Source organism: Pseudooceanicola lipolyticus, assembly GCF_002786325.1.
In the GTDB taxonomy this organism is placed as follows: Bacteria; Pseudomonadota; Alphaproteobacteria; order Rhodobacterales; family Rhodobacteraceae; genus Pseudooceanicola_C; species Pseudooceanicola_C lipolyticus.
Map to the genome: position 1 here is coordinate 1 of NZ_PGTB01000001.1, position 55,917 is coordinate 55,917.

Consider the following 55,917-nt stretch of genomic DNA (forward strand, 5'->3'; position numbering starts at 1 on the left):
TCGCGGGCGAGACCGGGAAACCGTCGCGCGCATAGCCGATGGCGGGGCCGAACAGGGTGGCGAAGGGCAGGCTGCCATGGCGGCGCCAGAACGCCACCCAGCCCGAGACGGCGCCCGGCACGGTGACGGTGTCCCAGCCGCGCTGGGGCATGCCATCGGCAAAACGTTCCGGCGTCCAGCCGGCCGGCGACCGGCCCGAGGCGTTCAGACCGTCCAGATCGGTGCCATCCCAGCTGATCGCGAAGGCATCCGAACCCAGCCCGTTGCCGGTGGGTTCCACCACCGTCAGGCAGATCGCGGCGGCCAGCGCCGCGTCGGCGGCACGGCCGCCCTGCGCCAGCATCGATAGCCCCGCCTGGGCGGCCAAGGGCTGCGAGGTGGCAACGATGTTGCGGGCCATCACCGGGGTGCGGTGGGTCGGGTACGGGGCGTCGGGCATCGGTCTTGGTCCGTCAGTTCTGCGGTTCGGGCGTGGCCGGGGCAAGGCGCCCGGCGGCTTCGGCCTTCAGCCGGTTGCGGTCGATCTTGTTCGTCGCCCCCAGCGGCAGCTTGTTCAGGAACCAGACCCGGCGCGGGTGCTGGTAGGCGGGGCCATGGGCCAGAGTCCAGGCCTTCAGCGCCGCCTCGTCCAGACCTGCACCCGGGCGTTGGACCACGAAGGCGACGGGCTTGGTGCCCTTCACCGCGTCGGGCACGGGCACCACGCAGGATTGCAACACGTCCGCGTGGCTTTCAAGCACGGTTTCGACCTCGATGGGATAGATGTTCTCGCCGCCGGACACGAACATGTCATCGCAGCGGCCGACGAAGTGATAGAACCCCTCGGCATCGCGCCGGAACACGTCGCCGGTGTTGTAAAAGCCGTCGGCAGCGAGCGCCCCTGCCGTCTTGGCCGGATCGGTATAGCCGGTCATCATGCCGGGACTGCGGATTTCGAGCGTGCCCTCGCAGGCGCCGGCGGTGCCCAGCCGCACCTCGACCTCGGGATGCGGCACTCCGGCGGCGCCGGCCGGCTTGGGCCGCCCGTCGGGCGGGTCGACAAACACAACCGGGCCGCCTTCGGTGGTGCCATAGGCATTGATCAGCCGGGCATTGGGCAGGATCGACCGGGTCTCGGCCTCCAGCGCCTCGTTCACCGGGGCCGAGCCCATGCGCACGGTATGCACGCTGGACAGGTCGGTGCGGGCCAGCAGGTCGGTCTCTTGCAGCATCATCGCGATCATCGGCGGCACCGCGGTCAGCCAGCTGCAGCGATAGCGCGCAATCGCCTCGATATAGGGCCGCGCGCGGAACCGCGGCAAGATCACCGCCGTCGACCGGCTGGCGCAGGTCAAAACGGCCAGCGCCAGCGCGTTCATGTGGTACAGCGGCGCGGCGATCAGCAGACGCTCTTGTTCCAGCGCGTAATCCGCGACACGGGTCTCGGCCACCCAGCGGTGCGCGGCATGGCTGAGCAGCACCCCCTTTGGCCGCCCGGTGGAGCCCGAGGTATAGAGGATCAGCGCGGTTTCCCGCGGTTCGGGGGTGATCGCGCGGTGCAGCGGCGCAGCGCTTGCCAGCGCGTCAAAGGCGGCGCCGAAACACAGCCGGTCGACGGTGGTGCCCTCCAGCAGCGGCGCGTTGTCTTCTTCCAGCACCACCAGCGACAGGCCGGCATCCTCGACGATATAGCGGATGGTGGCAGCGGGAAAGGCGGGGTTGATCGGCACCGGCACGATCCCCGCCCGCATCGCCCCCATGACCAGCGCCAGATAATCCAGCCGGTTCAGCGAAAGCAAACCGATGCGGTCGCCCCGCACCAGCCCGCGTGCCAGCAGCCCGCCCGCCACTGCATTGCAGCGCGCGTCAAAGGCGCGATGGGTCAGGCTCTGTTCCGATCCGTCCAACCCGTGGGCGATGAACAACGGCTTGTCCGTCCGGTCGGGCAGGGGAAAGCTGCCGAGATTGGCAAAATCGGTCATCGGGCGGCCCTGCAGACCAGGTCCAGGTCGAGTGCGGCGATGCTGAGCGTGCCGCCGGCTGCCGTTCCGGCCCAGTTGACCCCCTGGGCCGCGGTCGCGCGGGCGGCAAGCGCGGTGCAATCGTCGAAATCCAGCACGGCGCGGGCAAAGCGGTGGCGCGGCCCCTGCCGCAGCTCCAGCGCGAAGGCGCCCAGCTCCAGCAGCCAGCCGGCGTCGGCGCGTTGCACCCCAATGTCCAGTACCCGCGCGTACAGGGCGGCCTCGGCCTTGGGATCGGGGCTGTCGGCGACCAGGCGCGACATCGCGCGAAAGCCGTTGGGATGCGTCATGTCCTCGGGCCGCCAGACCAGTTCGGGGGTGAAATGCTGGCAGAAATACACCCGCCCGGCGGGAAAGACGGTGGGCGCCAGCCGCACGGTGCGGAACCGGGCGTGGCGGGTTTCGTCCGCCAATTCGACGGGACGCGAAAATGCGATCGGTTCGGCCACTGCCAGCCCCTGCGCCGTCAACCGCGCGTACAACGCGTCCGGATCGTCGGTCTTGAAGACCAGGCCGCTCAGGCCCAGCGGGCTGTCCAGCACCTCCTGGCGCTGCTTGCCGGTCTCGGGCAGGCCCACCAGTTCCAGATAGGCCCCCGGCACCACCGCCAGGTGATTGACCGATCCCAGCGAGTGATAGCCGCGCGGGGTCAGGGCAAAGCCCAGGGCGGTAAAGATCCGCGCGGCATCCTCCATGCCGCGCAGGGTGTTTATCACCAGGTGATCCAGTTCCATCGGTCAGCCCGGTTTCGGCATCGAATACACACCGCGGCCACTGGCCAGCAGCCTGCCTTCGGCGTCAAAGACACTGGCCTCGCAGACCGACAGCGACTTGCCGGATTTGATCACCCTGCCGCGCGCGGTCAGGTCGCCCTGCATCGCCGGGCGGTGGTAATCGACCCGCAAATCCACGGTGGGCACCGGGTGGCCCAGCAGGGACACCAGCGACCAGTCGGCGGTCAGGTCGACCAGGGTGGCGAGAATGCCGCCATGGGTATAGCCGCCCTTGGGGTTGACCACCCATTCCGGTCGCCAGGTCGCGGTGATTTCGATCTCGCCATCGCCGACGGCGGTCACCGTCAGGCCCAGCCAGTCGTGAAACGGGCCCCGGCGCAGTTTCTCGGTGATCTCGGCGGGGGTCATCGGGGTGTTGTCATCCAGGCTCATGGCGTCACCACCACCTTGCCCATCACGGTGCGGTCCTCGATCATCTTCAGGCCCTCTGCGGCCTCTTCCAGCGGCAGAACCTTGTCGATCACCACCTTCAGCTTCTTGTCCTGGATCAGGTCCATCAGCGCCTTGAGATTGTCCTCGTAAAACGAGTTCGAGCCGATCACCTGCAGCTCGAAGCTCCAGATATAGCGCAGATCCTCGGTGGGGTCGTAGCCGGCAGTGGCGCCGCAGACCAGGATCTTGCCGCCGCGCTTGACGCATTTCAGCGTCGGCTTCCAGGTGTTGCCGCCGGTGAAATTGACCACCACGTCAACGCCGCCCTCATGGGTGCGCCGCTGCGGTTTGCCATATTTCGCAATCGCCCATTTCGAGAAATCCTCCTCGCGGTAATTGACCACCTCGTCGGCGCCGAGCGCCTTCAGCCGTTCCATTTTGTCGGCCGAGCCGGCGCAGGCGATCACCTCGGCGCCGAGATGTTTGGCCAGCATCACGCAGCCGGTGCCGACCCCGCCAGACGCGCCCAGCACCAGCACCTTGTCGCCGGCCTTGACGGTGTTATGCGTCACCAGCATCCGGTGCGCGGTGCCATAGGCCACCGGCAGCGAGGCCGCCTCTTCAAAGGTCACGTCGGGCGGCATCAGGATCAGCTGGTCGACGGAGACGCGGCAATATTCCGCCATGCCGCCATCCAGCATCTCGCCCATCAGGCCCTTGGCCTTGTTCAGCGGGTTGACCAGCACCCGGTCGCCGACCGACCAGCCGTCGACACCGGCGCCGATCTCGGTGATCTCGCCGGCCATATCCAGCCCGATGACCACCGGCAGCGGCACCTTGATGCCGGGCATGCCCTTGACCGTGAACACGTCGTGATAGTTGAACGATGAGGCACGGACCCGGATCACCACATGCCCTTCGTCGGCCTGGGGCATCGGGTGGTCGGTGACGACCTCGAGATTCTCGAGGCCGCCGTGCTGCTTGAGTACAAGAGCTTTCATGTCGTCTTTCTTTTTTCAGTTGAGGTATTCTGGCGGTCAGTTGCTCGCCATCGCGGCCTCGTAGGGGCCGGTCAGGAACTTGTGGGCGGCAAAGTCGCCCTGCACCTTGCCGACGCTTTTGAACACGTCGAATTCGGTCTGGAACGAGGCCACCGTGCTGTCATCCATCACCACGGTATAGATCTGGTCCCACAGCGCCGCGTAAGCCTCGGCATTTTCCTGGCTGATATTCGCCGCCTCGACCAGCGCCCTGGCCACCCCCGCCTTGTCGGCGGAGCCGGCGGTCAGCGCGTCCATCATCGCGGTGACGATCCGCGGCGCGGCGTCGGGATATTGCTCCAAATAGCTGTCGGCGATCATGCCGGCGCCCAGCACCGGGAAACTGTCGCCGCCGGCGATCTTGGCCCATTCGCTGCGAAAGCTGCCCAGTTCGCGAAACTCGGTATCCACCAGTTCCAGGCTGACGGTGCGCAGCGCGGCGGCATCGATATCGCCCTGCACCATGAATTGCGCCAGTCGCGAGTCATTGCCCGGCACCGCCTCGTAATCCGCGGCGGTCAGCCCGTAATTGCGCTCCAGAATGGCCGCCGACATCGACGAGGTGGCGCTGCCCGCCGGCGAGCTGCCGATCTTCTTGCCCTTCAGATCGGCGATCGACTGGATCGGGCTGTCCATCGGCACCACGTATTTCAGATCGGCGACCTGGGTGGCGAGGATAACGCTCATCGGCAGGCCGTCGGCAGTGACCGACAGGGCCGACCCGGCCGAGGCGGCGATGGCGAAATCGATGCTGCCGCCGGCCATCGCCTTGGTCGGGGCGTTCACGTCGGGAAAGGTGACATATTCCACCTCAAAGCCCAGGGCCTCGAAAAAGCCGCCCTGCTGCAAATAGGTGCCAAAGCCCAGGCTCATGCCCGAACTCCAATAGCCGATGCGAAGCGGTTCGGCCGTAGCGGCGGTGGCGGAGAGGCCGAGCAGGGCGCACAGGCCCAGCCCCTTCGCCGCGGCGAAGAGTCGATCAATGTTCATTTGTGTTTCCTTGCTGTTGGATCAGGAAAGTTGGGAGGAGTCTGGAGTTGTCAGTTTTTCACGGCCTTCCTCCAGGAAAAGAGCCATGTTTCCATTGGTTTAAGTAGTCCGTATTCCAGCACCAGCATCAGCGCCACCAGGGTCAGCGTCCAGGCGAAGACCTGGTCGGTCTGCACCAGGTCGGCGGCCTGGCGCAGCCGATAGCCAATGCCCGAGGATGCGCCCAGCGTTTCCGCCACCAGCACCACGCGGGCGCCAAAGCCAAAGGCCAGCCGTGCGCCGGTGAAGAATTGCGGCAGGATCATCGGCAGGTAGATCTTGCGCAGCACCTGGCCGCGGGTCATGCGGAAACTGCGCGCCAGTTCGACCAGGTCGGGATTCACCTGGCGGGTGCCCTCCCAGACATTGGTCAGGATCAGCGGCATCGCGGTCATGAACACCACGAAGATCGTCGTCGCCTCGGACAGCCCGAACCAGATCAGCGCAAAGATCGCCCAGATCGTCGAGGAAACGGTATTGATGATCACGATCAGCGGCTCGAAAAACTCTGCCGCCTTGGTCGACACGCCCATCAGCAAGCCCAGCAGCGCGCCAACCACCGCCGAGAGCCCGAACCCGGCCAGCACCCGGCTGAAGGTGATCCAGAAATCGCCCCAGAAGGTCGGCAGCTGCACCAGCCGCGACCAGGTGGCAAAGACCCGGTCGGGCGCCGGCAGGATAAAGGCCGGCATATTGCGCGAGGCCAGAAACCAGGCGGCAAAGACGATCACCGCGAAGGCGCCGCGCAGGACGATCTTGCGCGCCAGCGGGCTTCTCAGCGCCAGCGGCACCGGTGTGCGGGCAAAGCTGTTGGTTGCGGACACTTCCTGCGCTCCGCTCAGTGATAGATCGGCACGGCGGCCGAATGGTCCGAGCGCTGGCGCAGATCCCGGACCGCATCGCTGACCATGGGCAGGACCGGGTCGCGCGGATGCGCCAGCTGTAGCGGCACCACCTCTTTCACCCGGCCGGGGCGCGGCTGCAGGACCACGACCTCGTCGGCCAGAACCACCGCCTCTTCGACATCATGGGTCACGAAGACGATGGTCACCGCCCGCTCGGCGGCAATGCGCACCACTTCGGCATGCATCTGGCTGCGCGTGGCCGGGTCGAGTTTGGAAAACGGTTCATCCATCAGCAGGATCTGCGGTTCGGGGGCCAGGCTGCGCGCCAGGGCGACCCGACTGCGCATGCCGCCCGACAATTCGTGGGGGTAGGCATTGGCAAACTCGGCCAGGCCCACAAGCTCCAGCACCGACCGCACCCGCCGGTCCTGTTCGGCGCGCGGCAGGCCCAGCGTTTCGATGCCGAACCGCACATTCCCGGCAGCGGTGCGCCAGGGCAGCAGGCGGTCTTCCTGGAACATATAGGCCATGGCTGCGCCGGTCTGCCCGGCGCGCTGTTCGCGGCCATCGATCAGGACCCGGCCGCCATCGCTGTCGGTCAGCCCGGCGATGATGTTCAACAGCGTGCTTTTGCCCGAGCCCGAAGCGCCGACAATTGCCACCGATTTGCCCGTGCCGATCTCGATGCAGATATCGGACAGCACATGCAGCGGCGCGTCCCCGCGACGGTGGAACCACTTGCTGATGCCGGCCACGCTGATCCGGCTCATTCGCCGGCGCCCTTCAGCACGGTCACCAGGTTCAGCGCCTCGACCACGCCGCTGGAACGCAAGGAGTCGTTTACCGTGGCCATGACATCGGCGCGGAACACCTCGACATGGCGCCGTGCCACCGCCTCGGCCTTGTCGCCATCGCCGGTGGCCATGGCGGCGATCAGTTTGATATGGTCGCCCTCGATATTGGGGCGCGCGCCACGATCGCCAAATCCCAGCGCCACCAGCCGGCCCATTTCGTCATAGATGCCGCCCAGCATGGTGCACAGGCGGGCATTGCCCGAGGCGCGCGCGATGGCCATGTGAAAGCTGCGGTTGGCCTCGAGGAAAAAGTCGATCTGGTTGCCAATGTCGCGCGGCCGCGGCTTGCGGCACATCTCTTCCAGCCGCTCCAGCTTGCCGATATCGCATTTGCCGGCTTCCGCCGCCAGCCGGGCCGCGCGCGGCTCGAGCAGCAGGCGCAGTTCGAACAGGTCTTCGACATCCTTCAGCGTCACCGCCGACACCCGATAGCCCTGGCGCGGGATTGCCTGCACCAGCCCGCAGGCGGCCAGCCGCTGAAGCGCCACCCGGCAGGTCGCCTTGCCCAGGCCAAAGCTCTCCATCACCTCGGGTTCGCTGAGCGTGGCGCCGGGGCGGATCCGGCACGAGACGATTTCGCGCCGGAGCGTTTCAAAAGCGGTGTCCCCCTTAAGTGCCGCCGGTGTCTTGGTCACTCCTCCGCTCATCCGCATTTCTCCTGGGCATCTCTCAGTTTGTCGTGAGCAGCTTACGAATGGGTTTCAGATCATTCCAAGAACTTTTGCCCCCGGTTCAGCACTTTTGCGGCCAAAGAATTTCCGGCGCACAGGATTTCACCAATCGGTACCGGAATTGGCCTCGCAGCTGCGGGATTTGGGCAGTCCAAGCCCGGCGCCGCCCCGGATGCACCTGCGCTTGCCCGCTCTCGCTTACGGCTTGGTGCGAGCGGGCTGCGTGACCTGCTGCAACGGCTGACGGCGGCGAAATCCGCGGGTTTTTTCCTGTTCCCCCGAAACCTTCCAAAGCGGCATTTCAGAAACTGATTTGAAAGCGCGTTGAAAATATTTCAAAACTGGCAGGTAATCGCGCCGCGCGTGCCCGTGCGCGATGCAGGGAAATGCCATGTCCAAGCTGACCGCCAGAGATGTTGCCATAGCCGCCGGCGTTTCGCGCACGGCGGTGTCGCGCGCGTTTCGACAGGATCGTTCGCTTTCCGAAGACAAGCGCAACCGCATCCTGGAGGCGGCGCAGAAACTTGGCTATTTGCCGCCCTCGGCGCAAGCGGTTGCCAAATTGTCCGACCGCACGATCACCCTTGTCGCCGCCGATATGGAAAACCCCTTTTATCCGCTTGCCGCCAATGCGCTGTCGCAGGCGATTCATGCCCGCGGGCGGCGCCTGATCCTGCACGCGGTGCCCCCGGATGAAGATATCGACAGCGTTCTGCGCCAGGTCCTGGATTACAAATCCGAAGCCGCCATCGTGACATCATCGCTGATGTCATCGCGCATGGCGCGTGACTGCCGTGCCCAGAACATGCCCGTGGTGCTGTTCAACCGGGTCCAGCCCGACGAGCTTATGACCGCGGTCACCTGCGACAATTACGGCGGTGGGCGGCTGGTCGCCGACCGGTTCCTCGCTACCGGCCGCCAGAGGATTGCGATGATCGGCGGCAAAGAAAACACCTCGACCCATCTTGAACGCAGCCGGGGGTTTCGCGATTGCCTGGCCGAAGCCGGCCGAGAACCCGTTGCCGCGCCGTCGGGTGAGTTTAGCTATCGTACCGCGTTTGACGCGGCCTGCGACTTGCTTGCCCAAGCGGACCGGCCCGATGCCCTGTTCTGCGTGAACGACATCATGGCGCTGGCAGCTCTGGATGCGGCGCGGGTGGTGGGGCTGAGCGTGCCGGATGATCTGGCGGTGATCGGCTTTGATGATATCCCGATGGCGGCCTGGCCGCCTTATCGGTTGACCACGGTCCGCCAACCGCTGCGCCGGATGGTGGCCGAAACACTGGAACTGATCGAGGCGCAACTGTCCGATCCCGAGATACACGGTGCCATCCGGATCCTGCCGGTCACCCTGATCGAGCGTGACAGCGGATGAAAAATTTTCAATCCGCTTTGCGAATATTGCATGGATTGCCCCGCCCGCTCTAAGCAATGCCAGGCCCTCACCAAAAGGACAGACCCATGGCAATCGAATATCTGAAGACCGGCAAACCCGAGACCGAACGTGCGGAAGACGATGCAAAGGTGCGCGGCATCGTCGAATCAACGCTCAAGGATATCGAGAGCCGTGGCGATGCCGCGATCCGCGAGCTTTCGGCCAAATTCGACAAATACGAACCCCAGTCCTTTCTGCTGAGCCAGTCCGACATCGAGGCGCTGTTGCAAAAGGTGTCGACCCGCGACATGGAGGACATCAAGTTCGCCCAGGCGCAGATCCGCCGCTTTGCCGAGGCGCAGCGCAGCTCGATGACCGATATCGAGGTGGAAACCCTGCCCGGTGTCTTCCTCGGTCACCGCAACATCCCGGTGCAGTCGGTCGGCTGTTATGTGCCCGGCGGCAAGTTCCCGATGGTTGCCTCGGCGCATATGTCGGTGCTTACCGCTGCGGTCGCGGGCGTGCCGCGGATCGTGGCCTCGGCCCCGCCGGTGAACGGCGCCCCGCATCCGGCAATTGTCGCGGCGATGCATTTGGGCGGCGCGCATGAGATCTATGTTCTGGGCGGCATGCAGGCCGTTGGCGGCATGGCCATCGGCACCGAGACGATCAAGCCGGTCGACATGCTGGTCGGCCCTGGCAATGCCTTTGTTGCCGAAGCCAAGCGCCAGCTGTTTGGCCGGGTGGGTATCGACCTGTTTGCAGGACCGACCGAAACCATGGTGATCGCGGACGAGACGGTGGATGCCGAGCTCTGCGCCACCGACCTGCTGGGCCAGGCCGAACACGGCTACAACTCGCCCGCCGTGCTTTTGACCAACTCGCGCAAGCTGGCCCAGGAAACCCTGGCCGAGATCGACCGCCTGCTGGCGATTCTGCCGACTCACGAAACCGCCTCGGCCAGTTGGCGCGACTATGGCGAAGTCATCGTCTGCGACAGCTATGACGAGATGCTGGCGGTTGCCAATGACATCGCCTCGGAGCATGTGCAGGTCATGACCGATCGGGATGACTGGTTCCTGGACAACATGCACAGCTATGGCGCCCTGTTCCTGGGCCCGCGCACCAATGTGGCCAATGGCGACAAGGTGATCGGCACCAACCACACGCTGCCCACCAAGAAGGCCGGGCGTTATACCGGTGGCCTCTGGGTTGGCAAGTTCCTGAAGACCCACAGCTATCAGCGCATCGAAACCGACGAGGCCGCTGCCCTCGTGGGCGAATACGGGTCGCGGCTGTGCATGCTGGAGGGGTTCGTCGGCCATGCCGAGCAGTGCAATGTGCGGGTGCGCCGCTATGGCGGGCGCAACGTGCCCTATGGGCAGGCGGCGCTGCATCAGGACGCCGCGGAATGAGCGTCGCGCCGAATTTCCGGCTGGAGGGCAAGCGGGCGCTGATCACCGGGGCGGGGCGCGGCATAGGCCGCGCCATCGCCGAGGCCTATGCCGAAGCCGGCGCGGCGGTGACGCTGTGCGCCCGCTCCGAGGACGAGGTCGGGGCGCTGGCCCGTGACCTCGGCGCGCGCGGATGCCAGGCCGAGCCGATGGTGGCGGATGTCACCGATGTCTCCGGTTTCGCACGGCTTGTCGCGGCGCGCCCGGCCTTCGACGTCTTCGTCAACAATGCCGGCACCAACCGCCCCAAACCGCTGTCCGAGGTCACCGAAGACGACTATGACGCGGTGCTGTCTCTCAATCTGCGGGCGGCGGTCTTTGCGGCCCAGGCGGTTTCGGGCGCCATGGTGGCGGCGGGCATCGCCGGGTCGATCATCAACATGTCGTCGCAGATGGGCCATGTCGGCGCCGCCAACCGCACGCTTTACTGCGCGTCGAAATGGGCACTCGAAGGATTCACCAAGGCGCTGGCGGTGGAACTCGGGCCAAAAGGCATCCGGGTGAACACGATCTGTCCGACCTTCATCGAGACACCGATGACCCGGCCGTTTTTCGAGGATGCGGCCTTCAAGGCTTCGGTGCTCGACAAGATCAAGCTGGGCCGGATCGGTCAGGTCGAAGACGTGGCCGGCGCCGCCGTTTTCCTTGGTTCGGACGCCTCGGGCATGATGACCGGCAGCGCCCTGATGCTGGATGGCGGCTGGACCGCCGATTAATCGGCCGCGGCCCGGCCCGTCAGCACATCGAAAATCGACTGTGCCTCGTCCAGCGAGGCGCAGTCGCCGCGCCAGCCGACAACCTGATCGGGCCGGATCAGTGCGGCGGGTGCATCATAGAGATCGCCCACCACCGCTTCGTCGCACAAGGTCAGAACGCTCAACCGAAGCCCTCGCGACGCGGCCGCGCTACGCAAATGCTCGGCTGCCTCGGCCCCGGGCGACAATACCAGCAGCGTCCATTCGAATCCGAAGCGGTCAAACAGCGACTCGCCAGTCTGCAGCCAGGCGTGCGGTGCCCGCCCGCCCGGCTTTCCGCTTGGAACATAGACCGACGGATCGTCCGGCGGCGGCGGCGTTGTATCGTGGCAGATCACCGGCGATTGGTCATATCGCGCGCCCAGGGTGAAGCCGGGAATGGTGAATTCGTGCTGTGCGTGCCGCGCCAGATAGGCCCCGGCCCGCGCCCGCGCGGCTTCGCCGGCCGGCCCGTCTTCTTCGATCGCCGGAGAGGGCACGAACAGGCCCACGGAATCGGCGAATTTCAAGGCGAACTGCGTATTGCGCAATGCGACCGGGCGGCGTTCGGCGGTATAGCTGTCCAGCAATGCGGGATCGGCCTGTCCTCGGATGACTGCCGCAAGTTTCCAGCCGATATTGACCGCGTCTTCAATGGCGGTGTTGTAGCCCATCCCGCCGGTCGGGGTGAACAGATGCACGGCATCGCCGCCCAGGAACACCCGGCCTTCCTGGAAACGCTCCGCCACAAGGGCGCGTCCGGCCAGCCAAGAGGCGATGCCGGTCACCCGGACCGGAATGTCGCGGCCCACGGCCTGAAGAAACAGGGCGGCGGCATCCGCCTCGGACATCGCGTCTTCGCCTGCGCGCAGCTGGGTCTGGAAGACAAAGCTGCCCCTGCCATCAACGGTGGCCAACAGCGCCCGCCGGCGGCGGTTGAAGGTCCAGTACATCCAGGCGCGCGGCACCTGAAGCGCGGAATAGAATTCCGGCGCTTCCAAATAGATCGACAACATGCGCCCGCCCATGAAGTCACGCGCGGCCGCGTCATCGCCGCCATAGCGGATGCCGGCCTGTTTGCGGATGCAGCTTTGCGCGCCATCGGCGCCGAAGAGATATGTGCCCCGCAGGCTCAGCGCCTCGCCGGTGCTCAGATCCCGCGCCGCCACAGTGACGCCTTCGGCATCTTCGGAAAACCCCGTCACCTCGGTGTTAAACCGGATGTCGACGCCGGCGCAGGCCGTGGCCTTGCGCAGGAGCGTCTGTTCAACCAGGCTCTGCGGCACCCGATGCGGCAATTCGGCGGCGTTCCAGATATGCGCCTGTTCGCGCACGCAGCGCGCCGCGTCATCGGCACAGGGCATGCGGTGGCGCGCCAGTTCATGCCCGGCATAGGTGGTGAAATAGGCCAGGTCGGTGGGATGATCGCCGGGCATTCCCAATTGCCGAATTTCCTGCGCAAAGCCGTGGCGGCGATAATGCTCCATCGAACGGGCCTGCGTGGCATTGGCCTGCGGTGCGGTGGCTACACCGGCTTCGCGGTCCAGCACCAATGTTCTGATCCCGCGGGCGCCAAGTTCGAGCGCGAGCATCAGACCACAGGGTCCCGCGCCTGCAATGACCACATCCGCATTCGTAGGGTTCATGGGGTGTCCTCCGGTATTGCGCCGGAGACTAGGCATCCCGCCCGATTACGAAAGATTTCAAAATTTCCGGAGCGATGCGGTTTAGCTATCGGGATGCGCCGAGTCCGACCGCGCCAGCTGGCGCACCAGATGCACGAAATACTCGCCCGCCGGCGTTGTTCCCAGGCCGATGCGCTGCACCAGCATGATCGGTGGCGCCGCGAAATCGACATCCAGGGGAATACAGTCAAGCCAGCCTTCCACCACCGGTGCCTCGACCCATTGCACCGGCATCATCGCCAGTGCATCGGTCTGGATCAGCGTGACCAGGGCCGAAAGCGCGCTCTGTGTCTGGTACATCAGACGCGGCATCTGCAGCCCGGCATCGGCAAACACCTGCCGCAATTCATCGGGCGCATCGCGGGTGATCGAGGTGGTCATCCATTCGGCCTCCACCAGGTCGGCCAGAGTGCGCGCGCCGCGCAGCGGATGATCGCAGCGCCCCACCACCACCCGGCGATTGTCGAACAGCTTGGTAACGGTCAGATCCGTGGGATGCGCATCGTCCGGGACCGGGCCGACATAGGCATCCAGAAGCCCGTTGCGAAGGTCGGTCTGCAATGTCGGAAAGAACCCTTCGACCAAGCGCAGCCGGACCGACGGAAAGCGCCGCTTGAAGGCGGCAATCACTTCGGACAGCACACCGAAATGGGCGGCGATGGAAAAGCCAAGGGTCAGTTCGCCCTCAAGCGCACCCTGCTTTTGACGCACCGCCTCGCCGGCGCGGCGCACATCGTTCAGGATCGACATCGCCCGCAACAGGAAATCCTCACCCACCGGTGTCAGATGCACACCGCGGGCCTCGCGCACGAAAAGCTGGGTGCCCAGCGAATGCTCGAGGGCTTGTATGCTGCGGGTGATCGCCGGCTGCGCGATCCCGGTTTCCCGGGCCGCGGCGCGCAGGCTCCCGCGCTCGGCCACGGCCACGAAATCGCGGAGTTGATTGAGCTTCATGGCACCTCTGATATCAGATTGTTATCGGGATTGCATAATTGCCATCTATTTTGCAACTCAGATCTCACGTATTCGAAAACAGGAGGAAATCTCATCATCTTGGTGGGAAAAGAAAGATCGGGAGGATCTTATGAAACATCGCTTGTTCACCGCAGCGCTGATCTGCGCCATGACCGCCGCAGCCCCTTCGCTTGCTGCCGATTTCACGATGAAGATCGCGTCTCCTGCGCCGCTGAATGACAAGGATGCACTTTCCGCCTGGTTCACGGCATTCGAAGCCGGCGTCGAAACCCGCAGCGAGGGGCGGATCGATGTGCAGCTCTTTCCGGGCGGGCAACTTGGCCCGATCCCGGCCACCGTCGAAGGTGTGGCGATGGGCACCATCGAGGTAACGGTGCCGATCATCGGTTTCCTGTCGTCGCTCGATCCGCGCTTTCAGGTGCTGGACGCGCCGGGGCTTTTTGATGACGAACACCACGCGATGGCCACGCTTTCCGATCCATCGGTGCGCGCGATGTTGTCCGGCTTCGGCGCACGGTCGCATGTCGAACCGCTTGTTGTGCTTACCAGCGGTCAAAGCGTCGTGGTCTCCGACGCTCCCATCGCCGGCGCGGCCGATCTTGCCGGTGTCAAGTTGCGCACCGGCGGCGCGACCCCGCTGCTGAACGAACCGATGGCAGCGATTGGCGCCTCGCCGGTCGCCATGTCGCTGGGCGAGGCGCTGCCGGGCATCCAGACCGGAACCATCGACGCGGCCAATATCAACATGCCGGTCGCCATTGGCTTTAAATTCGCCGATGTGGCACCGAATGCCAGCTATCTTCCCGGCAGCTTCACCATCGTGAGCGCGGTGGTCAGCAAGGATTTCCTCGGCCTGATCGGGCCGGACCTGGAGGCCATCGTGCGCGAGGAGGCGGAGCGCGCGAAAGAGGCCTATGCCCAGAAACTGGACAGCGGCGCGGCGTTCTTCGAAGGGCTCTGGACACAGCATGGTGGCCAACTCACGGTTTTCACCGAGGCGGAACGCGCCAGCTATCTGGCGGTGATGAACCAGACCGTGCAGGAAATCATTGCAACCGACGATCAGTTGCAGTCCGACTATGGGGTACTGAAAACCGCGGCTGACGCGGCGCGCCAATAGGCAATGCGAGGGCCGGGCAGGGAGTTTCGCATGGCTGACAGAGTGATCAACGGGCTGCTTACCGTTCTTGGCCTTGCCCTGATTGCCATGGTGGCGTTGAGCGTCTGGAACGTCTTCAGCCGTTATGTCCTGGCTTCGGCAATCCTCTGGGCCGACGAGGTTCTGGTGTTTGCGATGATCATGCTTGCCTGGCTTGGTGCCATCGCCTGTGCCTGGCGCAATTTCGTGATCCGCATGGATATCCTCGTCAATATCCTGCCGACGGCGATACAAAGAACCTTGTCACTGATCCAGCTTTTCCTGGTTGCGGGGATTTGCCTGTGGACGGCCTGGCTGTCCTGGGGCTATGTGCTGCGGCTTTTCCGCTTTGGTATGACCAGCGACGCCGCCGGACTTCCGTTGTGGATCGTGCATGGCGCGATCACCCTCAGCCTGTTTGTGATGGCGATGATCGCGCTGTTGCGTTTCGTCCGCCTGGCGATCTGGGGCAGGCAACAAGGCTGGCAAGGCCGGCTCGCCACGGGAGAAAAGCAATGAATTTTGCGCTGATCACCCTGCCGGTCCTGCTGTTGGCGGCAGGAACGCCGATCTTTGCCGGATTGCTGATCGCTGCCACCGTCGCGCTGGCCTTTTTCATGAACATACCGCTCAACGCGGTGCATCAGAACCTTTTCGGTTCGCTCAATTTCAGCGGGTTGCTGGCGGTTCCCTTCTTTATCTACGCCGGCGAACTGATGTCGCGCGGCACCGTTTCGCAGCGCCTGGTCGATTTCGTGCATTCTTTCGTGGCGGGCGTACCCGGCGCGCTTGGGGTAACCACGGTGGGGACCGCAACCGTTTTTGGCGCGATCTCCGGTTCCAGCGCGGCGGCGGTCGCATCGGTGGGAAAGGTCATGAGCCCGTCGATGGACGCCGCCAAGTATCCCCGCCGTGTCACCGCGGGGCTGGTGACCTCGGTCAGCGCGATCGGAATCGTCATTCCGCCCTCGATCCCGATGATCGTATACGGCGCCTCGGCCGAAGCCTCGATCCCCCGGCTTTACGCGGCGGGGGTGCTTCCGGGCTTGCTGTTGGCCGGCGCGCTTGTCGTATTTGTCATCTTCAGGGCGCGCCAGGCGGGCCATGGCGATGCACAAAGGGTCTCGGCCCGGGGCATTCTCAGCGCAACACGGCGGGCGATCTGGGCGCTGGGAGCACCGATTATTGTCCTGGGCGGGATTTACGGCGGGGTGTTCTCTCCGACCGAGGCGGCGTCCGTCGCCTGCCTTTGTGCGATGGTTGTCACCCGTTTGGTGTTCCGCGAACTCTCTTTCGCCGATATCCTGGAATCGGCCAGAACCGCGGTCCTGGCGTCCGCGCAGATCCTTGTGATCGTGGCTGCGGCGGGGCTGTTTTCCTGGGTGCTTACGGTGAATCAGATACCGCAGACCTTGGTTGGCTGGATCGCCGCCTACGAGGTTGAACCCTGGCAGTTCCTGCTGGCTGTGAACATCCTGCTGTTGCTGTGGGGCTGTGTGATGGAACCGATGTCGGCAATTCTCTTGCTGACGCCCATGCTGGTGCCCCTGGTGGACGCGCTTGAAATCGACAAGGTGCATTTTGGGGTGGTGATGACGCTCAACCTGGCGATCGGGCTGTTTACGCCCCCGTTCGGCATCAACATCTTTGTCGCGCAATCCGTGCTGGGGATGAAAACCACCGATATCTATCGCGGCGTGTTGCCCTATTTCATGATTTTCCTGCTGGTGCTTCTGGTCGTCACCTATGTCCCGGCGATTTCCCGGATCAGCGCCGAGCTGCTTATGTTTGGCTGAACCGCCGGCGCAGGGCCGGGCGATCGGTTTTCGATCCGTGACCTAGCCGGCTTTTTCGACGATGCCGGATTCGACGATGATGTCGGTGGTCCGCTGCAAGTGATCTGCCATCAATTGCTGCGCGGATTTGGCATTGCGGGACAATACGGCATCAAAGATGGCCTGATGTTCCTCGTTCACGTTGCGCTGTTGCCGCGCCAAGGGCACGGACAGCGCCCGGTAACGTTCGCTGTGCTGGTACAGCAATGTGCGGATTCTCAATAACCACTCATTTGCACATCCCATGACCAGAGAATTGTGGAACACTTCATGCGCATCCACCCATTTGGGATTGATGCGCGTGACATCGCCGGGATTGCGTTCGGGAATGCGCAACAGACGATGGTGCGCGGCGACAATGAGCGTTTCCATCTCGATCGTCAGACCTGCCACCGACTGGGCCAGGCACTCACTTTCGATAAATATGCGGGTCCGCGTCAGGTTGACCAGGTCCTCTGACGAAACCGCGGGCACCGTATATCCCTTTTGCGCGGTCGATACTGCCATGCCCTCGGCCGACAGCCGGGCCAAGGCTTCGCGCACCGCGCCCAGGCTGACTTCGGCTTCGCTGGCAATGTCATTGATGCGTAGCCTCTGCCCAGGGGCATAGTTGCAACTTAGAATTGCCGCCTTGATCAACTCGTAGGCGGATTGTGTTTGCGTGCTGCTCATACGCGTGGCTCGAACCATAGCGGGGACATTGCGCGTCCTTCAGTGGCATAATATTTTTTGGCGGGCGATACCTATTTTTTACTTAGTACGGGAAACGCCTGCCGTCGAGGGTGTACCCCGCAATCCCCCGCAGGGTTCAACGCCCAAGAGGCGGCTCAGGGGCCAGCCGGGAGGATTCGACAGCTGGCTGTTCGGTTTCGGCCATGGGTAGCGAAAAGACGCTGCCGTGGCGTTCGGGCGGACCCTCCGGCAGGGTCTTTAACGTCGCCGCGCAGAGAAAAAGGCGCTCCCGGTCCGCAGCGCAGGAAATTGCCATCTGTCCCGGCACGTCGATCTGGAAAAGATGGTCACCATCCGCCGACAGGCACAAGAACCGCTCTTCGAACAGCAAGGGCACCCAGAGACGCCCCAGCCGATCTTGGCACAGCCCGTCCGGATGCCCAGGCAGTTTGGCAAGGATGCGCCGGTCCTCGAGCGCGCCGTCCTGCCCGATCCGAAACGATGTAAGCTGTTTGCCAAAGGTTTCGCAGAGGATCAGCCGATTGCCGGCGACAATCATGCCATTCGGGAAAAAGACATCTTCGGCGACGACGCGACAGCCGTGATCAGGATGAAAGCCATGAATGCGACCGCGGTTCACCGGCTCGTCCTGGCCAAAGGCAAAGCCGGTCTCGCCCACCCAGGCCCAGCCGTCCGGACCCACGATCATATCGTTGAAATTCCCGTTCAGCCCGTCACCAAGATCAAACAACAACTCGGGCTGCGCGTCCCCGCTCCAGCGGTAAAGCCGCGCGGCCAATGAGGTTGCGTAGAGCAGATCGCCGCCCGAGGTGAAATCCATTCCCGCCGGGCGCTCGGCAACGCTCAGCACGGTTTTGGCATCCTGCCCGTCTTGCACCTGCGCGATGCGGAAATTGTGCACGTCTGAAATCCACAGCGCGCCGCGATGCCAGCGCGGCGCTTCGGGCCAGGAAAACCCCGTCGCCCAGGTGGCAAGGCGGTTCATGTCGCACTCGCCTCGGCCGCGGCGGTCAGGCACAGCCCGGACAGCAGATCGTCCACCAGTCCGCCCAGATCCGCAGGGGTCTGCGCGGTGCCGAAGAGGTAAAAATCCGGGCGTGTCAGGACCGCGCAGATGCCCTGTTCTTCGAACCAGCGGGCATAGTCGCCCTCGGCATCGCGGGCTGACCCGCCGCCATGATCCCCGACCGAGACGATGCTGCCGCCGATCCTTTCGAGCCCCTCTTTTTGCTGCGGGTTCAAGATCTCGTTCGGGTCGAAGCCAAGGCCGAGCAGGGTAAAGCCGGTGCCAAAGACCGTATCGGCAAGCAGCACTTTGCCAGCCGTTTCGACCCGGCGTTGCAGCGACAGCGTTCCAGCCAGGTGCAACGGCGCTCCGGCCGCGTTTCGGGCGATCACGCCCTGCCGAAGCTGGGGAAAATCCGGCATGGGGGGGAGCCAGCCCTGGCGGAATTTTCGGTCGCGCTCCTCGGCCTGGGCCGGATCCAGCGTACAGGGCACTTTCCCGGCTTCGAGCGAGATTCGGGTCCATGCCTCTGTGTGCGGCGAGCGTTCGGGTTCATAGGTGTCGAGCAGCGCGTCGCTGGCGATGCCGCGCCGGACCAGATCCATTTTCCAGGCCAGGTTGACCGCGTCACGCATGCCCGAACACATCCCCTGACCCATGAAGGGCGGCATCGTATGGGCCGCGTCGCCAGCCAGGAACACTGGCCCGCGGCGCCATTCCCGGGCGTGCCGCGCTTCGAAGGTATAGACCAGCTGGCGCACGATTTCGAGGTCGTCCGGACCCATGCCCAGCTCGCCCAACAGCCGCCAGGCCGCTTCTTCTGTCAGCAGGCTCTGCGGGTCTTCGCCCGGCAGCACCGCCCATTCCCAACGGCGATGCCGTTTGCCAAGCGGCAGAACGGTTGTCGGTCGCCGTGGGTCACAAATCTGTCCGCAGTCAAATTCGAAAGCCAACTCGCGTTTCTTGCGCGCGTCGATCACCAGCCATTTTTCATTAAACCCAAGGTCATCGCGTTCTATGCCCAGCGTCTGCCGCACCGAGCTGTTCGCCCCGTCACAGGCCACCAGGAAGCGTGCGGTGAAGGTCTGGGTCTCGTCTGTCACGACGGGCACATGACTTCCCGGCGCGGTTTCGGTGCGCGCGATGGTACAGCGCACGCCGCCGCCGGCTTCTTCGAAGGAAACCAGTTGCCAACCCAGGAAATCGGTGTTCGAGGGCGCGGCGGCCAGCTTGCGGCCAAGCGCGTTCTCGAACACCGGCTGAAACTGCATGTAGTCGGAATTGTAGCCCGAGACGCTTGTCTCGCCCCAGTCGAATTCCAGCAATGTTTCGCCATGTGCATTCACCCACACGTATTCGGTGGTTGGATAGCAATCGGCCAGCACGTCGTCGACGATGCCGAATTTCTGGAACAGCCGCATGATTTCGTGATCGACATGGCCCGCGCGCGGCAAGCCATAGAGATCGCGGTGTTTTTCGATCACCGCGGTCTTCATTCCGTGCTGGGCCGCGCTCATCGCCATGGTCAAGCCGACCGGTCCCCGACCGATCACGGCGATATCGTAGTCAAATGAATCCATGTCCCCGGTTCCTCCTCCCGTTGCCGTCAGACTCATGTCCCGGCGCAAGCCGGCAAAGTCGAACATTGTCCATAAAATATATTTTTAGTTGACAAAAAGATCAAACAGAAAATACCGTGGCGCCAGACTTGAAGGAGGCTTCCAATGAAATTTGTCAGATTCGAACGAGACGGAACCGAATATCTGGCGGTTGAACAAAACGGCGCGTTGCATGGTCTGCCGGTGACCGACCGCGCCTTTCCCGGCACCCTCGACGACCTGATCGGGGATGCGGAGGCGCTGGCCGCAGCGGGCCAAACGCTGGCCGCGGCCCCCGCCCTGTCAGATGCGGGCGCCCGGTATCTGCCGCCGTTCGAACGGTCGGGCAAAATTCTTTGCGTCGGATTGAACTATAGCGATCATACCGAGGAATCGGGCTATGATCAGCCGGACTATCCCACCATTTTTGCGCGCTTTTCCAGCGGCTTGATCGCCCATGAAGCCCCGATCGTCCGGCCGTCGCTCTCGGAAACGCTGGACTACGAAGGTGAACTTGTCGCGGTGATCGGCACGCCGGCCTCCAAGGTTTCGGAAGGTACGGCGCTGGATCATGTCGCCGGCTATTCGATTTTCAACGACGGGTCGGTGCGCGAATTTCAGCATGTCACCCCGCAATGGACGCTGGGCAAAAATTTCGACAACACCGGCGCGTTCGGTCCCTGTTTTGTCACCGCAGGCGATCTTCCCAAGGGCGCCTTGGGGCTGACGCTGGAAACCCGGTTGAATGGCGCGGTGGTGCAATCCGCCAAGATTGACCAGATGGTCTTCTCTGTGGCGAAGCTGGTGTCTATCCTGAGCCAGAGCATGACGCTTATGCCCGGCGATCTTTTGGTCACCGGCACGCCGTCTGGCATTGGTGCCGCCCGCAAGCCCCCGCTGTGGATGAAGGCGGGCGATGTCTGCGAGGTCGAAATTGAAGGTATCGGGGTGTTGCGCAACCGGATCGTGGACGAACCCGCCAAGGCTGCGAATGCCGCATAGGCACACGGTCCGGGCGCGCAGACAGGGAGGAGACTTTGAATGACCGCAATCACCGGCTTTATCAGGCCTTCCCGGCGACAGGGCGTTCTCGGGGTACACTCGATGGACCATTTCCACATGGAAGTGCCCGACCTGGAAGAAGCGCGCCAATTCTATCAAGCCTTCGGTTTGAGTGTCCGCGAGGACGGCGATGGGCTTGGCCTGTATACCTTTGGCAATGATCATCGCTGGGCCAGCCTGTCAGAAGGGCCGCGCAAGAAGATGTCGTTCTTGTCTTTCGGAGTTTTCGAAGACGATTTCGAACCGTTCCGCCGCCACGTGGAATCCCAAGGCATCGCGCTGAGAGACGCGCCGCCGGGGTTCGAATGCAACGGGTTCTGGTTTCACGATCAGGACGGGAACCTGATCGAAGTGCGCGTCGCGGAAAAAACCTCGCCGAACCAGAAATCCACGGTCAGCAATGTTTCGGTCCCTGCCAACCAGCGGGGCACCGTCACCAATTCCAACGCGCCGATTATTCGGCCGCGCCGCATGGCGCATATGCTGATCTTCACCCGCGACGTACCCAAGGCGATCGAGTTCTATCACCGGGTTCTCGGGCTGCGGGTGTCGGATACGTCGGGCGAGGGCATTGCCTTCATGCACGGCGTCCATGGCAGCGATCATCACCTGATCGCCTTTGCCAAGTCCGGGGCACCCGGATTGCACCATTGCAGCTGGGATCTGGAATCGATCGACCAGATCGGCCTGGGTGCCATGCAGATGGCGGACAAGGGCTATGACCGGGGCTGGGGCCTGGGCCGCCATGTACTCGGGTCAAACTACTTCCATTACGTGCGCGATCCCTGGGGCAGCTATTCCGAATATTCTTCGGATATCGATTACGTCTCGGCCGATCATGATTGGGAAGCCGGCGATTTTGCCGCCGAAGACGCGTTTTATATCTGGGGACCAGCTGCGCCAGATGATTTCGTGCACAATTACGAGGCCGACTGACCCACGCCGAGATACCACCGCCCTTCGAACAATCGCGCTTGGCAGCGGGGGCGACAGCCGCCGGTGCCCGGGGGCGGTGTTTTTTATCGGGCGCCTGCGCGGCGGCCTGCAGACGCAATCGCGGCCCTTGCATTTTCCGGGCCTGCCGGCATTCGGTTGACCAGCCAGCCGCCAGGCTGATCAACAGTCGCTTTTGCGACATTGGGGCAAGTCGACCCAGACAGTGTAGATTCTCAATTCGCTGATTCCGCGGGCCAGAATTCCGCCACACACCCGCGGAACACGGAGGAACCAAGCAACAGGTCACCACTGTTTTCCGGCCCGTTCGAAATGCTCAACGCAGCGATATTGCGCGAGAGCACAAGTGGTTATCGGCAAAACCAGTTTGGCCACGAGCGTGGAATTCAGCCGACCATAAAATATATTTACAAGCTAGTAATATTTATTACTATGAAAAACGTATCGTGCCGAGGCATGATCGGGAGGAGCGGCCGAGGAGGCTCGCGGGAAATCCAGGGAGGAACGACAATGAAGACTTTGCTCTGCAAACCGGCAGCACTTGCACTGGCTTGTGCCTTTGCCGCCAACACTGCCAGCGCCGAGAACGCCAAGACCATTGCACTTCTCGTCGGGCCGACACAGGACGCCTTCATCGGCACTTGGGTGGCCACCTTCGAAGCGGGGGCAAAGGCGCAGGGGATGGATGTCAGCGTGTTTTCCAGCCCGTTTGACCCCGCACTTCAGGCGCGCCAGTTCGACGACGCCGTTGCGCAGAACTTCGACGGCATCATCTTGCAGGCGATCAGCCAGAACGCCATCGTGCCCAGCCTCACCCGCGCCAAAGAAGCCGATGTGCCGGTTCTAACCGCCATGGCGCCGCTGGCCGAGGACAGCAAGACCTTGGCCTATTCCTATATCGGGGAAGATTCGACTACCCTTGGCACCCTGGCCGCCCGCGCCATGGCCGAGGCCCTGGCCGCGCAGGGCAAGTCCTCGGGCCGCATTGCGGCGATCACAGGGGCGCTGGCCGAAGGCGTGGCGCCGCTGCGCCTGGACGCCTTCAAGAAAACCCTCGCGGAACTTGCGCCGGATTTCGAGATTGTTGCTATTGAAGATGTGAAATGGAATCCGGTCACCGGCGAACAGGTCACCGGTCAGCTGCTGGCGCGATTTGCGGGCACCGGCGGGCTTGACGGCATCTACGGTATGAATGACCGGCTGGCCAATGCCGCGGTGCAGGCCGCGGAAACCGCGGGCATCGCGCTTGGCGGAGATGACGGTCTGATCATCGTGGGTGGCAATTGCCAGGCCCCTGGCATTCAGGGGATCATGGCCGGAACCATAGCCGCGACCGTGGAAATGTTGCCGGCAGTCTCGGCCAGCACCGCCGTACAGGTGATGCAAGACCTGCTGAACGGAGGCGAGGTCGCGCCGGAATATTTTGAACAACACGTGATCGTCACGGCTGACAACCTCGCCGATCATGCCTCGGCCTGTTCGTACTGACGCCAGCCCAGCCGGGTCAGGATCACAATCATGGACACCCCCACAGCAAGTCTGGAGGCGGCGCAGAAACGCGCCCCTTCCCAGCCGGCGCCCCCTGTTCTTTCGGTGCAGGGCTTGGCGCGGCGCTTCGGTGCGATACAAGCGCTGAGCGACGTATCGCTTGACCTTCGCTCTGGCGAGCTCCGGGCGATACTGGGCGAAAACGGGGCGGGAAAAAGTACTCTCGTCAAGATCCTCACCGGCATCCACATGGCGGATGCCGGCGAGATTCAGATCGATGGAGCGCCCGTCAGGCCCGCAAACCCCCGCGAGGCGCAGGACCTGGGGATCAACCTGGTCTCGCAAGAGCTGAGCGTCTGCCGGGGGCTATCGGTTTTCGACAATATCCTGCTCGGATTGTCGGATCTGCCGATGTTTCACCGCCGCCCGGAATTGCGACGCCACGCGCGCGCAGCGCTGGACAGCATCGGTGCCGGCCATATCCCGCTCGACAAATCGGCCGAAGACCTCTCGACCGGCGAGCGTCAGCTGATCGAGATTGCCCGGATGATGAGCCGCGACACCCGTGTGCTGATCCTGGACGAGCCAACCGCGACCTTGTCGGATGGGGAAATCGCCTCGATCATGTCTGCGCTGCGCAAGCTGCGCGCCAACGGCTGCGCCATTCTCTATATCACGCATCGCCTGGGCGAAGTCTTCGACGTGTGCGACACCGCCACCATCATGCGAAACGGCGCAGTCGTTTCGGACGGTCCGGTTGCCGAGCTCGACAAAAGCCAGTTGATCGAACTCATGCTCGGCCGCTCGCTGGGCGACATGTATCCCGCCCATGAACCCAAGGGCGGCAAGCCGATGTTGCAGGTCACAGGGCTGCAGATACCCAACCGGACCGAAGCGGTCAGCTTCTCGGTGCCGCGCGGCCAGATCGTCTGCCTGACCGGCCAGCTGGGATCGGGTGCCGAAGATGTCGTGCGGTCGCTGTGCGGCCTGGTCAGCGATGCCAGCGGAACGATCTCGGTCGATGATCAGGTTCTGCCCCTGGGCCGGCCGGAAAAGGCGCTGGCTGCCGGGATCCGCTTTGTCTCGGGCGACCGCGCCGAAGAAGGTATTTTCATTCAAGAACCGGTCTGGTCCAACCTTGTTGCAACGCGGCTGCGCCGCCGGTCGCAGGTGGGCTGGCTGAACCTGTACCGCCTGCGCAAGGAGGCCCGGGGCCTGGCCGCGCATGTGGGCGTGGATTTGTCCCGAATGGCAACCCGCGCCTGCGACCTCAGCGGCGGCAATCAGCAAAAACTGGCCTTCGGTCGATGGGTCGACGATCACGGCGGCAAGGTCATTGCCATGATCGAGCCAACGCGCGGCATCGATGTCGGGGCGCGGGCCGAAATCTATGCCTTGATGCGCCGCTTTTGCGAGCAGGGCTATGGCCTTGTGATTGCCTCCACCGATTTCACCGAAGTTCTCGGTCTGGGCGACGTGGTCGTCACGATGTTCCGGGGACGGGTGATCAACAGCTACAACGCCGACGCCATCGACATGCCCCGGCTGATCGCTGACGTCACGCATCCGGAGGCCGCATGAGTACTCTTCTCTTGTCTCGGCGACTGCCAGTTGCCGCCGATCGCATCGCGACCGCGATCCGCATCGCCGCCATCGGCTGTCTCGTCCTCTTCGCGGTGACCACGCCAGGGTTCCTGTCGGCGCCGGCCATCCGTTCCTTCCTGACCACCATGTCCTTTGTCGGCTGCGTGGCTGTCGGGATGAGTTTCATCACCATCGGCGGCAGCCTGATGTCCTTCAGCCTCGGGGTCGGGCTGTCGGCAACCACCATCGTCTTCGTCGCCGCCCTGCCGCTGGGACTGTGGCCGGCGGCCGGGCTGGCCATTCTGTTCAGCTGCCTGCTGAACGGGGTGCAGGGGCTGGTGATCGGCTATCTCAGGGCCAACCCGATTATCGTGACGATGGCCTCTTTCGCGCTGATCACAGGTATCGCAACCCAGATCACTGCAGGGCGCGGCATCTACGCCTTCGGAACCGAAACCGCCGCTTTCAAGGGCAACCTCGGGCCTGTCCCCCTGCCGCTGGCGGTGTTTCTGGGGGTGGTCGTCGCCGGGCAGGCCATACTGGGGCACACGCGGATCGGACGCCAGATCATTCTGACCGGGTCCAACCCGCGATCGGTCCTGGCTGCGGGCATCGAACCCTGGCGCCCGATCACCTGGTCTTTTGTGCTGGCCGGGTTCTTCACCGCATTTGCCGCAATTCTGATGGCCGCACGCTATGGCTCGGGCGATCTGCAACATGGCATCGGCATGGAATACCATGCGATCTCGGCCGTGCTGGTGGGCGGCACCGCCATTCACGGCGGCAGCGGTTCGATCCTGCGCACCTTTTTCGGCACGCTCATCATCGCGGTATTCCAGGCCGTCTTGGTCCTGCGCGGCTTCTCAACCGAGCTTCAGCATCTGGCCCTGGGGGTGCTCGTGTTGCTTGTCATCATTTTGCAGCGGAAGTGAGGATGCTCATGCAACAGATCTCGGGCAACAGAAGCATGCGCCCCTTTGTCGTCCTGGCGGCGGTGGGGCTTGTCTTTCTGGCGCAGGGGGGATCGACGCTGGTTTCGGCCTCGCTGGGCTATAGCATCCTGCAGCAATTCGCGACCCTTGGTCCGATCGCGCTGGCCCTGGGCCTGACCATGATCATCCGGCATTTCGACCTGTCGGTGGCGGGTCATGCGACGGTGGGGGGCTGTATCGCGGTTACGCTGGGCGTGGCCAGTCCGATCGGCGGCATCGCCGCTGCTGCGATTTTTGGCCTGCTTTTCGGCGCCCTCCAGGGCGTGTTGATCGTCTGGCTGCGGCTGGGTTCGATTGGCGTCACCCTTGGCGGGCTGCTGACCTTGAACGGCATTGCCTATGTGATCACGGGAAATCAGGAAATTTCCCTGCAACGGATGGAGCTTGCCCAGTTTGTCGACGACCCGCTGTTTCTGCTGGCCTCGCCACGTTTCCTGCTGGCGGCGGCACTGGTTGTGCTGGCAGGTTTCATCGCCGCGCGAACCCGGCTTTGGCCTCAAATCCAGGCAACCGGCAGCGACCCGCAGGCCGCGGTTGTGGCCGGCGTCCCGACCGGGGTGATCACCCTGGTGATCTTCGCGCTTTCCGGCCTGCTCAGCGCCTGCGCCGGCGCCTTGCTCAGCTACAGCCTGGCGGCGGCCTCTCCAACGGCGCTGTCCAACATTCTGGTGCCGGCGGCGGCGGCGGCGATCATCGGCGGGGTCTCGCTGGGTGGCGGGCGCGGTCATCCGGTCGGCATCGCTGGCGGGGTATTGGTGCTGTGCACTCTGCAATCCTGCCTGACCGCCATCGGTGTGAAACCCTTCGCTCAGGACATCGTCACCGGCGCGGTGCTGCTTGCGGTCGGCATCAGCGACAGTGTCGAGCTGAAGCGCCGTCTTCACGATTTACGCCGCCTCCTGCCCGGCCGGCCGCGGCCGCGCCCGACTTCCGAACTCTGAGGGAGAAACAGATGGAACTTTACCACAACGATATGTCGGTCTGTGCCCAGAAGGTGCGGGTGACCATCGCCGAGAAGAACCTGAGCCCGATCGAACATCACCTCAATCTCGGGGCCGGGGACTCGCACACGCCGGCCTATCTGCAACTGAACCCGAAGGGCGTCGTGCCCACGTTGATCGACAAGGGCAGGGTGATAGTCGAATCCACCGTCATTTGCGAATATCTTGACGACGCCTATCCCGAGATCCCGCTGCGGCCCAGCGATCCCTTTGAACGCGCGCAAATGCGCAAATGGACATTGGTGCCGGATGCCGGGCTGCACCTGTGGTGTTCAACCGTCTCCTTCGCCATCGCCTGGCGGCACCAGGACCGCAGCGAACAGATGAAGAAATGGACGCCCCAGGTCCGGGCCGAGCGTCTGGAGGCGATCAACAGCGGTCTGGATGCCCCACTCGTCAAGCCCCACCTGCACAACTATGTCGGTGTGCTGAAAAAGATGGGCGAGGCGCTGCGATCCAACACATGGCTGACCGGCGGGTCCTACGGTCTCGCGGATATCGCGATGCTGCCCTATGTCTGTCGCTTGGATGACATGGCGCAAAACTGGATCTGGGAAGAGAGCGACGACATGCGCCCGATCACCGATTGGCTGGAACGGTGCCGGTCCCGGCCTGGCTATGCGGGGATTGCACGGCATTACAACACCGCCGTGGTCGCGAATATGAAACAGCACGGAGAACAGGCGATCGACAAGGTTAGGGAACTGTTGTCGACCGATTAGTGCCCTTCGCCGGCGCCGGTGCATGGCAACCGGCGATCAGCTATGTGGCATGGTGCAGAAACGGCATCGGTCAATCTTTGTAGATCGGTTCCGCAATGAACTTGCCGCCCTGATAGACGCTTTCGGGCGCATCCTTGGGCGGGCATGGCGCGGCGGCTTCGATCTCGGCCCGGAAGGTTTCGGAATTGTCCTTGGGCCGCCAGCCGATCAGCCGCGCCGTTTCGGTATTCCACCAGCCTTCGTCATTGTCGGACACGCCCCAGATAATCGGGCAGCCCAGCATCGGAACCCGGAACACGCATTCGACGAGTCTGACAAAGTCATCCGGCGACAGCCAGGTGGCCAACATCCGCCGGTCGCGGGGCTTTTCAAAACACGACCCGATGCGGATCAGCGCCGTCTCTTGCCCGAACTTGGAATGGTAAAGCGACGCCATCGCTTCGCCGAAACACTTGGAGACACCGTAAAGGCCATCGGGTTTCTGTGGTGCCGTAGTGTCGATCACCTCGTCCTGGCGATAATACCCGATGGCGTGGTTCGAGGAGGCATACAAGATGCGCGGCAGGCCATGGGCGCGGGCGGCTTCGTAAAGGTTGTAGACGCCGGTGATATTGCCGCGCTGAATCTGATCCCAGGGGCGTTCGACCGATACGCCGCCCAGGTGCAGAATACCATCGCAATCCTGGACCAGATCATGCACTGCGTCCGCGTCTGCGAGATCGCAGTTCACGACCTCTTCGCCCGGCCCGGCGGGGTCAAGATCGGCGATGTCGGACAGGCGCAGCACATCGGCCAGATGCCCAAGGCGCGCTCGCGCCAGCCGTCCAAGGTTTCCGGCCGCGCCGGTGATGAGCAGTCGTTTCAAGGCGTCAGCTCCTTATTTCAGTCGTAGGGAAAGGTCATCGAGAGAGCAGGCATGTGGGTCGTCAGCATCGGTGCGATCCGGCATTCGGACGTTTCAACCACTTCCGCCGCAACGCGCGCAGGCACGAGGGAAAAGGGGTAATCCTCCAGGCGATTGTTCCAGCCGCTTCGCGACTCGGCAGGTGCGGGAACAGTCACGGCCGCGATGGCGCCGCTCAGGACCAGCTGGGTAAAAATCATCGTTGTCCCCCCAAAGGGCCATGCGGTGCGCCCGCGGATGACGGGGGTATGGCGAAACATCATATAAGCTGTCAACACATATGATACGTTTGACGAAGGTTTGACAAAATCATCGCGATTCCGCTTAAGGTCTATGGCAGAAGGATAATGGCATGGCCGAGACCACACAAAAAAGAACTTCTCCCGGCGGCAGGCGCAATCTGGTATCCGAAGTCGCGTCCGGCCTGCGCGGCCGGATCGAGAAGGGTGAATTCGAGGTCGGGGATCGCCTGCCGTCCGAAGCGCAACTGACCGAGGCGTATTCGGTCTCGCGCACCGTTGTGCGCGAAGCCATTGCCGCGCTTCGTGCGGATGGATTGGTTGAGCCGCGCCAGGGCGCGGGCGTGTTTGTTCTGGAGCCGTCCATCGGTATTCAGCGCCCCTTCCAGATCCTCGATGTGGACAAGATTTCATCTATTATTGAAGTGCTTGAGCTGCGCACCGCGGTTGAAATGGAGGCCGCGGCGCTGGCGGCGACCCGCCGGTCCCCGGCGCAGGAAGAAGAGATCTATGAAGCGGAGGCCGAGATTCGCGCTCTGGCCCAGACGGGCGAGGACACGACCGAAGCCGATTTCCGTCTGCACCGCGCCATTGCGGTTGCAGCCAACAACCCGCGCTTTGCCGAATTCCTTGATCTCATGGGGCCATCGGTGATCCCGCGCTCGGCCCTTCAGGCCAGCGGCGCGCATCGCAGCCCCGACAGCTATATCAGCCTGATCTCGAGCGAGCACCGGGCGATTGCTGACGCGATTGCCGCCGGTGACGCCGACGGCGCCCGCGATGCCATGCGCCATCATCTGAAGGGAAGCCAGCAGAGATATCGGAACATGCTGCGCAAACCCTAGGATTCATCATACAAGTTATTGACACTTGTCTGGCGGCTCGAGTAGCTCTGGTCCCGAACCGAACACCGGAGCACATCATGGACCCGCAACACCTCAAGACTTCGCTGGGCTCAGGCCTTCTGTCTTTCCCCGTGACACCGTTTGGTGCGGATGGTGCCTTCAATCGTGCGGTCTATGAAGATCACGTCGGCTGGTTGTCCAGCTTTCCCGCCGCGACCCTGTTTGCCGCGGGTGGCACGGGTGAGTTCTTTTCGCTGAAACCGTCGGAAATCCCGGAAATCGTGCAGGCGGCCAAGGCCTCGGCGGGAGATGTGCCGATCGTATCGGGCTGCGGCTATGGCACCGAAATCGCGGTTGAAATCGCGCAGTCCGCCGAAGCGGCCGGGGCGGACGGTATTCTGCTGATCCCGCACTACCTGATCGATGCGCCGCAAGACGGGCTTTACGCGCATGTCAAAAAGGTCTGCGATTCCGTGGGCATCGGGGTCATGGTGTACAACCGTGACAATTCGATCCTGCAGCCTGCCACGCTGGCGCGCCTGTGCGACGATTGCCCCAACCTGATCGGGTTCAAGGACGGGTCGGGCGACATCGGGCTGGTCCGGCAGGTCACCGCCAAGATGGGCGACCGGCTGATGTATCTCGGCGGTATGCCCACCGCGGAACTTTTCGCCGAAGCCTATCTGGGCGCGGGCTTTACCACCTATTCCTCGGCCGTGTTCAACTTTGTCCCCGGCCTTGCCATCGAGTTCTACGACGCGCTGCGCGCCGGCCATCGCACCCGTTGCGAAGAGATCCTGAACGGGTTCTTCTATCCCTTCATGGAGATCCGCAATCGGTCCAAGGGCTATGCCGTATCCGCGATCAAGGCCGGTGTCCGCCTGCAGGGGTTCGATGCCGGGCCGGTACGATCTCCACTTACGGATTTGAACGAGGAGGAGATGGGCATGATGGCGGACCTGATTGCGCCGTACAAAAGATGAAGCTCGACGCCCTTCGCATCCACCGTCCGGAACATCGTCGCGCCTCGGGGTTCAAAAGCGCGTCAACGCGGTTCGACCATCGGCAGCATCATCTGTCGAGATAGTCTGCGTTGGCGGCACCGTGGGCTGGATTGAATGCCTCGGCCGGTTCAGTATGCTTTCTCGGCAGCTCGGGAAACGTCCCCGGATGCAAAATCCGCGACGTCGCTGTCTGCTGGCCATTGGCCCGAACGACGCTCGGGCTAATTCATCAGCGGTCAGGAACACAGAGGCGGATGCCATGGACATGCTCAAGGATCGCAGGATCGCCGTTGTCGGACTCGGCCCGCGCGGCGTCGGTGCGCTTGAGGCGCTGGCAGGTCTGGCGGAAAAATTTGGGATATGCGTTCCGGTGGACCTGTTCGACCCGCACCCCGCTCCCGGTGCCGGGCCCAATTTCGATCCGGCCGAAAGCGATCTATGCCGGTTGAACATCCCGATGCGCGACATTGATTTGCGCGCGCCCGAAGCGATGGGCCTGGCGCCGCTGTCCGAATGGCTGGTCCCGCCGATCGATCGCGATTCCTTCCCGCCGCGACCGCGGCTGGGGGCATATCTGCAGCACCGTCTCGACGCGCTGATGCGCGCCCCGGGCCTGACGCTGACAAATTACGCGGTGCAGGTGGAGAACGTCAGCCGCAGAGGGCAGGCATGGCATCTGAAAGCCGGCGGGGTTTGGCGCGGGCCCTATCGCGAAGTCCTGCTTGTGCCCGGTCAGCCTGCGACCAAACCTGATGGTCAGCTGGCGGCCTGGCAGGCGCAGGCAGCACGGTTCGGCGGAATTCTGGCGCAGGCTTACCCGGCGCGGACACTCCTTCAGCAGGCGGAAGCCTGGACTGGAAAAATGGTTGCCGTGCGCGGCTTGGCGCTGTCGTCCTTCGATGTCGTCCGGGTTCTCACCCGAGGGATGGGTGGGCGCTTTTCCAGCGCGGGCTATCAACCTTCGGGGCGTGAACCACGTTGTATCATGCCGTTTTCCCTCGATGGCCAGCCGCCTTATCCCAAACCCGGGACCGCGGAGATCGACGCAGATTTTGACCCGACATCGGACGAAACGGCGGCGTTTCGCAAGGCGCTGGCGGCCGCCGTAAACGACAGCCCCGATGCGGCGCGGGACCGTATCACCGATGCGATGATCCGGCCGGTCCAGCGCATACTGGCACGCTGCGGCGCGAAAACGACGCGGAACGCGGTGCCCGACTGGCTTGCCACGGAATGGGCGGATCCCGGTGCTCAGGATCGTGGCGCGGCGGTGGACTGTCTGATTGATGGTATCGCCATGGCCGACGGCAACCGCCCGCCGTCTGTCGGCTATGTCGCTGGACAGGTCTGGCGCAAGTGGCAAGACACGTTGCGGCAGGGCTATAACCCGGCAGATACTCCGCCAAGGACCGCGGCACTGATCGTCGCTTTCGACGAAGGCCTGAAACGGTATTCCTATGGGCCCCCCGTCGACGCCTGCCGAGAGCTTGTGGCTCTGATCGAGCTTGGCCTGGTCTCGACCGATCTGGCCCGCGATCCGGATATCTCGCTGGTTGACGGCGGGTGGCGGCTGAGTGCCGATGGTCGCAATGCGACCGCCGAGGTGATGATCGACGCTGTGCTTCCGTCACCCGATCCGCAACAGGTCACCGACCAGATGATCTCGGACCTGATGCAAGACGGCTGGCTGACAAAGCTTGACGATCTGGCAGCACGCACCGGCCCCGACGGTCGCCTGATCGGGCGGGATGATCGGTTTGCCCCGGGCCTGAGCCTGCTGGGACGGCTCGCACTTGGCAGCGTGATTGCCGTCGACAGCCTGCACGATTGCTTTGGGGCGGCGTCACACCGATGGGCCGAAGGCGCCCTGTCGCGTATCGCCCGGCCCGCCGCCGCTCAAACTGCCGAACATTGAGGACACGTTTCCTCTGCGAAACTTGCCCAAGCGCTTCAAGGCGAAGATGGGCCCCCGACGAGCAATGCTTTGGGGGTGGTCGCGTCGCGCCCCAACAGAGCTGCTCGCCTGTGCCGATCCATGATCGCGACGAGGTAAGGTCACCAGCGCCGCATTGACGGTGGGGTGATGGCTGGGCTGGCGGTGCTTTGTCTCGGCAGCGGCCGCTTGTCCGGCAGAGATATAAGTATGATACAAGTAAGGCCATATATATTTCTTAATATATTGTAATTAAATGATTTATCTAAAATACATGTTCTTGACCTGTGTTTTTTCCCTTCAATAGCCTCAGGGCAGGAGAACGATATGCTCTATCGAAATGTAGCGGTGCAGATCAGGACGGAATTCGGCGATGGCCGTTTCTCTCCTGGAACATTGCTGCCATCTGAGAACGATTTCGTCGAAGCCTTTGCGGTCAGCCGGACCACGGTGCGCAAGGCACTTCGCGCGCTTGAGGAGGAGGGATTTATCGAGCGGCGGCAAGGGCAGGGGACGTTCCTGAAGAAGGGCGCGCTGACCCGCAGGGTGTCCAGCGGCATGGACTTCCTGTCTCACACCAGCCTGTCGGGCGTGCGGCCGGGCACGCGGCTGGTGTCGTATCGCCGGCGCGTCCGCAGCATTGCCGAGCAGACCCTGTTCGAAACCGCCGCCGCGGATGAGGTGTTCGAACTGGTGCGCCTGCGGCTGCTGAATGGCGAGGCCTGCGTGTTGCAGACCTCGGTGCTGCCCTTCACCAAGCTGACCGAACTGCCGCGTCGCCAGTTCGAATCACGCTCGCTCTACAAGATTGTCGAGCAGGAGTTCGGTGCCCGGGTTGGCCGGATCCGCGAGGTGTTGAGCTGTGCCATCGCCCCGGTCGAGGTGCGCGAGGCGCTGGGGCTGGACGATCCGACCGCAGTCTTCGTCTCGCACCGCATCGCCCATGATCAGGATGGCCATGTGATCGAGGTTTCGCGGAACTATATCCGGCCGGACCGCTACAGTTTCGTGCAGGAATCCAGCTCGGCCGAGGTGATGGCATGAGCCGGGTTCTGGCCTATGACCTGGGCGGAAGCAGCCTGCGTGTCGCGGTGGTCGAGGGGGTGTCGGTGCGGCGGATGGTGCGCATTCCGCAAACCATCGACCGCGGGCCAGGCGGCGAATTCGAGGCCGACCCGAACCTGTGGTGGTCGAATTTCTGCGCGGCCTGCCGGCAATTGCAGGCAGAGGGTGAAGACCTGGGGCAGGTCGATGCGGTGGCCGGTTGCGGGTTCACGCGAACACAGGTTCTGGTGGATCGGGCGGGCAAGGCCGTTCATCCGGCGATCACCTTCCAAGACTCGCGCGGCACCCGGGTGCTGGCAAGCTTTCTTGAACGCGCACCGGATGATCTGGCCCAGCGGGCCGACGGGCTGAGCCCCTTTCATCCGATCGTACGCCTGTTGTGGGTGCAAGCCCGCCGGCCCGAGGTCTGGGCGCGGGTCGACAAGGTTCTTGAGCCGAAAGATTTTATGAACCTGCGGCTAACCGGCCGGGTGCGGTCGGACCTGGTGTCGCAACAGGTGATGAGCGCGTTTTTCGACGTGATCGAGGCGGATCCTCTTGCGGCGCGCGCCCTGGGTATCGCGCGCGAGATCTGTCCCGAGCCGCTGAGCCCGTTTGCCGAGGTTGGCCGGGTTGGGGGCGACCTGCCCGAGGAGTTGGCCGCCCTTGCGGGCAAACCGGTCTATTGCGGTTCAAACGATACCTGGACCTGCGTATTGGGGAGTGGCGGCCTGAACCCAGGGGCCGCCTATGGCATCTCGGGCACCTCCGACGTGTTCGGTGTGATCACCCGCGAGCGATACGAGGCGCGGCAGTTGCTGACCGTTCGCTGGGGTCCCGAACAATGGCAGCTGGGCGGTCCAAGCCAAGGCGCGGCGACCAAGCTCACCTGGGCACGCGACCGGTTCTTTCCCGGCGTTCCGGTCGAGCAGGCCCTGGCCGAGAGCTTTGCCGGGGCCGGGGACCCGCCGCTGTTCCTGCCCTACCTGGAGGGCGAGCGCACGCCCTTTTGGGATCCGGACCTGCGGGGCGCCTTTCTGGGCCTGAATGGCACCCATGACAACGCCGCCCTGCTTCGCGCTGTGGCCGAGGGGCTGAACTTTCTGTCGCGGTTGATTTTGGAGCGCGCCGAAAAGGCGACCGGCGAACAAGCTGCGCATGTCTGTTTCTCGGGCGGGTTGGCCAATAACGCGCATTTGTGTCAGCTCAAGGCCGATATCCTGGATCGCGCCATCTTTGTACCCCGCTCGCCCGAGTCCGGGCTGATCGGGGCAGCCCAGCTGTCGGGCAATAGTTCGTCGGACATCGGTCGGATCACCGCTTCAATTCTGACCGACGGCACCTGGTACCGTCCCTCGGCCCAGTGGCGCGACCGCTATGACACCTGGTTCGACCTCTTCAAATCCTCGACCGAAGTTGTCCGGGACACCTCCCGGCGGCTGGCGCGGGCCTCCTCCACACACAACTGAACGAATAGGCAAGAGAATGAAAACGCTGTTCAAGGATCGCTACAACCAGGACAAGTTCATCGTGGGTATGGTGCATACCTTGGCGATGCCCGGTTCACCCATGTACGATCGTACCGGCGGTATGAGAAAGCTGGTCAAGCAGGCCAAGAAAGAGGCGAAGATCCTGCGGGATTGCGGCTATCACTCGGTGATGTACTGCAATGAATCCGACATGCCCTACATGCCCGTGATGGCGCCCGAGACCGTCGCGGCGATGACCGACCTCGTGGCGGAATGCCAGGCCGAGATCGACCTGCCTTTTGGAATCAACATGCTGATCGACCCGATCGCGTCGATCTCGATTGCTCATGCCACGGGTGGCGAGTTCGTGCGCTGCTTTCTCACCGGGTCCTATGTGGGTGATATTGGCCATGTGGTTCCAGACGGCGCACGGGCGCTGCGATTGCGCGCGGATCTGCAGGCCCAGGACATCGCGCTGATCTGCAACGTGACGCCCGGATTCTCGATCACGCTGGACACTCGCCCGACGCCGCAGGTTGCGTCCGGCGCCGTTTTCCTGGGTCTGGCCGACAGCGTCTGCGTGTCCGGGCCGGCGGCAGGTCGCGAAGCCGACCTGAGCAAGATTGCCGACACTGCCGAGGCCGTGCCGGATACGCCGGTTCTGGTCGGCACCGGGGTCAGCGCCGAAAACATCCTGCGCATGGCCGAGGTCTCGGACGGATTCATCATCGGATCGTCCATCAAGGTCGATGGTCAGACCCTGAACGAGGTCGACCCGCGCCGGGCCGAAAAACTGATGAGCGTGTTCAACAAGGAATACGCGTGATGCCAAACGCGCAAGACAGGCCTGTTGTCCTGGTCACCGGCGCCAGTGGTGACATCGGGCTGGCCACGGCGCGTGTCGCGGCCGGAATGGGCTGGCGGATCTTCGGCACCTCGCTTGGGGTGACCGACGGTCTGGCCCAAATTGTGGGTACGGACGGGCTGGCCTTGGCTGCCGATCTGACCGACCCGGAAGCGACGCGGGACTTGGTTGAAAAGGGGTTTGCGCATTTCGGACGCCTTGACGGGCTGGTCAATTGCGCAGGGGCCTCTTCCGTCGCGCGCTTTCACGAACAGGACACCGAAAGCTGGCAGACATTCCTGGATATAAACCTGTCTTCGGCCTTCTACGTCACGCGCGCCTTTATCGACATCTGCCTGACACAGCCGCCTTCTCCGCGCTCTATCGTGCTGATCTCATCCCTGGCGGCAATCAGCGGCGGAGCCAACCCGGCCTATGGCGCGGGCAAGGGGGGTGTCTGCACGCTGACCTACAACATCGCCCAGACCTACGGGGCCCATGGGTTGCGTGCCAACGCGGTGGCCCCCGGGGTCATCGATACGCAGATGGTGCGCCAGGCCTTCCCCGGTGAGAAATTTGAGCAACTTGAGCGCGCTGTCAGTGCCCGGACGCCGGCAGGACGCCTTGGACGGCCCGAGGACGTGGCGGAACTGTGCGGCTTCTTGCTGTCAGATCGGTCTTCGTTCATCACCGGCACGGTCACCAATGTATCCGGTGGCTTCGAACTGGTGCCGCCGATCGGGATGAATCTGAAATGAACGCCAAACAAATCATCGAGAAATACGGAACGCTTCTGGCTGGAGTGGCCGTGTTCATCTTTCTGGCAATTTTTGCCAATAACTTTGCCTCCGGTGCCAATCTGTTGAATGTTCTCAAGCAGGTCAGCTTTTTAAGCATCCTGGCCATGGGCTTTACCTTCGCCCTGATCACTTCCGAGCTGGACCTGTCCTTTGCCAATGTCTGCAGCCTGTGTGCCGTCATTATCGGCTTTCTGATCATGAGCGACGTGCACTGGGCGCTGGCCTCGGTGGTGGGGCTGATCGCCGGGGTCCTTGCCGGCATGATCAACGGGTTCCTGATCACGGTGCTGAAGGTGCCATCCCTGATCGCGACGCTTGGCACCTCGGCGATGGCCAATGGGTTCGCCTTCATGATTACCGGCGGCGTGGCTTTTGTGGGGCGGTGGGACCCGAACTTCCTGTTCCTGGCACGGGGCAAGATCGGGCCGATACCGGTTCTGGTGCTGGTCATGCTGGTTGCGCTGATCGTGGCCGTTGTGCTGTCGACCCAGACCAAGACTGGCATTCAACTGCAGGCCACCGGTGAAAACGAGGAGGCGGCGCGCCGCGCGGGCATCAACACGCGTCGGCGCAAGGTGCTGGGTCTGACCATCTCGGGGCTAAGCGCGGGTGTGACGGCGATCTTGCTGACGGCGAACTTGTCCAGTGCCGCACCGCAAATGGGCGGCGATTACATGCTGTTGGCCATCGCAGCGGCCCTTTTGGGGATGACGATGTTTACCCCGGCCAAGCCGAACATCCTTGGCAGTTTTGTCGGGTCGCTGATCATCGTGATGTTGTCCAATGGGCTCGTGCTGCTGGGCGCCCAGTATTACATTCAGGACATCGTCCTGGGCATCATCATCATTGCATCGGTCGCCATTTCGGCCACAGTTCTGAAGCAGGCGGCTTTCAGCCTGTAAACAAAAAGAATATCAGACACTTAAACCAACGGGAGACTAAAATGAAAACCTCCAGACTATTGAAGCCCATCGCGATGGCCGTCGCGGGGATCACGCTGGCCGGTCAGGCCGCGGCATTCGAACTGGGCGTTGTCGCGTTCCAGATGTCTTCGGAAACCCATGCGCGCTGTGCCAACGCGGTCGAGGCGCGCGCCACCGAACTGGGCTGGGAGGCGCAGATCCTGAACTCCAACGGTGCCTTGCAAACCCATGCGGAACAGTTGGACAACCTGATCCAGAAGGGCGTCGACGGGCTGGTGGTCTGCATGTCCAAGCCGGTCGAGGCCGATGGGCAGTTCGAAGCGGCCAAGGCCGCCGGCATTCCGGTGATCTCGGTCATGAGCGGGTCGAGCCCGCATACTCTGTTTGACATACAGGTGAACGAATACGGTGTCGGCGCCGATGCCGCCCTGTACCTGTTGGGCATGATCAATTTCCGCGGCAACCTCCTGGTTCAGCGGTTCGAGGCCAATGCCGGCACCCGTATTCGCGGCAAGATCCTGGATTCCGTCCTGAGCGAGAACACCGCCGTTCAGATCGTCGGCGAGCACTCTATGGCCCGCACCCAGAGCTGGCGCGAGGACGTCCGCAACGGGATGCAGGCGCTGATCCTGCAGCAGACCGGGAATTTCGACGGTGTTTGGGCGTCCTTTGACGGCCAGGCCTTTGTCATCGATGATCTGCTGCTGGCGGCAGGGATGAGCAAGGGTGATGTGCCGCTGATCTCGATCGATGGCGGCGAAGAAGCGTTTCGCCGGATCAAGGATGAGAACTCGATGATGACGGCCACCGTTTCGATCCCCTTCGAAGAGATGGGCACGGCAGCGGTCGACGCGATGCAGGCCATTGCTGTCGAGGGGGTCGAGAAAGAGACGCTGGTGCCCGGACCCTACATGTTCATGAACGCGGTTCTGGTCGATGCCAGCAATGTCGACGAGTTCCTGAGCGAATAACAACACGATTGCACGGCTTGGGGATTCGCGAATGACGACCAAAGTTGAAGTCCGAGGCATCTACAAGAACTACGGTGCCGTCGAAGCCCTTCGCGGTGTGGACGTGACCATCAGAGAGGGCGAGATCCACGCGATCTGCGGCGACAACGGCGCCGGCAAGTCCACTCTCATAAAAATCTTGTCGGGGGTGGAAATCCCCGACCAGGGCGAATTCAAGATCGATAACCTGCCCCGTCGGTTCGAAACGCCCACCGAGGCGCTGACCAGCGGGCTGGCGACGATCCACCAGGACCTGGCGGTGGCGTCGCGCATGGCGATCTATCAGAACATCTTCATGGGGGCCGAGCTGACCCGTTCGGTGATGGGGCTGCGCCTGCTGGACAAAAAAAGGATGCGCGAAGCTTCGTTGCGCTACATGGGGCAGCTGAACAAGTCCATCACCGACATGAATACCAAGGTCGAGGCGCTGTCCGGTGGGCAGCGGCAGGCCGTGGCCATCTGCCGTGCGCTGCGGTGGAACGCACAGATCGTCATCCTGGACGAGCCGACCGCGGCGCTTGGCGTGCGCGAGACCGAGCAGGTTCTGGAACTGATCCGGTCGCTCAAGGCCGCCGGCAAGACGGTGATCCTGATTTCGCACAGCATGAAGGACGTGGTCGCCACCGCCGATCGGGTCACAATCCTGCGACAGGGCAAGACCCAGCTGTCGATGGAGACGGATGGATTGAACGCGGACCGACTGGCGCATTACATCCTGAGCGGGGAAACCGTGAGCAGCCACTGATGCGCGGACTGGATCGGCCTCCGGCATTGGTGATTTTCGACTGCGACGGGGTGCTAGTCGACAGTGAACGCCCGATGCACGAGGAGCTGCGCGCCCTGCTGGCCGAGCATGCGCTCGACCTGAGCCTTGCGGCCTGTCTCGACGCCTTCATGGGCTTGTCGATCGACGCTCTTTTGCACTCGGCCCGCGACATGGGGGCGGACCTGCCTGCTGATTTCCGGTCCCGGCTTTATGCCCGCGTTCACGCCCGGCTGGCACGCGGTACCAACCTGATCCCGGGTGTCGCCGATCTGATTGCAAGGCTTCGCGCCGCCGGGATACCCATGTGCGTCGCCTCGAACGGCAGCGAGGCGAAGATGGAGCTGATGTTGGAGCAGCATGGTCTGTGGACGCAGTTTCGCGACCATTGCTACTCGGCTCAGACGCTCGGCGTCGCCAAGCCCGACCCCGGGCTTTTGCAGACGGCCCTGCATGGCTCGGGGGTGTCGGCCGCCCAGGCCGTTGTCATCGAAGACAGCGTCACCGGGATCGAGAGCGCGCGCCGCGCCGGGGTGACCTGCCTGCATTTCGCCCCGGCCGAGCGCGCGGTTGAAGGTGTTCTGCGGTTTGAGACGATGGCGGAAATTGGCGACGTCATTCTGTGTAACGGTCGCGGGCTTTAAGGCGAAGGCGAGGGGGCGACCGCCGGACCCTTTTGCCTCGCGATGAATGGCGGGCGGATACGCGGCAAATTTGGATCTGACCTTGTGACAATCCAAACAGGAGCGAGGCGGCCAGCGGGGGGCAGTTCAGTTGCAATGTGGTTCACATCCAGCTGGGTGCAACCGCTGGGTGGACGCGCCGCTTTGACCTAGAATTCGCTTAGAACTCTGGTCGCTTGGTCGAGGGGCAATGCACGGATATCCTTTGCAACCGGGACGTCCTGCTGCCCGGCATACACCAATAACTTTCGATTGGCCTTGATATCTTCCGCGCTCGTGTGGAACCCACGCGAGACCTTGGGGGCGGTCGTGCGTTTGATCTCGATCGCCCAGATGTCACCCGCGGGCAGGCGAAGGACCAGATCGAGTTCGGCACCGGCCGATGTCCGGTAGAAATAGGGCTCGGTACCGGCGGGGGCCGCGGCCAGAAGAGCCTCGATACAGAACCCCTCCCAACTTCCTCCGACAACCGGGTGCCCCAGAAGGCTTTCGGTGCGGCCCAGCCCCAGCAGGGCGTGCACGACCCCGCTATCCCTGACATAGACTTTCGGCGATTTGACAAGACGTTTGCCGACATTTTCGTGCCAGGGCTGAAGGCGCCGTACCAGCATGAGGTCGACAAGCAAGTCGAGATAGCGTCCGATAGTCTGCCCCGAGACCCCAAGCCCTTCGGCGAGGGCGGCGGCGTTCAGCAGGCCGCCTTGGACATGCGCCAGCATGGTCCAGAACCGCCGCAGCGTCGTCGCCGGAATGCGCGGCCCGAGGGCAGGGATGTCGCGTTCCAGATAGGTGCGCAGGAAATCGAGACGCCAGTCCATGCTGGCCTGATCGCTCTCGGCCAGGAAACTGTCGGGAAAACCGCCACGCAGCCAAAGCGTGTTCATGTGATCCGACCCCACCTCGGCCAGTTGCAGAGGCGGCATCTCGATATATCTGACACGGCCGGCGAGCGACTCTGCCGATTGTTGCAAAAGCACGTTGGAGGCGGAGCCCAGCAGCAGGAACTGCCCTGTCCGAAAACCCTCGCGCCTGCGCCGATCGATCTGGCCGCGCAGGCTTTTGAAGAGGCCGGGCATCTGCTGCACCTCGTCCAGGATCACCAGCTTGCCCACCTGTTCGTCCAGATACAGATCCGGCTCGCTCAGGATCTGCCTGTCCGCCTCCCGCTCAAGATCGAGATACACCGAAGGCCGCGCCGACGCGATGTCGAGCGCAAGCGTCGTTTTGCCAACCTGGCGCGGGCCCAGAAGGACCACGGCGGCTTGGCTCTCCAACGCCGATTGTACGTTTTGATGGGTCTTGCGCGGAAACATACCTTGCAAATACTCCATGAAGTGGAAGATTTGCAAGGTTATTTTTGGGCGTCGTTTGAGCCCGGTCAGCGCTCCCGGATTATCTGAACTGACTTCGTAACGCAGGCTTTCGCGCTCATCCAGCCCGGTATGGCGGGGTGGTTGCAAGGAACCGTGCGTATGCCGCTGCGCTTGGTGGAGCGAAGGTTTCGGCAATCGGGTTTGACCGCTTCCAGGTCTTGGCCCCCATGTCCTGCATCAGCTCGTCAAAATGGCGGAAGTGGAAGGGTGCCGAACACAGCCCGCCATAGACCTGTGCCGCCGGCCGTTCCCGTCGGCGCCAATGCAGCATCTGGTCGATATTGGCATTCATCTTGGCCTGCGAAGGCTGGCGGTCAAGCTGGCCGTCCATGTAGCGCACCAGCCAGTTGGCGATCAGTTCGGCCGAAAGCACGGTGCAGAAGGACGAATTGAAACCGACAAAACCCATGTCCGGCAGGTCCGGGTTCACCGAAAGCCGATAGACCCGGTACTGGCCGTCATCCTCGATCAGTTTGTTGCGATATTCCTGCGCAAGATAGGGGATACCCAGTTTCCAACCGACGGCGAGGATCGACAGGTCGCAGGGGATCGTATCGCCGGTCGTCAGCTTGACCTCGCCCGGCTTGTAACTGTCGATGCTGCCGATGACCGGTTTGATCCGCCCGGCGTTCATCTCTTCGAACAGCCCCGGCGTGACGATCGGAAGCGAGCAAGACGCGTTCTTCTCGATCGGCGAATTCGGCACCATGTTGTGCTTCTTGAGGCCAAGTTGCAGCTTCAGTAACGTCTCCAGCCCGCGGAAGTTCGCCCAGACCAGCGGCTTGGTGATTGCCGCGACAAGGCGTGCAGCCGGACCGCGGGACCAGCCATTAAACTGCATCTCCTGCGCCCGCATATAGAGCAGCTTCTTGAAATTGATCCCGCCCACGAAATAGGGCACCCGCCACACGTTCTCGCGATAGACAAGGTGGACCGACTTGGCCCCGTTCCGCGCCGCGTTCACCGCGATATCGGTGCCGGATTTCGAGGCGCCCAACACGACGACGTGCTTGCCCTCGCACATTGCTGGGTCGGTGTAATCCGACGAATGCAGCACCACTCCCCCGGTCTCTTCGAAGGCCTCCTGCCCGGGATGGGAGAGGATGTTCTTCTCGGAAAACTGGCCGGTGCAGATCGCGACGAAGTCGAAATCCTCGGTCCATTCATTGGCGCCTGACCGCAGCGTCAGCGTCCACCCGGCCGTGCCATTCGCGCGCCGGTCCATCGACAGAACCTCGGTATTCAGCTTGAACAGCCGCGCCAGCCGATGCTTGTTCGCGTAGGAATGCAGATAAGCGTGCACCTGCGGCCCCTTGGGCCATTCCGGATACTCGGCAGGCATGGGATGATCGGTATAGCAGTACAAATCCTTCGGCGACTGCGTCTGAACATCGGGGTAAGACCGCGACAGTTCCCACACGCCGCCAAAATCGTGGCTGCGTTCAAAGCCGCAGACCCGGTGCCCTTTTTCGTCAAAGGCCTTGGCAGCGGCGAGGCCGGACACCCCGCCACCGATCACGGCCACCTTCTTGCGATTGACCATGATCCGCTCCTTCATTCCGCTGGCGGCGGCAGGAAATCGACCTCGTGCTCGGCCGAGATGCGCACCAGTTCTGCGGGGTCGGTGACGCCATCCAGGTTGATGAACAGATCGAACAGCTTGCGCGAGGGCGCGACACCGAAGACACAAGTTGCCTCGGCACCGGACACGTTGGAAATGCCATGCGCGATGCCCATCGGCATTTTGACGGTATCGCCTGGGCCCGCTTTGACGACCGTATCGCCGAATGCAACCTCGAGATTGCCAGTCAGCATGACGATCCATTCGTCCTGAGCCGGGTGAATATGCGGCGGCACGCCTGTGCCGTCGGGGATGATCGCGTGCCAGATCATCGCGTTTTCGCTGTGCAATTTGGGCGTATAGATGTGGCCCACGACATTCCACTGTTTGCCCTCGACGGATCCGTCAGAAGGGGTGACGCCTGGTTCCATTTTGGTTCTCCTGTTGGTGCGGGACTCAGCAGGCCCCGCTCTCAACAGCCTGCACGAGATTGCGGCGAGGCATTATCCAATTTGCGAATCCAATTGGAGCAGGGGTGCTTCAAGCTTGAAATAAACGTGACAGTCGCCCAGAGTTGCGACATGGAACAGGCCGCGCTCTCGGTATCGAAAGACCTGCTGTCAAGATTTCCCATCTTGCGAACAGAGGACCTGTTCGAAGCGCGGGCCATTGTCGGGCAGGCGTTCTGCGACCATCAACTCGACATCAGGCGCGGCGCCCGCCTGCGGGTTAGCCACGACCACGTGAGTGGCACCGAGCTGTCGCTGAACGCATTGGGGTACGGTGCAGAAGTCCACATCGACCCGGGCCAGCTTCAGCGTTTCTACCTGCTGCAATTCCCCTTGGCCGGCCGCGCCAGCATTTGTCACCGGGGCGAAACGGTCGAAGCCGGCCACGACACGGCCACCATACTCAACCCCGACCGCGACACGCAGATGACCTGGGAAGAAGGGTGTCGGAAACTTCTCTTGCAAGTGAACCGTGGATTTCTCGAGCAGGTTGCCCAAGACCTGATCGGCGCGGAGTTGCCCGGAGCAGTGCGCTTTGACCCGCGCGTAGATCTGACGACACGTGGCGGACAGCACCTGTTTGCGCAGGTCGTCGCAGCCGCCCGGGCGGCCGGCGAGGGTGAGCTTTGGTGTGGCACCGCCGGTCTCAACGAAGCCTGGGCGGAACGGGAACTGGCGACGGTTCTGCTCGAAAACCAGCCAAGCAACGTGAGCCATATGCTCTGGCGCACGCGCCGCGCCCCGACCTCGCGCGAGATGCGGCGGGCGCTGGACTATCTGCACGCCAATCTCTGTGAGCCACTCAGGGTCGAGGACATAGCGCGCGAGGCAGGGTTGAACGTCCGATCCTTGCAAATTGGTTTCAAGGCCGCTTTCGGCATGTCGCCGATGCGGTATCTGCGCGATGTGCGGCTGGACGCGGCCCGGTATCGGCTGGCGCGGCGCAGGAACCGGGAGAACGTCACCGAAGTGGCCTATTCAGTCGGTTTTTCGCATCTCGGCCGGTTTTCCAAGGATTACCGGGCAAGGTTTGGGGTCAACCCGAGCGCCGGGTGACCGAAGCCCGGATGTGCAAGCCGCATGGAAGCTATGCAGCATATTGATCGCGCTGATCGCATCGAAAGTAACGGAAGGTGCCAATACTGCATCCCGTTGAGGCAGCACCGGATCAATTTATGCTCGGCCAGAAAGCGGTCACGCAATTTTGACTCCATGTGGCGGGACGCCCTCGGCATTCTCGGCCACATCCGCAGCCATTCATTCGGCACCGCTTCCCGGGAGGATGTCGTCTATCGGGGTCCGGATGGCGACTGGCCATCCGGTACCCCCACTTGGTTTCAGGAGTGATAGGTGAATGGCTAGGCAGCGGCGAAAATATATTTCAAGCACAAAAGGTTTCAGCTTGAAGTATATTCAGAGACGGGTAACCATGGCGCGAAAGACAGGTACCCTTTCCGGCGTGATCGGCCTGGGTGTCCAGCAAAAGAAGACTAAAATGGGAAGTGCGCGATGGTTGCCTTCGCTGTAACAGACTGGGACGACGCCTATGAAAACGGGCGTAACATCCCTGGCGGGTCGGACTATCCGACCGCCTGGGAAGGTCCATCTGCCTCATTCCGCGCCAATGCAAACTCGCATCTCGACATCTCCTACGGAGAGGGAGAGCGGTGCTGCTATGACCTCTTCCTGCCGGCTGGCGCGCCGAGGGGCCTTTTTGTCTTTGTTCATGGCGGCTACTGGATGGCGCTGAACAAGTCCTACTGGTCACATCTCGCGGCCGGTCCGGTTGCAAGGGGATGGGCCGTCGCAATCCCGTCCTATGATCTTTGCCCCGATGTGACCATTGCCGAGATCACCGCGCAGATCGGTGCCGCGATCACCCACGCGGCAGGAAAGATCTCGGGTCCGGTGGTTCTCAGCGGTCATTCCGCCGGCGGCCACCTCGTCACCGCTATGATGTGCGAAGACACGCCGCTGGAGCAAAGCGTCCGGCACCGCCTGGCCCATGTGCTGTCGATCTCGGGTCTTCACGATTTGCGGCCGTTGACCTTCATGTGGCGCAAAGAGGCACTGAAGTTGGATATGGACACAGCGATTGCCAACAGTCCCGCGTTGAAACGGCCGCTGAACGGGGTGCGGCTGACCACTTGGGTCGGCGGTGGGGAGAGGCAGGAATTCCTGCGCCAGTCCGAGCTTTTGTCCAACATCTGGACCGGGCTGGGCTGCCTGACTCAGAATGTCGTCGCTCCAAACCGTCACCATTTCAATGTCATCGATGCGCTGGCCGACCCCGACGGGCCAATGCTGCACACCGTGCTGGGCGAGGAGGGGTGACTCAGAAATTTGCTCGCTTGCGCAACGCGTCGCGCCGCTGAATGCGATGGTGACGCGCCGAGCGGACCGGCACACAGCCCAACAAGACGGCAGAAGCCGCAGACATCAACCAGGGAGTTCATGATGAACCAAAACACCAAACTGCTCGCCTCCACCCTGCTGGCCATGGGTATGACCACCACGGCCATCGCGCAGGACGTTCCCGCTTCGGCCAACGATGACGTGCTGAAAATCGGCCTGGTCTATACCCTATCCGGGCCGCCCGCAGCGCTCGGCGAACAGGCCCGAGACGGTTTCGTGCTGGCCGCCGAAAAGATCGGCGACATCGGCGGCATGAAAACCGAGATCATCGTGGTCGACGATGAGGGGAAACCGGACCTCGCGGCTGAAAAGGCACGCGAACTCGTCGCTCGCGACAATGTCGACTTCGTCGTCGGCCCGATCTTTTCGAACATCCTGATGGCGATGGTTCAGCCCGTCACCTCGACCGGCACGATCCTGATCTCGACCAACGCCGGCACCTCGACCCTGGCCGGCGAAGCCTGCAACCCGAACTTCTTCACCACCTCCTACCAGAACGACCAGAACCACGAGGTGATGGGCGCCTATGCCGAGAAGATGGGCTATAAGAACGTCTTCCTGATGACGCCGAACTACCAGGCGGGCAAGGACAGCCAGGCAGGCTTTAAACATTCCTACACCGGCGCGACCGCGGGCGAAGTCTATACCGAGCTCGGGCAACTGGACTTCTCGTCCGAACTGGCGCAGATCGCCGCGTTCCAGCCTGACGCGGTCTTCACCTTCATGCCCGGCGGCATGGGCGTGAACCTGGTCAAGCAGTACAGCCAGGCGGGCCTTTCTTCGATTCCGTTCCTGTCGGCTTTCACGGTGGATGAAACCACGCTGCCCGCCACTCAGGATGCGGCTGTTGGTATGCTGGGCGGTGCGAACTGGGCGCCCGATATGGATAACGAAGCCAACAAGGCCTTCGTCGATGCCTATATCGCCAAGTACGACGCCGTACCCGGCACCTATGCGATGCAGGCTTATGACGCGGCCCAGCTGATCGACAGCGCCGTCAAGAAGCTTGGTGGCGACCTCACCGACCGCGACGCGCTGCGCGCCGCAATCCACGAGGCGGACTTTGACAGCCCGCGCGGAGATTTTTCCTTCGGCTCCAATAACTTCCCGATCCAGGACTTCTACCTGGTCGAGGCGGTAAAGCGCGACGATGGCTTCTATGGCACCTCGATCAAAGAGAAGATCTTTGACGATTACGTCGATAACTACGCGTCCCTGTGCAAGATGTGATCTGAGACCAAGGCCAGAAGGATCACGACCATGATGAACCTGTTTGTCCTGCAACTTCTGAACGGCGTGCAGCTTGGCGTGCTGCTGTTTCTCATCGCGGCCGGGCTGACACTCGTGTTCGGAATCATGGACGTGATCAACTTGGCCCATGGCGTCCTCTACATGGTGGGCGCCTATCTGATCGCCACCTTCGCGGCGGCGACCGGCAGCTTCTGGTGGGGCCTCCTGCTGACGCTGCCGGCCGCCGTTGTCGTCGGGCTGGTGGTCGAGTTCGTTGTGATGCGACGATTATACGCGCGATCGCACCTGGATCAGGTGCTCGCCACGTTCGGCCTCGTCATGATCACCAACGAAGCGGTCAAGATGATATGGGGCACCTCGCCGCTTTCGGTGCCCATGCCCGAGATTTTCTCAGGCTCGGTGCCGCTGATGGGCCCGTTGCAATACCCGGTCTACCGGATCGCGATCATCGTGACCGGACTGGCCGTCGCCTTTGGTCTTTTCGTGATGGTCAATTATACCCGCGTCGGAATGCTGCTGCGGGCAGGGGCGACCAACCGCGATACCGTCTCGGCGCTTGGTGTCGACATCAACCGGCTGTTTGCCATCGTATTTACCCTCGGTGCTGTTCTGGCCTGCCTGGCCGGGGCGATTGTCGCGCCGATCCTCTCGGTCGATACCGGCATGGGAGAAAGCGTGCTGATCCTGACCTTTGTCGTCGTGGTGATCGGCGGCATCGGCTCGATCAAGGGGGCGTTCCTCGGCGCGCTGCTGGTTGCCGTGGTCGATACCCTTGGCGGTGTCTTCGGCCCGATCGTGCTGCGCTCGATCCTTGATCCCTCCGCCGCCGGCCAGATGGGCCGCGTTCTTGCCCCGATGCTCGTCTACATCCTGATGGCCGTGATCTTATTCGCCAAACCCGCCGGCCTCTTCGGGAGACGCGCATGACCGACCAAACCGCGACCGCAATGAATCCCGACCGCCCGGCGCTGTCCGGACGGGTAAAGGCCGCGCTGGTCCTCTTCGTCTTATTCGCGCTGATGCCACCGCTGGCTTCGGCCCTGAACGACCCGTTCTATATTCTGATCGGCACGCGCATCCTTGCCTATGCCATCGCCGCGATGGCACTGGATTTGATCCTTGGCTATGGCGCGATGGTCAGCTTCGGCCACGCCGCCTATCTTGGGTTCGGAGCCTATGCGGTGGCGATCCTGCAAAGCTACGGGGTCAACGACCTGATCCTTCAGATCCTCTTCGCGATCTGCATCTCTGCGGTCTTTGCCTTTGTCACCGGAGCGATTTCTCTGCGAACGCGGGGGGTCTACTTCATCATGATCACCCTAGCCTTCGGGCAAATGGCCTTCTTTTTCTTCATCTCGCTCTCGGCCTATGGCGGAGACGATGGCGTGGCGCTGGCACATCGGTCGACCGTACTGGGCTTGGACCTGCTGGGCACCGACTACGGACTTTATTACGTCACGCTCGCCATATTGATCGCGCTCTTCGCGCTGTGCCACCGCATCGTCGGCTCGCGCTTCGGGCGGGTGCTGACCGGCATTCGGGAAAATCCGACACGTATCGAGGCGATCGGCTTCTCGCCCTTCCGCTATCAGCTGACGGCCTTCGTCATCTCGGGCTGCATAACTGCCATTGCAGGTGTTGTGCTCGCAAATCAGGCACAGTTCGTCTCGCCCGCCTTTATGTCCTGGCACAAGTCAGGCGAATTGATCGTCATGGTCGTCTTGGGCGGTGTCGGCAACCTCGCCGGACCGATTGCCGGAGCCGTCGCGGCGCTGCTGCTTGAGGAATGGCTGGGTGCGCTGTCGAAAAACTGGAAGCTCTACTTCGGCATCTTCCTTGTCCTGATGGTGCTTTTCTCGCCGCAGGGGATCACCGGCCTGCTGCGAAAGATGGGGATCGTGAGGGGGCAGGAATGACATCGCTGGGCGTTTCCAATCTCTGCAAATCCTATGGCGCGCTCAAGGTCACGGACGACGTGTCTCTTTCGGTCGAGTCGGGCGAACTTCATGCCATCATCGGCCCGAACGGCGCGGGCAAGACGACCCTGATCTCGCAACTCTCAGGCCAGCTCAACTGCGACAGCGGTTCGGTTTTCATCGGCGATCGTGATATTTCCCGCCTGACGATGCCGCAGCGGGTGAAGCTGGGGCTGGCCCGGTCGTTCCAGATCACGTCCATTCTGCCCGGCTTTACCGCGTTGGAAAACGTTGCGCTGGCCGTTCAGGCGCGTGAAGGCTCCTCCTTCCGCTTCTTTGGAAATGTTGCCGACGAAGCGCCGCTGAACACCGCTGCGATGACCGCATTGCGCGAAGCCGGGCTCGACCACCGGGCGCAGGTGCTTGCCCGCTCGCTCAGCCACGGCGAGCACCGCAGGCTGGAACTGGCCATCGCGCTGGCGACGCAGCCAAAGGTTCTGTTGCTGGACGAACCGCTGGCCGGAGTGGGGGGCGAGGACGCCGAGAGCTTTGTCGAGAACCTGCAAAAGCTGAAGGGCCGCTTTACCATGGTCCTGATCGAACACGATATGGAGGCGGTCTTTGCCCTGGCTGACCGCGTGTCGGTACTGGTCTACGGCCGCATCATCGCCACCGGCACCCCCGAAGCAATCCGCAACGACCCCGAGGTGCGCGCCGCCTATCTTGGGGAAGAAGAGGAGCTGGTGTGATGCTGGACGTTAACGGTCTTGAGGCCGGCTACGGAGAAAGCCAGATCCTGTTTGGCATCGACTTGCGCGTGAAGGAGGGCGAAGTCGTCACCCTTCTGGGCCGCAACGGTATGGGCAAGACCACCACGATCAAATCGATCTTCGGTCTGGTCAAGCCGCGCGCGGGCAGCGTCAAGGTTGGCGGCAAGAACCTGACAGGGGCCGATCCCCACAAGATTGCGATGGCCGGTCTGGGCTATGTCCCCGAAGGCCGCCAGATTTTCCCCACTCTGAATGTCGAGGAAAACCTGCGGGCAACGGCCCGTCCCGGAAAATGGACGATCGACAAGATCTACGACCTCTTTCCGCGCCTGAAAGAGCGCCGGCGCAATATGGGCAACCAGCTTTCGGGCGGAGAGCAGCAGATGCTGGCCATCGGGCGCGCGCTGATGACCAATCCGCAGCTGATGGTGCTGGACGAGGCAACCGAAGGCCTGGCGCCGCTGATCCGCGCCGATATCTGGTCCTGTCTTGCGCGGCTGAAACAGGAAGGCGAAGCGATCCTGGTAATCGACAAGAACGTCGACGCGCTCACCAAGTTCGCTGACCGCCACATCGTGATCGAAAAGGGCCGCGTCGTCTGGACCGGCACCACCGAACAGATCCTTGCAACCCCCGAGGTTAAGGATCGTTTCCTCCACGTCTAAAGTCCAAGGAGACCCCGAGATGATACCAGGCGTCACGAAATCCAATACCGGTATCGAAGAGATTAGCTGGAACATACTTGGCCAGACATATGTGCCCAAGCAAAAGTCCGAAAACTCGATGGCCTGGCACGCGACCCTCCCAAAAGGCACCTTTGTGCCGCCGCATATTCATCCCACGCAGGATGAATTCATCTACGTTCTGGAAGGCCGTTTTGATGTGCTGCTGAACGGGGTCGAAACCTATGCCGAACCGGGCGATCTGATCCGGCTGCCCAAAGGCATTCCGCACGGCATCTACAACAAGACCGACCAGAGCATCAAATGCCTGTTCTGGGTCGCTCCAACTCGCAAGCTGTTCGATCTTTTCTGGGCGCTGCACAATCTCGGGCCCGAGCCGAACCCGGCAGACGTCGTCGCCATCTCGGCCAAGCACGAGGTCGATTTCCTCCCACCCGAAGAGGCGTGATCCATGACCGTCCTGATTGCAGGCGCGGGCATCGGCGGTCTGACCACCGCCCTGATGCTGCATGAACGTGGTATTTCCGTCGAAATCTACGAAGCCGCCCGCGAAGTGCGCGAGGTTGGGGTCGGCATCAACGTGCTGCCCCACGCCATTCGGGAACTGGCCAATCTCGGACTGCTCGACGCGCTCGACAAGGTCGGTGTCCGCACCCGCAAGCTGACTTATCTGACAAAACAGGGGCAGGAGGTTTGGAACGAACTGCGCGGCATGCATGCCGGGCATGAGGTGCCGCAGTTCTCGATTCATCGGGGCCGTCTTCAAAAGGTCATCTATGACGCGGTTGTCGAACGGCTGGGCAAAGACAAGATACACACGGGGCGTCGCCTGGCCGGTTTCATTCAGGACGAAGCGGGTGTCACCGCCCATTTCACCGACTCTGTACAGGGCGGCGACGCAACCACACACCGGGCCGAGGTTCTGCTTTGCGCCGACGGTATCCATTCGGCAGGGCGGCGACATTTCTATCCGAACGAGGGCGCACCGTCCTGGCAGGGCGTGGTTATGTGGCGGGGAGCGGCGGAATGGCCGGTCTGGGAAGACGGCGAAAGCATGGCCATCGGCGGCGGTCTGGGAGGCAAGTTCGTTCTCTACCCGATCGCACCCGCCGAAAAGGGCAAGCAGCTGCTGAACTGGGTCGTCAACGTCCGCATCAAGGATCCCGAGATTTCGACCCCTCCGCCCGACAACTGGTCGCGCCAGGTCTCGCTGGCCGAAGTTCTGCCGCACGCCCTGCGCTTCCATGTTCCAGGAATGGATATCGGCGGGCTGGTGAAGAAGACTCCAACGATCTACGAATACCCGATGGCAGATCGCGATCCGCTGCCGCGCTGGACCTTCGGCCGTGTCACGCTTCTGGGCGATGCGGCGCATCCGATGTATCCCGTGGGGTCGAATGGCGCATCACAGGCGATCCTCGACGCACGCTGCCTCGCCGATGCACTGGCCAAGGCGGAACATCCCCGCGCAGCACTTTGGCAATACGAAAAGGATCGCCTGCCCAAAACCGCCGAAGTGGTTCGAACCAATCGCATCGGTGGCCCGGAGCGTGTGATCGACGAAGTTGAAAAGCGTGCCCCCGCCGGGTTCAAGTCCATCGACAAGGTCCTGTCCCATGACGACAGGAAAGCCATCGTCGGTGGCTATGCCAACATGGCCGGCTTTTCGCGGGTGACAGCAGCGCGGAGTGTCCCCTAGCGCCTGCCCCGCCTGGTACATGCAAAAAACTTCCTGATCACCGGTCTGCGGCCAGGTCGACGGATTGCCGACATTAACCCGAGGCAAACAGCTAGTTGCCATGGGTCGGGACAAAGATGTTGGTGGTGATACCATGTGCGGCATAGATGCTTTCCGCCGCCTCGATAGTCCGGTTGGCATTTCAGCGGCATCGCCCGCCAAAGGCCTTCGCAGACACCGGGTTGCCGGTGACACGGGATTACCGGTGAGCCATGCAAGGGACACCCAGCGCGTCCAGCCTCCGCCACATGGCCGCGTCTCCTGTTGGATGCGGCGAACCTGCTAGGATCCCGTAAATGTAATTCCAGCAGCATCGATAGTTCTCGACGGTGCGCACTGCCCGTGATGCGCTTGCGCCAAGCATATTAAAGCAGAACTTTTCACGAAGGACCCTTGCCGGCCCGGTCAGAGGGTCAGCCCACCGTTCACATGCAGGGATTGACCCGTCACATAGCCTGCCGGCTCCGACAGCAGAAAGGCCGCGGTCGCTGCAACTTCCGCGGCCTGGCCGAGCCGCGCCATCGGGATCGTCTTGGTCACCTCGGACCATTGCTCGGGTGTAAGCGACGAATGGGTGCCGGCATCTTTCGAGATAAAGCCCGGCACCACGGCGTTGACGGTGATACCGCGCGGCGCAAGATTGGCGGCGAAGACGCGCACCTGCGCCTCCAGCGCGGCCTTGGCGGGGGCGGTGGGGGCATAGCTGTGAGTCTTGGACCGGTGGGCGCCGAATGCGCTGACACAGAGGATGCGCCCCCGATGATCGGCCAGTTTCGGTGCGATGTAGGTGCAGAGGCGCTGGAAGGCCACCGGCATCGCCTCCAGCGCAGCGTGCAGCGCGGCGGTGTCGGTGGTCTCGACGGTGCCCAGCTTGGCGTAGCCAGCGGCGAAGGCAAACCCACTCAGCGCGCCTGGTGGCAAGGGGTCCAGCCATGCTGCGATCTTGTCGATCAATGTCGGGTCTTCGGTCCGGCCCAGGCAGGTGGAGACGGTGGCGCCCGCCTTTTCACAGGCCTCGGCAACACCGGCCAGACGATCCGCATTGGAACCGGTGTGCAGCAACAAGCCGATCCCCGGCGCGGCCAGTTGGCGCGCCAGCGCCGCACCAATTCCCGATCCGGCACCTATGATGATGTAATGCGTCATCGGCTCAATTCCTCCTTGGGGATGCCGGTCCTCAAGGCGGGTTCAGGATGAAGAACGGGTATAGACATGCCCGTAAGCGGCCTTGATCGCCGCCAGAATATCCTCGTTGCGGTGCAGGATATGGTCGCGCATGACGGCGATTGCAGCCTCGGTATCGCCGGCGCAGATGTGATCGAGGATCTCGCGGTGCTGATTCTGCGTGCGATCGCGTTGACCTTCCATGGCGATCCAGCGGATCAGGTGGATGCGACCGTTGATATTGGTAAGCAACTGCCGCAACACCTTGTTGCGGGCCAGTTCGGCAATGGTGTCGTGAAAGCGGATGTCGAGTTCGATCAGCCGGTCGACAGAGGCATCCGGGGGTTCTGCCATGCTTTCGTCCAGGAAGTCCGACAGCGCCTCGAGTTCCGCTTCCTCGGCCCGTTCGCAGGCCAGCCGCACCGTCGCGCATTCGATCTCGACCCGTGCTTCGAAGAGGTCGAAAATGACCTCCGGCTCCAGCCCCGGCACCGAGAAGCCGCGTTCCCGGTCCATCAACAATCCCTCGGCCACAAGTCGGTTCAGCGCCTCGCGCAGGGGGGTGCGGCTGATTTCAAGTTCCTTGGCCAGGGCGACCTCGTTGATCTTCTGCCCGGGCAGGAACCTGGAGCGGAGAAGTTGCTCTCGCAGCTGCGCATGGGCGCGATGAGAGGAAGACACGTGAACGGCCTCGGTTGCGGCCTTGTTGTTCTTGTTCATCGCGCGGGGCCCTCGGATTTCGTTCTGTATGCCGGATTGTATGTATTGTCGTACTTCGGCGTCAACGCACCATCAGGGTCAGGCATCGGGGGCCTGCGCCAGCAAGTCCATGAGCGCGCAGACATCGGGCGCGCTGATCAGCGTTTCGCATGCCTGGGCCAGTGCCGTGCTGCGAGACTTCGAACAGACGGCGGTCGTTACCTCCGCGAATTTCAGGTCGAGCTCGTCCTGGCTGAGCGGCTGTTCCGGGTAGCCACGCGCCACTTTCGATGTCGCGGCAAGGGTCCGGCCATCCGTCAGGGTGAGAATGACTTCGCCCATGTAGAAATCCGGGAAAGCGTCGTTGAAGGTTCCAGTGTCTCGGATCACCTCGGCGGTCTTGGCAAGGCGGGCAACCTCGGGCTCGGTCTCGCGGCGGTCGATGAACAGATCGAGAAACGACAGGCGTCCCATCGCCGCCCGGACCGGCAGGATATACTGCGCGGAATGGCCTTTGAGCGGGTTGTCGTCCACGCAATGCGCCCCGGCCTCGGCAAAGCGCAGGCTGATCTTGGCGATTTGATCGGAGGTCAGCGCATGTTCCTCGAGCAGTCCCACCAGGGCATCGAGAGCCGGGTGCAGGAAGGACACCGAGGCATAGGGCTTGATCGCCAGTTCCATCACCCCGTCCCATCGGGTGCCGAGTTCCGCGGTCAGCGGCGCGGGATCGGCAACGCGGCTATAGGCATCCAGTACGGTGTGACCGCCGTCAAAGATGCGGTCCGGCGCGCCGAAGCCACGTTTGGCCAGCATCGCCGACATCACGCCGTTGCGCGCCGCCAATCCCATCTGGAAAGGCCGCGCATCCTCGCGCGGGTCATCCTGCCATGCGAGCAGGCCCGAGGTTTGCAGGCCGGCAAGCCCAAGCGCGCGCACGGTCTGTTCCTCGTTCAGGCGCAGCAGGAAGGCAGCGGCGGCAGCCGCGCCAAAGCTGCCTGCGACGGCGGAGGGGTGAAAGCCACGATCGTACAATTCCCGCGGGTTCATTGCCATCGAAACGCGGTAGGTCATTTCGCACCCAAGCGCCACGGCGGCCAGTGCCTCGGCCCCGGTCCGGCCATGCGCCTCGGACAGGGCGAGGGCGGTGGGGATCATCACGGCGATCGGATGTAGGATCGCCTCGGGGTGATGCGGTTCGAAATCGGCGGCATAGCCGAGGGTCCCGTTGGCCAGCACGGCGCTGACCGGGTCCACCTTGCGATTCCGCCCGATCAGAGTGCAGGCGCCGGGCCCGGCAATGTCCTCGGCAAAATTGCCGATACCCTGCGCCGCGGTCACGCTTTTATGCGTGGCGGCGCACAGCACGCCGATGCCGTCACTGGCCAGTTTGCGGGTATAGGCCATCACCTCGTCGGGCAGGGCGGTTGGGTCGAACCGCGAAACGAAGGCAGCAAGTGAGCGGGTAACTGGGGCGCG

The 55,917-nt window shown here is 62.9% G+C and carries 56 protein-coding genes (1 of these 56 only partly in view); 33 read left to right on the top strand and 23 right to left on the bottom strand.

The genetic code is table 11. The features are described from left to right. The 10 genes from CVM52_RS00005 to CVM52_RS00050 form a co-directional block, all read right to left on the bottom strand. The coding region (locus CVM52_RS00005; protein WP_205964834.1) for a gamma-glutamyltransferase at nucleotides 1-439 on the bottom strand (439 nt) is incomplete at its 3' end. A 13-nt stretch (nucleotides 440-452) separates the two neighbouring features. Further along, nucleotides 453-1,961, bottom strand: a complete 1,509-nt coding sequence (locus CVM52_RS00010) for a class I adenylate-forming enzyme family protein (RefSeq protein WP_100160677.1) — start codon at nucleotides 1,959-1,961, stop codon at nucleotides 453-455. Further along, entirely contained in the window at nucleotides 1,958-2,734 is a 777-nt protein-coding gene (locus CVM52_RS00015; RefSeq protein ID WP_100160678.1) for a VOC family protein, read from the bottom strand. Before CVM52_RS00015 ends, CVM52_RS00010 begins: the two co-directional genes overlap by 4 nt. Before the next feature lie 3 nt (nucleotides 2,735-2,737). After that, nucleotides 2,738-3,166 carry a PaaI family thioesterase gene (locus tag CVM52_RS00020; protein ID WP_100160679.1) on the bottom strand — a complete coding sequence of 143 codons (429 nt, stop codon included), beginning with the start codon at nucleotides 3,164-3,166 and terminating at the stop codon, nucleotides 2,738-2,740. Then, entirely contained in the window at nucleotides 3,163-4,167 is a 1,005-nt protein-coding gene (locus CVM52_RS00025; RefSeq protein WP_100160680.1) for a zinc-binding dehydrogenase, read from the bottom strand. Before CVM52_RS00025 ends, CVM52_RS00020 begins: the two co-directional genes overlap by 4 nt. A gap of 36 nt (nucleotides 4,168-4,203) precedes the next feature. Continuing rightward, nucleotides 4,204-5,196, bottom strand: coding sequence for an ABC transporter substrate-binding protein (locus CVM52_RS00030; RefSeq protein WP_100160681.1), 993 nt, complete (start codon nucleotides 5,194-5,196; stop codon nucleotides 4,204-4,206). Between the two features lie 50 nt (nucleotides 5,197-5,246). Beyond that, nucleotides 5,247-6,059: an ABC transporter permease gene (locus CVM52_RS00035; RefSeq protein WP_240620808.1), complete on the bottom strand. Its 813-nt coding sequence runs from the start codon at nucleotides 6,057-6,059 to the stop codon at nucleotides 5,247-5,249. Between the two features lie 14 nt (nucleotides 6,060-6,073). After that, entirely contained in the window at nucleotides 6,074-6,850 is a 777-nt protein-coding gene (locus CVM52_RS00040; RefSeq protein ID WP_100160682.1) for an ABC transporter ATP-binding protein, read from the bottom strand. After that, entirely contained in the window at nucleotides 6,847-7,581 is a 735-nt protein-coding gene (locus CVM52_RS00045) for a GntR family transcriptional regulator (RefSeq protein ID WP_100160683.1), read from the bottom strand. Before CVM52_RS00045 ends, CVM52_RS00040 begins: the two co-directional genes overlap by 4 nt. 222 nt (nucleotides 7,582-7,803) lie before the next feature. Next, entirely contained in the window at nucleotides 7,804-8,004 is a 201-nt protein-coding gene (locus CVM52_RS00050) for a hypothetical protein (RefSeq protein WP_133119757.1), read from the bottom strand. Between CVM52_RS00050 and CVM52_RS00055 the strand changes: the two genes are divergently transcribed. The 3 genes from CVM52_RS00055 (at nucleotide 7,997) to CVM52_RS00065 (ending at nucleotide 11,150) form a co-directional block, all read left to right on the top strand. After that, a complete protein-coding gene (locus CVM52_RS00055; RefSeq protein WP_100160685.1) occupies nucleotides 7,997-8,980 on the top strand; it encodes a LacI family DNA-binding transcriptional regulator in 984 nt (327 codons plus the stop codon). The two genes, CVM52_RS00050 and CVM52_RS00055, sit on opposite strands and share 8 nt — an antisense overlap. 86 nt (nucleotides 8,981-9,066) lie before the next feature. After that, nucleotides 9,067-10,395 carry a histidinol dehydrogenase gene (gene hisD / locus CVM52_RS00060; RefSeq protein WP_100160686.1) on the top strand — a complete coding sequence of 443 codons (1,329 nt, stop codon included), beginning with the start codon at nucleotides 9,067-9,069 and terminating at the stop codon, nucleotides 10,393-10,395. Then, nucleotides 10,392-11,150, top strand: coding sequence for an SDR family NAD(P)-dependent oxidoreductase (locus tag CVM52_RS00065; protein ID WP_100160687.1), 759 nt, complete (start codon nucleotides 10,392-10,394; stop codon nucleotides 11,148-11,150). Before hisD ends, CVM52_RS00065 begins: the two co-directional genes overlap by 4 nt. Here CVM52_RS00065 and CVM52_RS00070 read toward each other — a convergent pair. After that, nucleotides 11,147-12,814 carry an FAD-dependent monooxygenase gene (locus tag CVM52_RS00070; RefSeq protein ID WP_100160688.1) on the bottom strand — a complete coding sequence of 556 codons (1,668 nt, stop codon included), beginning with the start codon at nucleotides 12,812-12,814 and terminating at the stop codon, nucleotides 11,147-11,149. The two genes, CVM52_RS00065 and CVM52_RS00070, sit on opposite strands and share 4 nt — an antisense overlap. Nucleotides 12,815-12,895: 81 nt before the next feature. Next, nucleotides 12,896-13,807 carry a LysR substrate-binding domain-containing protein gene (locus CVM52_RS00075; RefSeq protein WP_100160689.1) on the bottom strand — a complete coding sequence of 304 codons (912 nt, stop codon included), beginning with the start codon at nucleotides 13,805-13,807 and terminating at the stop codon, nucleotides 12,896-12,898. A 130-nt stretch (nucleotides 13,808-13,937) separates the two neighbouring features. Between CVM52_RS00075 and CVM52_RS00080 the strand changes: the two genes are divergently transcribed. The 3 genes from CVM52_RS00080 to CVM52_RS00090 are packed head-to-tail and all read left to right on the top strand — an operon-like array spanning nucleotide 13,938 to nucleotide 16,762. Beyond that, nucleotides 13,938-14,948 (top strand): TRAP transporter substrate-binding protein, encoded by a 1,011-nt coding sequence (locus tag CVM52_RS00080; protein WP_172720858.1) that lies wholly within the window; start codon nucleotides 13,938-13,940, stop codon nucleotides 14,946-14,948. Between the two features lie 30 nt (nucleotides 14,949-14,978). Then, nucleotides 14,979-15,485 carry a TRAP transporter small permease gene (locus CVM52_RS00085; protein ID WP_172720859.1) on the top strand — a complete coding sequence of 169 codons (507 nt, stop codon included), beginning with the start codon at nucleotides 14,979-14,981 and terminating at the stop codon, nucleotides 15,483-15,485. Continuing rightward, entirely contained in the window at nucleotides 15,482-16,762 is a 1,281-nt protein-coding gene (locus CVM52_RS00090) for a TRAP transporter large permease (protein ID WP_100160692.1), read from the top strand. The genes CVM52_RS00085 and CVM52_RS00090 overlap by 4 nt, the downstream gene beginning before the upstream one ends. Before the next feature lie 42 nt (nucleotides 16,763-16,804). Here the strand turns inward: CVM52_RS00090 and CVM52_RS00095 are convergent, their stop codons facing one another. The 3 genes from CVM52_RS00095 to mhpA all read right to left on the bottom strand — a co-directional run bounded on the left by CVM52_RS00095 (nucleotide 16,805) and on the right by mhpA (nucleotide 20,080). Then, nucleotides 16,805-17,473: a GntR family transcriptional regulator gene (locus CVM52_RS00095; RefSeq protein WP_172720860.1), complete on the bottom strand. Its 669-nt coding sequence runs from the start codon at nucleotides 17,471-17,473 to the stop codon at nucleotides 16,805-16,807. 136 nt (nucleotides 17,474-17,609) lie between these two features. After that, nucleotides 17,610-18,479, bottom strand: coding sequence for an SMP-30/gluconolactonase/LRE family protein (locus CVM52_RS00100; RefSeq protein WP_100160694.1), 870 nt, complete (start codon nucleotides 18,477-18,479; stop codon nucleotides 17,610-17,612). Then, complete coding sequence (gene mhpA, locus CVM52_RS00105; RefSeq protein ID WP_172720861.1) at nucleotides 18,476-20,080, bottom strand: bifunctional 3-(3-hydroxy-phenyl)propionate/3-hydroxycinnamic acid hydroxylase MhpA; 1,605 nt, start codon at nucleotides 20,078-20,080, stop codon at nucleotides 18,476-18,478. Before mhpA ends, CVM52_RS00100 begins: the two co-directional genes overlap by 4 nt. Before the next feature lie 144 nt (nucleotides 20,081-20,224). On the opposite strand from mhpA, the gene CVM52_RS00110 reads away from it, so the two are divergent. The 7 genes from CVM52_RS00110 to CVM52_RS00140 all read left to right on the top strand — a co-directional run bounded on the left by CVM52_RS00110 (nucleotide 20,225) and on the right by CVM52_RS00140 (nucleotide 27,901). Then, on the top strand, nucleotides 20,225-21,100 hold the full coding sequence (locus CVM52_RS00110) for a fumarylacetoacetate hydrolase family protein (RefSeq protein ID WP_100160696.1): 876 nt from the start codon (nucleotides 20,225-20,227) through the stop codon (nucleotides 21,098-21,100). Between the two features lie 39 nt (nucleotides 21,101-21,139). Then, nucleotides 21,140-22,096, top strand: coding sequence for a VOC family protein (locus CVM52_RS00115; RefSeq protein ID WP_100160697.1), 957 nt, complete (start codon nucleotides 21,140-21,142; stop codon nucleotides 22,094-22,096). A gap of 528 nt (nucleotides 22,097-22,624) precedes the next feature. Continuing rightward, nucleotides 22,625-23,602: a sugar ABC transporter substrate-binding protein gene (locus CVM52_RS00120; RefSeq protein WP_172720862.1), complete on the top strand. Its 978-nt coding sequence runs from the start codon at nucleotides 22,625-22,627 to the stop codon at nucleotides 23,600-23,602. 30 nt (nucleotides 23,603-23,632) lie between these two features. Then, nucleotides 23,633-25,183 (top strand): sugar ABC transporter ATP-binding protein, encoded by a 1,551-nt coding sequence (locus tag CVM52_RS00125; RefSeq protein ID WP_100160699.1) that lies wholly within the window; start codon nucleotides 23,633-23,635, stop codon nucleotides 25,181-25,183. Next, nucleotides 25,180-26,118: an ABC transporter permease gene (locus CVM52_RS00130; RefSeq protein WP_100160700.1), complete on the top strand. Its 939-nt coding sequence runs from the start codon at nucleotides 25,180-25,182 to the stop codon at nucleotides 26,116-26,118. The genes CVM52_RS00125 and CVM52_RS00130 overlap by 4 nt, the downstream gene beginning before the upstream one ends. Nucleotides 26,119-26,120: 2 nt before the next feature. Beyond that, the gene (locus tag CVM52_RS00135) at nucleotides 26,121-27,119 is read left to right on the top strand and encodes an ABC transporter permease (protein WP_100160701.1); all 999 of its coding nucleotides are present in this window, start codon (nucleotides 26,121-26,123) and stop codon (nucleotides 27,117-27,119) included. Between the two features lie 11 nt (nucleotides 27,120-27,130). After that, on the top strand, nucleotides 27,131-27,901 hold the full coding sequence (locus tag CVM52_RS00140) for a glutathione S-transferase family protein (RefSeq protein ID WP_100160702.1): 771 nt from the start codon (nucleotides 27,131-27,133) through the stop codon (nucleotides 27,899-27,901). A 70-nt stretch (nucleotides 27,902-27,971) separates the two neighbouring features. Here the strand turns inward: CVM52_RS00140 and CVM52_RS00145 are convergent, their stop codons facing one another. Continuing rightward, entirely contained in the window at nucleotides 27,972-28,766 is a 795-nt protein-coding gene (locus CVM52_RS00145) for an NAD-dependent epimerase/dehydratase family protein (RefSeq protein WP_100160703.1), read from the bottom strand. Between the two features lie 17 nt (nucleotides 28,767-28,783). Beyond that, on the bottom strand, nucleotides 28,784-29,005 hold the full coding sequence (locus tag CVM52_RS00150) for a hypothetical protein (RefSeq protein WP_133119758.1): 222 nt from the start codon (nucleotides 29,003-29,005) through the stop codon (nucleotides 28,784-28,786). A 152-nt stretch (nucleotides 29,006-29,157) separates the two neighbouring features. Here CVM52_RS00150 and CVM52_RS00155 point away from each other — a divergent pair, with 152 nt between their 5' ends. The 11 genes from CVM52_RS00155 to CVM52_RS00205 all read left to right on the top strand — a co-directional run bounded on the left by CVM52_RS00155 (nucleotide 29,158) and on the right by CVM52_RS00205 (nucleotide 40,323). Further along, nucleotides 29,158-29,889, top strand: a complete 732-nt coding sequence (locus tag CVM52_RS00155) for a FadR/GntR family transcriptional regulator (RefSeq protein WP_100160705.1) — start codon at nucleotides 29,158-29,160, stop codon at nucleotides 29,887-29,889. Nucleotides 29,890-29,966: 77 nt separating this feature from the next. Further along, nucleotides 29,967-30,872, top strand: coding sequence for a 5-dehydro-4-deoxyglucarate dehydratase (gene kdgD / locus CVM52_RS00160; protein WP_100160706.1), 906 nt, complete (start codon nucleotides 29,967-29,969; stop codon nucleotides 30,870-30,872). Between the two features lie 121 nt (nucleotides 30,873-30,993). Then, on the top strand, nucleotides 30,994-32,808 hold the full coding sequence (locus CVM52_RS00165; protein ID WP_133119759.1) for an FAD/NAD(P)-binding protein: 1,815 nt from the start codon (nucleotides 30,994-30,996) through the stop codon (nucleotides 32,806-32,808). Nucleotides 32,809-33,153: 345 nt separating this feature from the next. Beyond that, nucleotides 33,154-33,870: a GntR family transcriptional regulator gene (locus CVM52_RS00170; protein ID WP_100160708.1), complete on the top strand. Its 717-nt coding sequence runs from the start codon at nucleotides 33,154-33,156 to the stop codon at nucleotides 33,868-33,870. Then, on the top strand, nucleotides 33,867-35,339 hold the full coding sequence (locus CVM52_RS00175) for a xylulokinase (RefSeq protein ID WP_100160709.1): 1,473 nt from the start codon (nucleotides 33,867-33,869) through the stop codon (nucleotides 35,337-35,339). The genes CVM52_RS00170 and CVM52_RS00175 overlap by 4 nt, the downstream gene beginning before the upstream one ends. 16 nt (nucleotides 35,340-35,355) lie before the next feature. After that, complete coding sequence (locus CVM52_RS00180) at nucleotides 35,356-36,165, top strand: BtpA/SgcQ family protein (RefSeq protein WP_172720864.1); 810 nt, start codon at nucleotides 35,356-35,358, stop codon at nucleotides 36,163-36,165. Next, a complete protein-coding gene (locus CVM52_RS00185; protein ID WP_100160711.1) occupies nucleotides 36,165-36,941 on the top strand; it encodes an SDR family NAD(P)-dependent oxidoreductase in 777 nt (258 codons plus the stop codon). The genes CVM52_RS00180 and CVM52_RS00185 overlap by 1 nt, the downstream gene beginning before the upstream one ends. Continuing rightward, nucleotides 36,938-37,885 (top strand): ABC transporter permease, encoded by a 948-nt coding sequence (locus CVM52_RS00190; RefSeq protein WP_100160712.1) that lies wholly within the window; start codon nucleotides 36,938-36,940, stop codon nucleotides 37,883-37,885. The genes CVM52_RS00185 and CVM52_RS00190 overlap by 4 nt, the downstream gene beginning before the upstream one ends. Before the next feature lie 41 nt (nucleotides 37,886-37,926). Beyond that, nucleotides 37,927-38,877, top strand: coding sequence for a sugar ABC transporter substrate-binding protein (locus CVM52_RS00195; protein ID WP_100160713.1), 951 nt, complete (start codon nucleotides 37,927-37,929; stop codon nucleotides 38,875-38,877). Between the two features lie 31 nt (nucleotides 38,878-38,908). Then, nucleotides 38,909-39,661 carry an ATP-binding cassette domain-containing protein gene (locus tag CVM52_RS00200; protein ID WP_100160714.1) on the top strand — a complete coding sequence of 251 codons (753 nt, stop codon included), beginning with the start codon at nucleotides 38,909-38,911 and terminating at the stop codon, nucleotides 39,659-39,661. Further along, complete coding sequence (locus CVM52_RS00205; protein ID WP_100160715.1) at nucleotides 39,661-40,323, top strand: HAD family hydrolase; 663 nt, start codon at nucleotides 39,661-39,663, stop codon at nucleotides 40,321-40,323. Before CVM52_RS00200 ends, CVM52_RS00205 begins: the two co-directional genes overlap by 1 nt. A gap of 188 nt (nucleotides 40,324-40,511) precedes the next feature. Here CVM52_RS00205 and CVM52_RS00210 read toward each other — a convergent pair whose 3' ends face one another. The 3 genes from CVM52_RS00210 to CVM52_RS00220 form a co-directional block, all read right to left on the bottom strand. Next, nucleotides 40,512-41,675 (bottom strand): ATP-binding protein, encoded by a 1,164-nt coding sequence (locus CVM52_RS00210; RefSeq protein WP_100160716.1) that lies wholly within the window; start codon nucleotides 41,673-41,675, stop codon nucleotides 40,512-40,514. A 115-nt stretch (nucleotides 41,676-41,790) separates the two neighbouring features. Next, nucleotides 41,791-43,278: a flavin-containing monooxygenase gene (locus CVM52_RS00215; RefSeq protein WP_100160898.1), complete on the bottom strand. Its 1,488-nt coding sequence runs from the start codon at nucleotides 43,276-43,278 to the stop codon at nucleotides 41,791-41,793. Between the two features lie 11 nt (nucleotides 43,279-43,289). After that, the gene (locus CVM52_RS00220) at nucleotides 43,290-43,727 is read right to left on the bottom strand and encodes a cupin domain-containing protein (protein ID WP_100160717.1); all 438 of its coding nucleotides are present in this window, start codon (nucleotides 43,725-43,727) and stop codon (nucleotides 43,290-43,292) included. Between the two features lie 150 nt (nucleotides 43,728-43,877). Here CVM52_RS00220 and CVM52_RS00225 point away from each other — a divergent pair, with 150 nt between their 5' ends. The 9 genes from CVM52_RS00225 (at nucleotide 43,878) to CVM52_RS00265 (ending at nucleotide 52,539) form a co-directional block, all read left to right on the top strand. Continuing rightward, nucleotides 43,878-44,861 carry an AraC family transcriptional regulator gene (locus CVM52_RS00225; RefSeq protein ID WP_100160899.1) on the top strand — a complete coding sequence of 328 codons (984 nt, stop codon included), beginning with the start codon at nucleotides 43,878-43,880 and terminating at the stop codon, nucleotides 44,859-44,861. Nucleotides 44,862-45,314: 453 nt separating this feature from the next. After that, entirely contained in the window at nucleotides 45,315-46,139 is an 825-nt protein-coding gene (locus CVM52_RS00230) for a hormone-sensitive lipase (RefSeq protein ID WP_100160718.1), read from the top strand. A gap of 123 nt (nucleotides 46,140-46,262) precedes the next feature. Then, entirely contained in the window at nucleotides 46,263-47,450 is a 1,188-nt protein-coding gene (locus CVM52_RS00235; RefSeq protein ID WP_100160900.1) for an ABC transporter substrate-binding protein, read from the top strand. A gap of 30 nt (nucleotides 47,451-47,480) precedes the next feature. Then, complete coding sequence (locus CVM52_RS00240) at nucleotides 47,481-48,398, top strand: branched-chain amino acid ABC transporter permease (protein WP_100160719.1); 918 nt, start codon at nucleotides 47,481-47,483, stop codon at nucleotides 48,396-48,398. After that, nucleotides 48,395-49,387, top strand: a complete 993-nt coding sequence (locus CVM52_RS00245; RefSeq protein ID WP_240620809.1) for a branched-chain amino acid ABC transporter permease — start codon at nucleotides 48,395-48,397, stop codon at nucleotides 49,385-49,387. Before CVM52_RS00240 ends, CVM52_RS00245 begins: the two co-directional genes overlap by 4 nt. Beyond that, entirely contained in the window at nucleotides 49,384-50,136 is a 753-nt protein-coding gene (locus CVM52_RS00250) for an ABC transporter ATP-binding protein (protein WP_100160720.1), read from the top strand. Before CVM52_RS00245 ends, CVM52_RS00250 begins: the two co-directional genes overlap by 4 nt. Next, nucleotides 50,136-50,822 (top strand): ABC transporter ATP-binding protein, encoded by a 687-nt coding sequence (locus CVM52_RS00255; RefSeq protein ID WP_100160721.1) that lies wholly within the window; start codon nucleotides 50,136-50,138, stop codon nucleotides 50,820-50,822. The genes CVM52_RS00250 and CVM52_RS00255 overlap by 1 nt, the downstream gene beginning before the upstream one ends. A 19-nt stretch (nucleotides 50,823-50,841) precedes the next feature. Then, complete coding sequence (locus CVM52_RS00260; RefSeq protein ID WP_100160722.1) at nucleotides 50,842-51,288, top strand: cupin domain-containing protein; 447 nt, start codon at nucleotides 50,842-50,844, stop codon at nucleotides 51,286-51,288. Nucleotides 51,289-51,291: 3 nt separating this feature from the next. Then, nucleotides 51,292-52,539, top strand: a complete 1,248-nt coding sequence (locus CVM52_RS00265) for a flavin-dependent oxidoreductase (protein WP_100160723.1) — start codon at nucleotides 51,292-51,294, stop codon at nucleotides 52,537-52,539. Between the two features lie 444 nt (nucleotides 52,540-52,983). On the opposite strand, the gene CVM52_RS00270 is transcribed toward CVM52_RS00265, so the two are convergent. From CVM52_RS00270 to CVM52_RS00280, 3 genes are all read right to left on the bottom strand, one after another. Further along, nucleotides 52,984-53,724, bottom strand: a complete 741-nt coding sequence (locus tag CVM52_RS00270) for an SDR family NAD(P)-dependent oxidoreductase (protein WP_100160724.1) — start codon at nucleotides 53,722-53,724, stop codon at nucleotides 52,984-52,986. 42 nt (nucleotides 53,725-53,766) lie between these two features. Then, nucleotides 53,767-54,462, bottom strand: coding sequence for a GntR family transcriptional regulator (locus CVM52_RS00275; RefSeq protein WP_100160725.1), 696 nt, complete (start codon nucleotides 54,460-54,462; stop codon nucleotides 53,767-53,769). A gap of 78 nt (nucleotides 54,463-54,540) precedes the next feature. Beyond that, nucleotides 54,541-55,917, bottom strand: the 3' portion of a protein-coding gene (locus tag CVM52_RS00280; protein WP_100160726.1) for an MmgE/PrpD family protein. 9 nt of this gene lie beyond the right edge of the window; the window shows 1,377 of its 1,386 coding nt (coding positions 10-1,386); the start codon falls outside the window, past its right edge; its stop codon occupies nucleotides 54,541-54,543.

Coding starts and splice junctions, on each gene's coding strand:
- CVM52_RS00115 (WP_100160697.1), top strand. CDS start 21,140: ATGACCGCAATCACCGGCTTTATCAGGCCTTCCCGGCGACAGGGCGTT.
- CVM52_RS00170 (WP_100160708.1), top strand. CDS start 33,154: ATGCTCTATCGAAATGTAGCGGTGCAGATCAGGACGGAATTCGGCGAT.
- CVM52_RS00240 (WP_100160719.1), top strand. CDS start 47,481: ATGATGAACCTGTTTGTCCTGCAACTTCTGAACGGCGTGCAGCTTGGC.
- CVM52_RS00030 (WP_100160681.1), bottom strand. CDS start 5,196: ATGAACATTGATCGACTCTTCGCCGCGGCGAAGGGGCTGGGCCTGTGC.
- CVM52_RS00235 (WP_100160900.1), top strand. CDS start 46,263: ATGAACCAAAACACCAAACTGCTCGCCTCCACCCTGCTGGCCATGGGT.
- CVM52_RS00075 (WP_100160689.1), bottom strand. CDS start 13,807: ATGAAGCTCAATCAACTCCGCGATTTCGTGGCCGTGGCCGAGCGCGGG.
- CVM52_RS00225 (WP_100160899.1), top strand. CDS start 43,878: ATGGAACAGGCCGCGCTCTCGGTATCGAAAGACCTGCTGTCAAGATTT.
- CVM52_RS00080 (WP_172720858.1), top strand. CDS start 13,938: ATGAAACATCGCTTGTTCACCGCAGCGCTGATCTGCGCCATGACCGCC.
- CVM52_RS00210 (WP_100160716.1), bottom strand. CDS start 41,675: ATGTTTCCGCGCAAGACCCATCAAAACGTACAATCGGCGTTGGAGAGC.
- CVM52_RS00100 (WP_100160694.1), bottom strand. CDS start 18,479: ATGAACCGCCTTGCCACCTGGGCGACGGGGTTTTCCTGGCCCGAAGCG.
- CVM52_RS00070 (WP_100160688.1), bottom strand. CDS start 12,814: ATGAACCCTACGAATGCGGATGTGGTCATTGCAGGCGCGGGACCCTGT.
- CVM52_RS00025 (WP_100160680.1), bottom strand. CDS start 4,167: ATGAAAGCTCTTGTACTCAAGCAGCACGGCGGCCTCGAGAATCTCGAG.
- CVM52_RS00275 (WP_100160725.1), bottom strand. CDS start 54,462: ATGAACAAGAACAACAAGGCCGCAACCGAGGCCGTTCACGTGTCTTCC.
- CVM52_RS00140 (WP_100160702.1), top strand. CDS start 27,131: ATGGAACTTTACCACAACGATATGTCGGTCTGTGCCCAGAAGGTGCGG.
- CVM52_RS00175 (WP_100160709.1), top strand. CDS start 33,867: ATGAGCCGGGTTCTGGCCTATGACCTGGGCGGAAGCAGCCTGCGTGTC.
- CVM52_RS00260 (WP_100160722.1), top strand. CDS start 50,842: ATGATACCAGGCGTCACGAAATCCAATACCGGTATCGAAGAGATTAGC.
- CVM52_RS00150 (WP_133119758.1), bottom strand. CDS start 29,005: ATGATTTTTACCCAGCTGGTCCTGAGCGGCGCCATCGCGGCCGTGACT.
- CVM52_RS00130 (WP_100160700.1), top strand. CDS start 25,180: ATGAGTACTCTTCTCTTGTCTCGGCGACTGCCAGTTGCCGCCGATCGC.
- CVM52_RS00090 (WP_100160692.1), top strand. CDS start 15,482: ATGAATTTTGCGCTGATCACCCTGCCGGTCCTGCTGTTGGCGGCAGGA.
- CVM52_RS00015 (WP_100160678.1), bottom strand. CDS start 2,734: ATGGAACTGGATCACCTGGTGATAAACACCCTGCGCGGCATGGAGGAT.
- CVM52_RS00095 (WP_172720860.1), bottom strand. CDS start 17,473: ATGAGCAGCACGCAAACACAATCCGCCTACGAGTTGATCAAGGCGGCA.
- CVM52_RS00265 (WP_100160723.1), top strand. CDS start 51,292: ATGACCGTCCTGATTGCAGGCGCGGGCATCGGCGGTCTGACCACCGCC.
- mhpA (WP_172720861.1), bottom strand. CDS start 20,080: ATGGATTCATTTGACTACGATATCGCCGTGATCGGTCGGGGACCGGTC.
- CVM52_RS00185 (WP_100160711.1), top strand. CDS start 36,165: ATGCCAAACGCGCAAGACAGGCCTGTTGTCCTGGTCACCGGCGCCAGT.
- CVM52_RS00010 (WP_100160677.1), bottom strand. CDS start 1,961: ATGACCGATTTTGCCAATCTCGGCAGCTTTCCCCTGCCCGACCGGACG.
- CVM52_RS00045 (WP_100160683.1), bottom strand. CDS start 7,581: ATGAGCGGAGGAGTGACCAAGACACCGGCGGCACTTAAGGGGGACACC.
- CVM52_RS00125 (WP_100160699.1), top strand. CDS start 23,633: ATGGACACCCCCACAGCAAGTCTGGAGGCGGCGCAGAAACGCGCCCCT.
- CVM52_RS00040 (WP_100160682.1), bottom strand. CDS start 6,850: ATGAGCCGGATCAGCGTGGCCGGCATCAGCAAGTGGTTCCACCGTCGC.
- CVM52_RS00250 (WP_100160720.1), top strand. CDS start 49,384: ATGACATCGCTGGGCGTTTCCAATCTCTGCAAATCCTATGGCGCGCTC.
- CVM52_RS00215 (WP_100160898.1), bottom strand. CDS start 43,278: ATGGTCAATCGCAAGAAGGTGGCCGTGATCGGTGGCGGGGTGTCCGGC.
- CVM52_RS00270 (WP_100160724.1), bottom strand. CDS start 53,724: ATGACGCATTACATCATCATAGGTGCCGGATCGGGAATTGGTGCGGCG.
- CVM52_RS00135 (WP_100160701.1), top strand. CDS start 26,121: ATGCTCATGCAACAGATCTCGGGCAACAGAAGCATGCGCCCCTTTGTC.
- CVM52_RS00230 (WP_100160718.1), top strand. CDS start 45,315: ATGGTTGCCTTCGCTGTAACAGACTGGGACGACGCCTATGAAAACGGG.
- CVM52_RS00220 (WP_100160717.1), bottom strand. CDS start 43,727: ATGGAACCAGGCGTCACCCCTTCTGACGGATCCGTCGAGGGCAAACAG.
- CVM52_RS00195 (WP_100160713.1), top strand. CDS start 37,927: ATGAAAACCTCCAGACTATTGAAGCCCATCGCGATGGCCGTCGCGGGG.
- CVM52_RS00110 (WP_100160696.1), top strand. CDS start 20,225: ATGAAATTTGTCAGATTCGAACGAGACGGAACCGAATATCTGGCGGTT.
- CVM52_RS00180 (WP_172720864.1), top strand. CDS start 35,356: ATGAAAACGCTGTTCAAGGATCGCTACAACCAGGACAAGTTCATCGTG.
- CVM52_RS00245 (WP_240620809.1), top strand. CDS start 48,395: ATGACCGACCAAACCGCGACCGCAATGAATCCCGACCGCCCGGCGCTG.
- CVM52_RS00190 (WP_100160712.1), top strand. CDS start 36,938: ATGAACGCCAAACAAATCATCGAGAAATACGGAACGCTTCTGGCTGGA.
- kdgD (WP_100160706.1), top strand. CDS start 29,967: ATGGACCCGCAACACCTCAAGACTTCGCTGGGCTCAGGCCTTCTGTCT.
- CVM52_RS00020 (WP_100160679.1), bottom strand. CDS start 3,166: ATGAGCCTGGATGACAACACCCCGATGACCCCCGCCGAGATCACCGAG.
- CVM52_RS00155 (WP_100160705.1), top strand. CDS start 29,158: ATGGCCGAGACCACACAAAAAAGAACTTCTCCCGGCGGCAGGCGCAAT.
- CVM52_RS00205 (WP_100160715.1), top strand. CDS start 39,661: ATGCGCGGACTGGATCGGCCTCCGGCATTGGTGATTTTCGACTGCGAC.
- CVM52_RS00065 (WP_100160687.1), top strand. CDS start 10,392: ATGAGCGTCGCGCCGAATTTCCGGCTGGAGGGCAAGCGGGCGCTGATC.
- CVM52_RS00200 (WP_100160714.1), top strand. CDS start 38,909: ATGACGACCAAAGTTGAAGTCCGAGGCATCTACAAGAACTACGGTGCC.
- CVM52_RS00120 (WP_172720862.1), top strand. CDS start 22,625: ATGAAGACTTTGCTCTGCAAACCGGCAGCACTTGCACTGGCTTGTGCC.
- CVM52_RS00055 (WP_100160685.1), top strand. CDS start 7,997: ATGTCCAAGCTGACCGCCAGAGATGTTGCCATAGCCGCCGGCGTTTCG.
- CVM52_RS00085 (WP_172720859.1), top strand. CDS start 14,979: ATGGCTGACAGAGTGATCAACGGGCTGCTTACCGTTCTTGGCCTTGCC.
- CVM52_RS00255 (WP_100160721.1), top strand. CDS start 50,136: ATGCTGGACGTTAACGGTCTTGAGGCCGGCTACGGAGAAAGCCAGATC.
- hisD (WP_100160686.1), top strand. CDS start 9,067: ATGGCAATCGAATATCTGAAGACCGGCAAACCCGAGACCGAACGTGCG.